Raw genomic sequence first — 42,771 nt, 5'->3', positions numbered from 1 at the left:
GAGGGGGTCATACCCGTTCCCTTTCCGAACACGGAAGTCAAGCCCCTCATCGCCGATGGTACCTGGCCCACGGGCCCGGGAGAGTAGGTCGCCGCTGGATTCACGGAGCCCCTTGCCTTAAAGGCGAGGGGCTCCTTTTTTTTATATACCGTTCGATTTGCGCGGGGGTCTTAGGGGGTGTCCCCCTAGGCGAGGGGGTTGCGGTAGACACGGCGATAGCCTGGCCGCAAAGCGGACAGTAAAGGCCGAAGGCCGTAATTTGTCCGCGTGCGGAGCAGGCTGAGCAGTGGCTAAAGCGAGGGGGAAACATCCCCCCCCCTTTTTTATATAAATTATATTTGAAATTATGAAGCTGCTTTTGATTCTTCTTTCTCTGCTGTTTTTCTCCGGATGTGGCGATAGCACATCGGCTTCTTCGGAAGACGCTTCAATGGAAACTGTTTCGAGTAGTTCAGCTTTATCTGAAAAGTCTTCTTCCAGTTCAAAGACCTCTGTTGATTCAATACACCTTCCTGATGGAATTTATAGTAGCTCTAGCTTAGCGCTAGATTCTGCTTGGGAAGCGTTGAAGCCGGATGTCCAGTACGACGAATTCAAAGACGTCCGTGACGGGCAAGTCTACAAGACCATTGACATCGAGGTGGATGGAGGCGTGCAGACTTGGATGGCCCAGAATCTGAATTATGCATATGAAGACGGTACTCAGAGTTGGTGCGCCAATGGAACGATGTACGACACTACCCTTGTCGGGAATTGCAAACTGTATGGTAGGATTTATACCTTTGCTTCTTTAGCACAAGGAATCTGTCCTGAAGGATTTCATTTGCCTAGTGAAGATGAATTTTCCCTTTTGTGTAAGACATTCGCTGATTCGGTGGATGCGGGTGGATGGACTTTTTACGGTGCGGCAGCATCATTGATGGCGGATGTTGAATGGAATTTTCCTAGTGAAATTTTAAATACGACGGGATTCAGCGTGCTGCCGGCTGGTTCTAGGCGGACTACCAGCTTTACGTATGGGAAAAGGGCTAGTTTCTGGACTTCGACGGAACAAGACAATTATCGTGCCTACGATTTCGTTTTTGCAGTTGAGTGGAGTCAAGTTGATGATGAGATTGTGTATTCTCCTGCGGTATGGAAATCCAATGAAAAACGTGATGCCGCCCTTTCTGTCCGTTGTATAAAGGACTGATAATCAAAAAAAAACACCGGCTAGGGAGTCGGTGTTTTTTTGGTAAACTTGAGCAGATGTGAGCGTGTATCTTACACGTTGAACAGGAAGTACATGATGTCGCCATCTTGTACAACATATTCCTTGCCTTCGGTGCGGACGAGGCCTGCTTCCTTGGCGGCGTTCCAGCTGCCGTGCTTGAGGAAGTCGGCGTAGCTCAGAGTTTCTGCGCGGATGAAGCCGCGTTCGAAGTCGGTGTGAATCACGCCTGCGCACTGCGGGGCCTTGTAGCCTGCATGGAACGTCCAGGCGCGGCATTCCTTTTCGCCGGCGGTAAAGAAGGTGCGGAGCCCGAGGATTTCGTAGCCCTTGCGAACCACGGCGTCGAGGCCCGATTCCTTCATGCCGAGTTCCTTGAGGAATTCGGCCTTCTCGTCGGGTTCCATGGCAGAAAGTTCTTCTTCGATTTTGCCGCTGATCATGATGACTTCGTGGCCGTTTGCGGCGGCGTATTCTTTGAGCTTTTCCACATAGGCGTTACCGGTCAGGATATCGTCTTCCTTGACGTTTGCGCAGTAGAAGAGCGGCTTTGCGGTGAGGAGAGCGAGGTCCTTCACGATGAGTTCCATTTCTTCGCTGTCGTGCATCACGGTGCGTGCGGCCTTGCCTTCCTGGAAGGCGTCGCGGAGCTTTTCGCAAGCGGCGAGGCGGGCCTTGGCTTCGGCTCCACCCATGCGAGCGGCCTTGGCTTCGGTAGCGAGGCGCTTTTCGACAGAATCGAGGTCCTTCAAAATTAGTTCGGTCTCAATGATTTCCACGTCGCGGACCGGATCCACGGAACCGTGCACGTGCACGATGTTTTCGTCGTCGAAGCAGCGGATGACTTCCATGATAGCTTCGCATTCGCGGATGTGGGTCAGGAACTGGTTGCCGAGGCCTTCACCCTGGGCGGCACCCTTCACGAGACCTGCGATGTCCACGAATTCCGTAACGGCGGGGACGATGGATTTCGGATTGTAGACTTTTACGAGTTCGTCGAGACGGCTGTCGGGAACGCTCACCATGCCCACGTTCGGTTCAATGGTGCAGAAGGGGTAGTTGGCGGCTTCTGCGCCGGCATTGGTAATTGCGTTAAAGATGGTGGACTTGCCTACGTTCGGGAGGCCGACAATTCCGCATTTGAAACCCATGATAATCTCCAGTTTTGGCGGCTTGATTTGGCAATTGCCATGCCGCTCGTTTTTTGCGATGTAAAGTTAGCAAATTGCTCTTGGATGAGAGTGAGTTAAAATCTAAATTTACGCCCGTTTTTTAGGAACTGTATGTCTGCTGCCAACTCAAAGCTGAATATGGATATGTTGAATGGTCCCCTTGGGAGAAAAATCCTGAGGTTTGCCATTCCCATTGCCCTGAGCAGCATCTTTCAGCAGATGTTCAACTTGGCAGACGTTGCCGTAGTAGGACAGTTTGCAGGTGACAAGGCCTTGGCTGCGGTGGGCGCGAATACGTTCGTCATCAACATGCTCATTAACCTGTTCGTCGGAATTTCTGTGGGGGCGAACGTAGTGGTCGCCAATTCCATCGGTGAGCGTAGCTACCGTTCCGTGACCCGCAGCGTGCACACGTCGGTGATGGTTGCCTTCTTTAGCGGAATTCTGCTGTCTTTTGTGGGAGTCTTTTTTGCAAGACTGATCCTTACGGCAATCTCTACGCCATCGGATATTTTGGACATGGCGGTGCGTTACCTGCAAATCTACTTTGTAGGGATGCCCTTTGTGATGGTCTACAACTTTATCGCGGCGATCCTGCGCGGAAAGGGCGACACCAAGCGCCCGCTCTATGTGCTTATGGTGGCGGGGGCTGTGAATGTGGTGCTGAACCTGATTCTTGTGGCGGGCTTTGACATGGGCGTTTCGGGTGTTGCGGTTGCGACGGTATTCGCTAATGCAATCAGCGGAGTCACCCTGTTCTACATCTTGCTGCACGAAGTTGGCCCATTCAAGTTGGAATTCTGGAAGCTGCGCGTAACACCCTTCTTCTTGAGCCGAATCCTGCGCGTAGGGATTCCGACGGGGCTTCGCGGTGTCGTATTCTCGTTTAGCAATGTGTGCCTGCAGTCGGCCATCAATAGCTTGGGATCTGCGACGGTGGCGGCCTCGGCGATTGCGCTCAATTATGAATTTGTGGTGTACTACTGGTTGAATTCGTTTTCGCAGGCCTGCGTGACCTTTGTGGGGCAGAACTTTGGTGCAAAGAACATGGAACGCTGTCGCCGTACAGTCCGCTGGACGCTTCTGCTCGGCTGCTCCTCTACCATCGTCCTGAGCGCGCTCTGCTGCATTTTTGCTCGCCCCATGCTGAGCGTGTTTACGTCCAATGCCGAAATCATCGAGATCGCTTCCATCCGTATGTATGTGGTAGTGGGACTTTTGGCAATCAACGTGTTCCTGGATGTGTTTTCGGGGGCACTTTCTGGAATGGGTAAGTCGCTCTCTCCGGCGCTCACCTGCATGGCGGGGGTCTGTGGAATTCGCATCCTTTGGGTGATTTTCGTGTTCCCCAGGTACAAATCGTTCGCTTCGCTGATGGTTGTGTACCCAGTAAGCTGGATTCTTACGATTTCTGTGATTATGGCAATCTACTTTTACCAGGTGAAGCGAATAAAGTTTTAGTATATTTCGGACAATGCGTTATTTACCTTTTGCCGCCATATCTTTGATGTTGATGCTTTCGGCCTGCGTCTACGAGCCGGAACAGTTTGTCGAATCGGAAACGAATGTGAAAACTTCCGAAGTGAAGGGACTGTTCTCCGTGAATGATGGCAAGCAGATTTGTAATCCCTCTGTGTCGCAGGACACGGTAGACTATCCTGCATCGATGCTTTGGCTGAATTTTGGCGGTACGCTGAAGGTGAATGCACCTGATTCTATTTATACCGTGACGAAGGCGGTTCAGCACGACAGGCTTTCCGTGTCCGATACGGCGGGCAATGTGCTCTGGTACCTGATGCGCGATACCGAGGCCGGCGACTGCCAGTTCCAGGATCCGGAATGGAGTACGCATCCGAACTTTATCGTAGCACTCCGTGCGTTCGATACCAAGAAGAGCAAGTCCTGCGAAAATCTGGATTATGGACTTTTTGCGGTCCGCATGGCCGACAAGAAGAAGTTCTTCTTCTACGACAAGGATATCAGCGAATTTGCAACGCCGCACTTGTGGGTGGACCCGGAGGCCCTTCCCGATACGTCGGCTAATGAATCTACGGTGCAGGGATTTTTTGGAACAGACCAGGTGCGCCTAGCCTACGTGAACAAGAAGGACCAGATTGTGTTTGTGGACTTTGCGGCGGGCGGCGTTAAGAAGGCGAAGACTCTCAAGAAGCCTGCCGATGTCGACGGCTGGATGATGGACAGCCCCATGATTTCGCCCGATGGAAATTTTGTGGTCTACAACATGATCAATTCCTCGATGACGGGGTGGAAATCCTTTATCCAGGAATTGTCCGAGAATTCGAAGCCGATTGAGATCGAAAAGACCGCGGGCATGATTTCGGAACCGGTTCAGCCCCATTGGTTTAAGTTCGGAACACGACTTTTTGTGGTCTGGGCGGAATTCCCGCAAGGGCATCAGTATGTAAACAAGGAAGACTTGTCCGATGCTTCTGTGCAGGATGGCAGCGCGGGCCGCACGGCGATGCGCGAAGTCTCGCTTATGGCGGGGGCTCCATCGGACCTTGCCTTTGTGTGGCTGAGTGAAGTGATTGAACTTGCTCCGATTCCCATGATTGGCGGGCGCTCACCCGATGGCAGGTTCCTGTCGACCGGGGCAAATTATGGCTATCTGCTGGAACTCCCGTGAGGTAAACTGTGAAGAAGAATTTATTTAGCGGGATTGTTCCAGGAATGGCCGTGGCAGCGGCTGCGTGTTGTGCTTTTTTGGTCGGATTCCATTCTCCTGTTGAACCGGCGACTCCGTGGGAGTCCATTGGCGGCTGTGGCGCGGGCGGTTCCGGTGGCGGTTCTGGCGATGGCATCAAGTGGATTGGCCAGGGCGTCTCTGGCGGCTACCTTGAAGTTGAAGCATTTACCAAGTACAGCGTCGGCCAGAATTTTTCCGGCACGACGTTTACTCCGCACTTGTCGTTTAAGCCGACCTGGTCTACCAAGGTGGGCGTCTCCATTCCGTGGATGAGCCATAGCGGCGAAGTGCAGTACCGCAGTAACCAGATTCCGACAGATCGCACCACGGGTGGCGTGGGCGATGTGTCGTTTGACTTTAGCAAGACGATCGGCAGCGGTGGTGCCGCATCGCTTTCGGCAAGCCTCACCATTCCCACGGGGCAGTACGATATCAAGCGCGGAACCGATGCTTCCGAAGAAATTTTGCCGAGTAGTTTCCAGAAGGGCTCGGGCCTTTACTCGCTCACGCTCGGCTGGGATTACAGCCGCGATACCGACAAGGGCATCTGGCTTTACGGGCTATCCTATACGCATCCGTTTGCCATGCACCTGATTTCGGGCGAGAACGAATTCAACGATTCCTATTGGAAGGACATCGAGCATGATGGGGATCGTTTCGAGTACCGCTTCAAGCCTTATGGAGAAAACGACCTGGGTGCCTACACGCCGCCTTCGGTGGGCGGCTCGATCGCTTACGGTTACCGTGGCCGTCCGGGCATTGTGCAGAGCTTCGGCGTGAACTTCTCGGTGCCGCTCGGAGTCGCCTGGATCAATTCCGAAAAGGCGGGGACCTACGACCCCCGCCCAGACCCTGATCACCAGGCGTGGTCTGTAGCCTTCGCTTATGGCATCGAATTTTCGAATGCGGACTTCCCGGTGTTCCTTGCAGTCTCCTTGCCGCTCCACGACAAGAGTAACGCCGCTGACCCCGATGACGAATACGACGAATCCCCGATGCGCAAGTGGGACGCTCCTGACTGGGATGACTTTGGTCAGCAGTGGACCATCGCCGTCGGCATCAAGGGAAGTTTCTTTTAGTTAGACAGTGGTTAGTAAACAGGTTTATAATCCTAACCACTAATCACTAACCACTAGTCACTTTTTATGCTCGCGGGTGGGTCTTTTTGAAGGCTGCCCGCAAGCGTTCTGCATTGACATGCGTATAGACTTGTGTAGTGGAAATGCTCGAATGACCGAGCATCTCTTTGACGCTCATGATTTCGGCTCCGTTTTCAAGCAGGTGCGTGGCAAAGCTGTGCCGCAGCACGTGCGGGGACGCCTTGCCTTCCCAGCCGATTTCGCGGAGCAGTTTTTTGATGTCGTCTCGTAGCGTGCGTAGACCAAACGGCTTGCCGTCTTCGCTGAGGAATACGTATCCCGTGGCGGTGGGGAGATGGCCCGCTTCCACTTCCATTTGCTTGAAGTTCGAAATGCGGTCGATGAAACTTTCGGTGAGCGGCACGATGCGTTCCTTGTTGCCCTTGCCGAGCACGCGCACGAGTTTCGCGTTTGCGTCAATGCGGTCCCAGGTGAGCATCTGGCATTCCGAGATGCGCAGCCCCGACCCGTAGATGAGTTCAAGCAAAATGCGCGCCCGCACCTGTTGCAGCGTCGGGTTCTCGATTTCAGGGAATTTTTCTTCGGCGAGGTCTTTTTGTCCGAGAATGTTCACCAGCCGTTTTGGTCGCTTTGGCATGGGCACGTTTTCGGAGGGATTCTTTTCGATAATCTTGCTCTTGACCAGGTACTTGCCGAAACTTTTCAAGGCGGCAAGGTGTTCGCAGATGCTCGTGGGTGCAAGCTTCTGTTTCATCTTCATGTCCCACACGAAACTCTTCACGTTCATCTCGGCAAATGCGGAAAGTTCTAGGTTTGCAGCGTTGTCATTTGAGCTATTCGATGCTCTTAGGTGCTCCATGAACTTTGCGAGTGATTTTTTGTAGGTGTCCACCGTACGCGGCGAAAACCTGCGTCGTTCCGCAAGGTATTGTAGAAACTGCTCGATGTGTTCAGAAAGGTTCATGGGTGTGTATTCTCGTTGGTCTACGGCGTAAAAATAATCTATCTTAAGGGATAAGGTATGACATTGGCAAAATTTTTTGATGTGCATTCACGAAAGAGCTTTCACCAGGCGGTGGTAGCTCTCTTTGCGGTGCTGTCATTTACGGTTTTCTCTTCTGCTGCCAATCGTGTGTCGGGTGCAAACGCGACCCTGGACATTGAGCCGGGTGCGCGGTCTGCCGCTTTGGGTTCTGCGACCATGGCAGTCGATGGCGACTACCTGGGGCTGATGTCGAACCCCTACCAGCTTTCTAATGTGGACTACGCCTGGGCGTCATTCTCGCATACTGAGTACTACGAAGACACCAAGTACGACTTTGCCTCGGCCGTGATTCCGCTCGGGGTGGGGCAGGGCCTTGGAGTTTCTTTTTCCCGTTTTGGTGCAGATGACATTCCCTACATCAAGGAAGGCGAGCCCCTGCCCGAAGGCAGCGACTACAATACGCTCTCGATTGCCGACTGGGTTTTCTCGGTGACATTTGGCCGCCGTCTTACCGAAAGGCTTGACCTCGGCGTGGGGTTCCACGGACTTTACCGTGAAATGGACCAGACCGGCTATGGATTCCGAGGCGATGCGGGACTGCGCTATCGCGTCTTGGACGATTTTTATGTGTCCGGCTTGTTGAAGGGGTGGACTTCTTCGGCGGCGACCTGGGAATCGGGCGAGTTTGAATATTCCTCGCCGGAATTCTACCTGGCAGCAAGCTATGGAATCGGAGTGCCGTACCTGTATGGCAAGTTGAATCTGTATTGGCAGGGGGCGGGACTATTCCACCAAGAAGCCCGCGACCTGGATTTCGAGACGGACAAGGACCGTGGCGCGCGCATTTGGGAAGACCCGCTTGATTGGCTTTCGGGTGGCCGCGGCGGTATCGAGTTTGCCTTTGATTTTGGCCTTTCGCTCCGGGCAGGCCTTTCGAGCTTTACCACGTTTCAGAGCGTGACTGCGGGTGCGGGTCTAACGGTTGCAAAGTTCGTGAAGATCGATTATGCTTTCGAGTCGCACCCGGTGCTTTCTCCGGTACACCGTATCAGCGTGAGCGTAAGCCCCTACCTGTTCTCGCATAATCCTAAGCCGGAAAATTCGAGGGCGTCTTCGGAGCCGTCCAAGGTTTTGACCGAGGAACCGGAAAATGAGGACTCTTACGATGAAATGGAACGCGTCCCCGAAGAAACCATGAACGCCCAGGAACATTCGGATGAGGCTGTTCAACAGGCGCCGACGGCGGCTCCTGCACAGGCTCCATCCCAGCCGGCACCCATCGTTGAGACCGATGACGAAATATTGGAGTAGAGCAGGTTCCGAGGTTTCTTTCTGCTATTTTGCATCTTTTTTTGTGAGCAATCGCACATTTTGTTGAATTTTAGTCTATATTTCTAGTATGCCGCAATTAAAGAACTACCGCGAAGTTGGAATTTTTGACTTGATGTCGGCCCCGTTGAATCCGATCGGGGCCTTTGATGCTGAACAATTCAAAAAAGACGTTCGCGCGCTCCTTGCAGAAAAGAAGGATGAGCAGTTCTTGGCGGTAGACCTGACGGGACTCGATTTCGTCTATAGCGATGCCTACAATGCCTTTATCCAGTTCCAGCAGGAAATGGACGATCGTCAGGGGCTGTTTGCGGTTCTTACCAACAACCAGACGATTATCGACGGACTCAAGAAGGTGGGGCTCGACAAGAGCATCAAGGTGTTCTCCTACGAATCGGACATGATGTCCTTCTCGTTACATGCCCAGGCTCCCGAAAAGTCAGACGAGTCTACTTCGTCCTCGGAGGCTCCGGACCATCCGGTTGCGTCCCAGAATATGAGCGGAGAAACTCCTTCGCACCATCTGGACCGTCGCTCTACGGGAACGCACCGCCGCTTTACCAAGAGCTTTAACGCCATTGCGAAAGAAGAGCCCACGACCAAGAAGAAGGGACTCGATGTCCCGTTCGACGACGAACCGTCTTCGACTCGTACGGTGATCATTGTCATCTTGTTGTTGCTTGCGGCTGTGGGTGGAACTCTAGCGTTCTTCTACTTCTAGTCCGATGCCTGTTGAGTTCCAAGAATACAAACGAAAGCGAAAGCCAATCAATTTTCAACACAAGTTTCCGCTGATACGGTTGGTGTTGCTTACACTTGCCGCTTTTTTGGCGTATTGGTCTGGTCTCGCCGCAAAGATAGCCGATGCGCTCCCGCTGCCAGAAAGCGGTGACAAGGCAATCGAGACCTGGGATTCCCGTTGCAAGTTGAATGGCGGAACGCCGTTTGCCCTTCAGCAGGGACTTGCGCAGTGCTCGTGGATTGTCGAAGATTCCGTACCGCTGACGCGCCTGCCGAATCCGTTCTTGCGGTATGTGGCATCGCTTCGCAAAAGCGTAAAGTCCAAGCTGCACTGGGTAGCGCCTGTCGATGATTTCAATAATGCGGTGCTCGTTATGCACGAAGACAGCCTGCCGAATGTCTATTTCCGCTACATGAAGGAAGACTCGAGTTATATCTGGGTGTCGAAAAATTCCGGCTGCAAGTTCCCCGGAGTCTGCCCGCGCCTTCCGCTGTCGTGGTCGGCGCTTCCGATTGACGACAACTTTGATTTCGAGGGCCAGGAGTCCCTTTTGGCGATGGATGTGTTCCTAGGAATCGGCGAAGCTCCTATATATCCGGTGTTGTCGGGTCGCATTCTTGAAACGGGCCGCGACTCGTCGGGCTTCTTTGTGGAAATCGATCATGGTTACAATGTGATGAGCCGGACTTCTGGGATGGGCGTTCTGGGCGATTCGCTTTCTGTAGGAAAAAGCATCGACATGAATACGGTGCTGGGAAGGCTTTCGCCCAAGGACAGCGCCGTGTTTTTCCTGTCGGTTCGCCAGAACGGGCAGTTTGTGCGCTGGACTGATTTCTATGCATCGACACATCCTGTGCTGCCGGATTCGATTCTCTCCTTTGAAAAAACGATCGGTTTTTAATACCTTTGGTCTTATGCTTGGCTCCTTGTTCAAATTTTTCCTTGTTGCTTCACTTTGGCTTACGCTGTTTCTTTTTGCAAGCTGCGAAAAGGACACGGATGGCCCGCTGGATGTGATGGGCGAAAATTTCTCCTATGACGGTGAAGGGTTCTTTGGTTCTGCGGAACTGGACTCGGGAAAGACGATTCATCTTTCCAAGGACACGCTGTTCCTAGGAATGGGCAAGATGTGGACTTTCTCGAACTGTGCCCTTGAATCGATCAAGCTTTCCTACAGCAAGGAAGATTCAATCCTCTGGCTGATGCCGCGCCTTGACATTCATGCGACCGCCGAGGACTGCGCCGCTCCTTATTACCGCCCCGACACGGTTCTGAAAGTCACGCTTTCCAAGGAACAGATGCAGGGAGTCGGAATCATCAAGGTAAAAAATGATGTCGACTCCGTGCTGGATTCTATTTTGCTTCGCCGCGGAAGCTTTTCCAGGGACACCTTCTACATTTACCTGGATTCGTCGTTTTCCGACCCCCACGCCTATCCGCTACGGACCAAGGACAAGAAGAAGGGCAAGGAGATTCCGACGGTAATTCGCGTATTGGACTCGCTCACCCCGCGCGTGTTCTACTGGCGCACCATGAAGTCGGTGTGTACGCACCGCGTAGACATGTGCAAGAAGACGGTTGCCGATACGGTGTATCCGATGAGCTGGTCCGTGAACGATACGAACCTTGTGCCGGTGCATTATGCCTGCGCCGATTCCGATTCGGTGTACTGCATCAATTCCAAATGGGAAAACGATTCGACGGAGCTTGGCAAGCTGCAGGAACGCCCCGATACGATTTGGCACTACAGCACCTACTATGCCGAAAAGATTCCGAAGTGCGGAACCTTCAGTCAGTTCAACCTCAGCAACTTTACCGTGGGCGATCACGTCCGTTTTATTCGCGAACTCATGACCCCCGATGAAGACGAGTCTTTCTGCGGGCCTGCTTCGCAGGAAGAGTGGATGGTCTACAACATGTCCAGGAACCAGATGGTCCTCGATACCGGAAGCGTTGTCATATTGGACAGCCTGAAGAAAATTTGGAAAAAGGCGTCGGTTGCGCCTGACACTCTGAAAGAAAAATGATTGAATATTCCTTTGCATCTGAGATTGCCGAAGCGGATCGCCCGGTGATTTTGAACTCCCGAATTTACAAGGACTGGCTTGCCAATTCCGAAGGCAAGTTTGTGGTGCAGAAGGTCCACTTTTCTTCGGTGGACTTTTTGCGTAAGGGGCGCCAGCCGCTATTTATTAAGCTTACGGCGACGGCGACACTCCCGGATGGCCGTCCGGTGCATGGCATTGTGCTTGTGCGCGGTAATGCCGTAGGTATTTTGGTGGTGCTGCGTTGCGAAGGCAAAAAGTACTTGTTGCTGGTGCGCCAGCCGCGATTTGCCATTGGAGAACAGGCCTCCCTTGAAATTCCGGCGGGCATTCTCGACTGGACGGGGGATTATCGTAAGGTTGCCTTGAGTGAACTCGAAGAAGAAGCTCAGATCAAGGCTGACGATTCCGAACTGATCGACCTGATGGATTTCTGGTACAAGGGCAAAAGTGATGGTTTTGCGGCGAGCTGCGGGCTCTTGGACGAACGCATTCGTCTGTACGCCATTGAACGCGACGTGACGCCGGAACAGCTCAAAGCCATGGATGGCAAGGATCAGGAATACACCGAAGAAATCGAGTGGATTAAGACGGTGGTGCTTCCTTACGAGGACGCCGCCCACGAATTTATCGATGGAAAGAACTTGATTGCGCTCTTCTTGTACGAACGCTGGCTAGATGCTCAAAAGTAGGGACTTACCAGTTCCCGATATTGTTAATCGTCAAGCCCAGAAAGAAAATGGTCAGGTAGCCGTACCAGAGGCCTGTAAGAACATAGTTCAGCTTGCGCTTGTATGCCTTGGGTTCGTTCTTGTTCTTTTCGCGGATTACGAGAATGTTCTTGTGCAAGAAATAGGCGCAGCCGGCGAGTCCAACCAAAGAAGCGATAATCAAAAGTACATAAGCCATGCAGTAAATGTAGCAATTATAGAATAGTAGGCAGTAGGAAGTAGACAGTAGGAAGTAGGCTGTAGGCAGTGATGAGAAATTAATCTCGTATCCCACATTACCCCCTTTTTGCCCTCGTTTCTTAATATTTCGGTTGCCTAGACCCTAAAAAATTTCTCTATTTGGTGTGTCTTGACGTTCGTGGACCCGATTTAGGCTTAAATGAGCAGATTTCGGGGCCGTATACGAACGCCGTTTATTATACGAGGTCTATTTGGTTAACCAAAAGTTGGATGCGCTTATTGCCGAGGCATGCGAAGCCGTAGGCGTGACATTGGTGGAACAGGACATGTTCCGTGCGGGCAAACGCAAGACGCTTCGCCTTTACATAGACAAGCCCGAAGGGGTGACCATCGACGATTGCTCGAATGTGAGCCGTCACTTGTCCGATGCCTTGGACATAGATCCTGATATTATTGAAGGCGCCTACACTTTGGAAGTGTCGTCGCCGGGGTTAGACCGCCCCCTGAAGTCGGATGCCGATTTCACCCGCAACATTGGTCGCTTTGTTCGGGTGACTCGCAGTACCGGTAAGCCCGTGGTTGGAAAACTGAAGGCTATCGATGAAGAGAATTTGACCATCACCCTCAAGGGAAATGCCGGTGATGTGGTCGTGCCCCGCTCCGAAGTGCTGGTGGCAAAAGTGGATGTACAAATTTAATAGGAAGGTCATGTTATGAAGAACGAACCGAAGGTAAACCTGCTCGAAGTGCTGAAAGGTGTTGTCGAAGCAAAGGATATGGATGATTCCGTTGTGCGCAATGCTCTGAAGGAAGCGCTGGTGACAGCGGCTCGCAAGTACCTGCACATCGAAAAGAAGATCGACGTGGATATCGACGAGGAAGCGAACGAAGTCCATGTGTACCTGCGCGTGGCCGTGGTTGACGATTATCCGGACTACGACCCGAACATGACCGCTGCCGAAGTGGAAAAGCTCGACCAGGGTTATATGCTGGTGGAAGAAGCCCGCGACTTCAACGAAGACGCTCAGGCAGGCGACTCCCTCGAAATGGAAATTCCTATCTCCGCTTTTGGTCGCCAGGCCATTCAGACTGCAAAGCAGCTTTTGAACCAGCAGATCCGCGACGCCGAACGCCAGAAGATCATGGACACCTATCGCAACCGTATCGGAACGATGGTGAGCGGCGAAATCCTTCGTCTTGAACAAAGTAATATCATCGTGAAGCTCGGCAAGCAGACCGAAGCCATGATTCCTGCCCGCGAACAGATCAAGCGCGAACGCTGGTCTCAGGGTGACTCGATCAAGGCTGTGATTGCCCGCGTGGAAGAATCCTCGAAGAACGGTGCCCAGGTGATTTTGTCCCGTGCAAACGGTGACTTCCTCAAGGAACTCTTCCGCCAGGAAGTTCCTGAAATCTACGAAGGCACGGTTGAAATCAAGGGCGTTGCCCGCGAACCGGGTTTCCGTGCGAAAATTGCCGTGTACTCCCGTGACGAAAAGATTGACCCGGTCGGCGCATGCGTCGGCATGAAGGGTGCCCGCGTGCAGACGATTGTGCGCGAACTCGGCAACGAGCGCATTGACATTGTGCAGTGGAACCCGGACCTGGATTCCTTTATTACCCGCGCCCTTACTCCGGCAAACGTCATCAAGCTGATCCATGTGCCCGATACGCGTCGTACGGTTGTGATCATTAGTGACGACAATTTGGCGCTTGCCATTGGCAAGAACGGTCAGAATGTGAAGCTTGCTGCCGAACTGGTGCAGCGCAACCTTGACGTGTTCGGTGAAAACGAATGGAACGAAAAGGATGACGAAACGAAGGCTAAGATTACCTCTCCGTCGTCTGCCGACCTGAACCAGAACAAGGGCATGCGCTAATAGTTTGATTAAAAAAGGAACATTGGAAGCTATTCATGGCTATTGAAGAACAAATTAAACCGGCGGATTGGGCCGAATCTCATGGCGTCAAGGTTGACGTCGTGATGAAGTTGCTCCGCGATGCGGGTGTGACTGTCCGTACACACATGTCCAAGGTTGCTGCGGCTGATTATGAGAAAATCGAAGCTGCCGCAGAAGCTGAAAGGCAAAAGGCCGAATCTCGCAACAAGAACCTGAAGAAGGCGGCTTCAGCCGAAACTTCCAGTGCTTCTCAAGACAAGAAGAAAGAGGCTTCGACTTCTGGAAACGGCAAGTTTAAGGCGACGCTCATCAAGGGCAAGAAGCCTGCAAAGCCTGCCGCCGCGACGGTGAAATCCGCGACTCCTGCAGCAGTGAAGCCTGCGGCTCCTGCCGCCGCAGAAGTGAAGCCCGCCTCGGCCCCGAAGGTCGCGGAGGCTCCCAAGGTTGAACCGGCTCCGGTCAAGGTTGCTCCGGTAGAAGTGAAACCCGCTCAGCCTGCTGTAACCCCCGTGGCTCCCGCAGCACCTGCAACTCCTGCCGTTTCTGAAAAGCCCGCCGCTCCGGCTGTCAAGCCCGCTCCTGCCGCAGTAAAGTCTGTGGCCACTGAGACAAAGCCTGTGGCTCCCGCCGCTGCTCCTGCAGCCCCGAGCGCCCCGGCAAAGCCTACGATGGTGACCCCCGGCATGGAACTCAAGCAGCCCCCGATGAAGGCTCAGGTGTTCAAGCCCGACGAAGCGATTCTTGCCCGTATCAAGAAGTCTCAGCAGCAGGCTCAGGCCGGTCGCGGTGGACACCGCGGCGGTGGAAACCAGCAGGGTTACACGGGAACTTTTGGACGCCTTTCGAACAACAACGGGGACAACCGCAACAATGGTCGCCGTGGCGACAATCGTAATGGTAGTGGCAACAATAACGGTGGCCGTACCTTTACGGGCCGTACCAGCGGCTTTACGGGAAGTTCGATGCAGGACGCCTTCAATGCGAGCAACAGTGCTGCCCAGGGATTTGGACAGAACCAGGGCGGCAAGGGCGGAAAGCAGCAGAATGGTCGCCATGGTCAAAACGACAAGAACCGTCGTGGCAATGGCAAGGACCGCATGGAACAGCGCCAGGAAATCCAGCAGGAAGCCGTTCGCCAGAACGTTTCCCGCGTGATGGCCGACCTTTCCAAGAAGCCCGTGAAGAAGGTCTATCGTAAGGAACACAATGACAACGATTCCGGCGAAGAAAAGAAAATCCTCAAGACTTCCGACTTCATTACCGTGGGCGAACTTGCGGGCCTTATGGACCAGATGCCGGCCCGCGTGATTGCGAAGTGCATGGAAATGGGCATGATGGTGACCATCAACGCCCGCCTGGATTTTGAAACCATCCAGCTGTTGGCCGATGAATTCGGTTATGAAGCCCAGTTGATGGAAGAATACGAAGAAGAAGTGCTCGGTGTGGAAGAGGAATCCACTGAAAACCTGAAGCCGCGCCACCCGGTGGTGACGGTGATGGGCCATGTGGACCACGGTAAAACTTCTTTGCTCGACTGGATTCGTAAGACTCACGTGGTGTCCGGCGAATCGGGCGGTATTACGCAGCACATCGGTGCATACGAAGTCACGACCAAGCAGGGCAAGGTGACCTTCCTCGATACTCCGGGTCACGAAGCGTTTAGTGCTATGCGTGCTCGCGGTTCTCAGGTGACCGACGTGATCGTGCTCGTGGTGGCAGCCGACTCCATGGTGATGCCGCAGACCGTTGAATCGATTGAACTTGCCAAGCGCGAAAAGGTGCCGATGGTCGTGGCAATCACGAAAATCGACTTGCCGACGGCTAACCCCGACAAAATTCGCGCCCAGCTCGCTGAACGCGGCGTGGAAGTGGAACAGTGGGGAGGTTCTACCAGCTGTATCGAAGTTTCTGCACGTACGGGCCAGGGCATGGACGACCTCTTGGAAACGCTCGCCCTCGAAGCCGAAGTGCTTGAACTCAAGGCGAACCCCGATGCACACGCCCGCGGTGCCGTGGTGGAATCCAAGCTCGACGTGGGTAAGGGCTCTATGGCGACGATTCTCGTGCAGAATGGTACGCTCCATGTGGGTGACCCGTTCGTTTGCGGTATTTACGCTGGTCGTGTCCGTGCTATGTTTAACGAACGTGGCGAACAGATGAAGGAAGCTCCTCCGTCTGCTCCGTGCCAGGTGCTCGGCTTTGACGGTACTCCGCAGGCCGGTGATGACTTGATCGTGGTGGAAGACGAAAAGACTGCCCGTGAAATTGCCTCCAAGCGCCGTATGGCTGCCCGTGAACGCGACCTGCGTTCTCGTAACGTCAAGACTTTGGAAGATACCTTCAACGATCGTAAGGAAGGCAAACTCTCTGAACTTAACCTTATTGTCAAGGCCGACGTGGGCGGTTCTGCAGAAGCTCTTGCAGCAAGCCTCGAAAAGCTTACCAACAAGGAAGTGCGCGTCAACATTATCCGCAAGGGTGTGGGTACCATTACGGAATCCGATATCCTCTTGGCTACGACCGCACAGGCAATCATTATTTCCTTCCACTTGATGCCGTCGCTTTCTATCCGCGAAATGGCCCAGAAGGAAGGTATCGAAATTCGCAACTACCGCGTGATTTACGACTGTATCGAAGATATCACGAACGCTGTGGAAGGCCTGTTGAAGCCGACCATGCGCGAAGAACTCTCCGGCGAAGCCGAAATCCGTCAGGTGTTCAAGATTCCGAAGGTCGGTCTCATCGCTGGCTGTATGGTTACCGACGGCGAAGTCGACCGCACGAGCCATGTGCGCGTGTACCGCAACGGTGTGGAACTCGGTACGACCGTGGTCCAGTCCTTGAAGCGCATGAAGGACGACGTCAAGTCTGTCGCTCGTGGCTTTGAATGCGGTATCGGCCTTAAGGGTTACGAAGACATCAAGGAAGGCGATAGCCTGATCTTCTTCAAGGAAGTGAAGGTTGCTCGTACCCTGAAGGATGTGGCCCGCGAAGAAGCCGAAGAAAAGGCGAAGAAGACCGCGGAAGAGGAAGTTAAGTAGACGGTAGGAAGTAACTAGGTCTGAGGTCGCCTTGCGGCGCAAGGCTCTGAGCGATGAGGTCGGCACGTTGTGCCTTTGGGTATAAGTTAGGCGCCTATGGCGCAAAATGGAATCCTTAACCTCAAAGCGAAGCGAGCTCAAAGCGCTTTAGCGCGACCTCGCACCTCACAGCTTAATATAAATGAGTAGAAGAACAGACAGATTAGACGAACAGTTCCGCGAGGAAATCGGCAAGCTCTTGCAGAAGGGCTTGAAGGATCCTCGCGTGAGCAGCCTCGCAAGCATTACGCGCGTGACGATTACCGACGACCTGAGCTATGCAAAGGTGATGGTCTCGGTGATGGGAACTGACAAGGAAAAGCGCGATTCGCTGATTGGCCTCAAGAATTCGGCGGGGTACATCCGCACGGTTTTGGGCAAGGCGCTCAAGATTAGGAAAATTCCCGAACTGAACTTTGTTCTGGATGAAAATTTGGAACACGCCATGCATATCGAAAGCATCTTGGCCGAACTGAAGCAGAAAGGGGATCTCTAGTTGAGTAATTCCGGCTTCGTTCTGTTGGACAAGATTGCTGGTGAAACTTCTTTTAAGGCCCTTTTCCCGCTGAAAAGGGTCTTTTCTACGAAGCGTGTGGGCCATGCGGGTACGCTGGATTTGCGTGCCTCGGGTTTGATTATTGCCGCCACTGGCCGCTGCACGCGATTGTTGCCCTTTATCGAAGCCAAGGACAAGTGCTACAGTTTTAGGCTGCATTTGGGTTACGAAACCGACACTCTCGAGTGGGACGGTGAGGTCATCGCTCAAGATGAGACAAACTTCATTGCGCAAGCGCATGACGGCATCGGCTCGACAATAGAATCCGCAAGCGGTTCCGCTGCACTCGCCTCGTCCGTCATTGCGAACCCCGAAGGGGTGAAGCAATCCATAACCCGCGAAGCCCTCGATGCCGTTCTTCCGCAGTTTACGGGGGATATCGAACAGGTGCCACCGAAGTATTGCGCCGTGAAAATCAACGGCGTGCGTGCAAGTGACCTCATGGAACGTGGCCGCGATATTGAATTGAAACCCCGCAAGATTCACATTGGTGAACTCAAGGTGATTGGTGAGGGCGAAGTGACCGAAGGCTCTTCCGGCAAGGAATTTGCGACCTTTGACTTGATTTGCGAATGCTCCAAGGGAACCTACATTCGTGCGCTCGGTCGCGATATCGGGCGTGCGCTCGGGACCTACGCGTGCGTGTCAATGATACGCAGACACCGCATCGGCAATGTGACTTTAGATAAGGCGGTGCGTGGCGAGGACTTGACCCGAGAAAACTTGTTGCCGGTCGATGCGGTGCTCGACTTTCCGGTGGTGCGCCTGACCGACGAACAGGTGGCTGTAATCCGCCAGGGCAATTGGTTGCCGTGGAAAGAGAAAGTCGAGGGCGTAGGTCCCGAGGGCCATGTGTTTGCCGCGAACATGCAAGGCGAAGTCTTGAGTTTATGTTCTTATGAGCCGGGGCGAATCAAGCCGAAATTTTATTTGGGCGAGGATGAAAAATGAAGCGTGCTGTGACAATGGGTAATTTTGACGGATGCCACCTGGGACACCAGGCTCTTTTCCGCACGCTCAAGGCCGTTGCCGAAGTGAACGGCCTGACGCCTACCGTCATTAGCTTTGAGCCGCATTCCAATTACGTGTTGCACACTCCCGGTGATCCGTTGCTCTTAACGACCACCGAAGAAAAGCGCGAGTTTATTGAAAGTCTTGGACTTGAATTTTTGGTGCTCCCGTTTACGCCCGAAGTGGCAAAGCTCCCGTTCGATGAATTTGTCCGTACCGAGCTGATTGAAAAGCGCGGCGTGTGCTCAATGTTCTTTGGACACGACCATTGCTTTGGTGCAGGTGGTAAGGGCAACTACGAAACCATTACAGCCGCATTCCCGGAAATTTCGACGGCTATGCTTTCGATTGTGCTGCACAAGGGCGAACGCGTGAGTTCTTCCGCTGTGCGAAATGCGCTTTTGAACGGCGACGTGTCGCGTGCGCAGACTTATTTGGGGCGCCCGTATCGTTTGTCTGGAACGATTGTCGAAGGCAAGCGCCTTGGCCATACCATAGGATTTCCGACGGCGAATTTGCAGGTGGAAAAGTACAAGTTCTTGCCAAAGCACGGCGTATACGTGGCGACGGCCCGTTTGCCCGATGGCGATGGGGGAGAGCGCTGTTTCCGCGCGGTGGTAAACATCGGCACACAGCCTTCTACGGGCAACCAGCGCTTGGCTATCGAAGCGTATCTACTTGATTTTAGCGAAGACATTTACGGTCGCCCGATGGTGCTTGACTTGATGGCGTACCTGCGCCCTGAGCAGAAATTCCCGAGCCTAGACGACCTGGTGCGCCAAATTGGAATGGATGCGGACACCGCCCGTAATTACAACGGAAATCACTGGGCGGAATAGGGCTCCTGTTTTAGCCTAGGACATTTTGAAATTGAACCTGTGCAAAAAAGGCACAGGTTCTTTTTTTACGTGCTTAATGCACATCTGTACACTTTATTCTTGTTAGACCTGGGGCCGAGGTATGCTTTTCGTATGCTTTCGAGCATAAAATTTTCTGAAAAGGATGTAGAACAGGGGCTTAGGGTTGCCGCTGTGGTAGAAAATGGGTAAATTTACCATGTGTGATAAGTGTTGTGGCAAGTTGTCCCAAGGAATATAATGAGTTTGTCTCGTTTCATAGGTAAAGCCCAGACGGCTATTGACGGAAAGGGAAGGTCTTCCTTCCCCAGGGAATTCCGTCGTCAGCTTGGGCCGACTGAAGGGAATGAGTTTGTGGTCGCCTGCGGCCCGAACCACACCCTCCGGTTGTACCTCACTTCGGAATTCGACAAATTCATGGCAGAAATTGACGCTCTTAAAGACCGCCAGCAAGCCGAAATTTTCCGGTACCAACTTGAAGCCACCACCGTTGAGATGGATGGCCAAAACCGCATCCTCATTCCAAAAAATTTGCTGGAATATGCGGGACTCACGAACGAAGTGATATATGTCGCCGATCGTGGATGGTCTCTGGATTTGTGGAACCCTGAACGTTACAACGCTAAGTACGGTAAGAAGACCGAAGAAGACGTAACGGCATTCAGTGAGATGTTCTACAAGCTTGGTTTGCCGGAGGGTCTAGATGACAAACGCTGACCTTCGTCAGAACCGATTACAGACAAATGAATTGTTTGGGACGGGCCGTGATTCGGCTCATTCCGAAGCAGCCCTTGCGGGTGTTGAGAACGGAGTGTTCTACCACGATCCCGTAATGCTTGCGGAGTGTCTCGAGGGTCTGAATATAAAGCCGAATGGAACTTATGGCGACTGTACACTCGGCGGTGGCGGACACTCCTATGCGGTAGCAAACAAATTAAATGAAGAGGGAACGCTTCACGCGTTCGATCGTGACGAAGAAGCGGTGGCGTTTGCGACGAAGCGCCTTGCAGGCGTGAAATGCAAGTTCATTGTGCACCCGGTTCGCTTTGGCGAACTCAAGAACGAAATAGCGCCGAATACTCTAGATGGCATCCTTTACGACCTGGGCATTAGCAGCCACCAGGTCGATGCTTCTGACCGCGGCTTTACCTTTGTGGGAAACAACCCGCTCGACTTGCGCATGGACCGCCGCGAAGGCGTGTCTGCGCAGGAATGGCTCAAGACAGTCGATGCTGATACGCTTGCAGCGGCTCTCCGCAAGAATGCGGATATGGACCGCGCCTTCAAGCTTGCGACGCGTCTTTTGGAAATGGTTGCCGAGGTCGTTCGTGACGGCCGCGAAATTTTGCCGTCCGATGTGAAGGCCGTGGTGGAGTCCGTGTTCCCCGATAAGCGCCGCGAAGTGAACGGGCTCCTTGCCCGCGTATTCCAAGCAATTCGCATGGAAGTGAACGGCGAACTCAAGGAAATTGAAGATAGCTTGCGCGCGGCTGTGGACTGCCTAAAGGTGGGTGGGCGCCTAGTGGTGATGAGCTACCATTCCGTGGAAGACCGCTGCGTCAAGGAAACGGCGGTCGAATTCGAACGCGCCTGCATCTGTCCGCCGCATTTGCCGGTGTGTACCTGTGGCGGCAACCACCAGCGCCTGCGTAAGGTGAACCGGAAACCGATTCTGCCTTCTGACGAAGAAATTGCTAAGAACAGCAGGGCTCGCTCTGCGAAGTTGAGGATTTACGAACGGGTATGAGTGAAAAGCCGAAAATAGCCTTGTTTGAATCCAATCGCATTATTGTGCGAATTTTTGTCGGTGTCGTCGTGGTGGCCGCGCTGCTCTTGATTTTGCCTTTGTATATGCAGAACCGCTTGACGAAACTTTATACGAAATCCCATGAACTGGTCGTCGAGATTGGTCTTTTGCAGCGGGAACTTGTTCTGCAGCAGTTGGAAATCAACAGGCTCTCGTCTTTGGAATCGCTTTCGAGATTTGCAGAAGAGGCGGAACTGGGTTTGAACGGCGTACCTACCAAGGTGCGTGTGACGGGGGCGCCATGAACATAGTGAATATGGACGCCCTTTCGGTGGGCAAGATGCTTGTGCTTGGCTTGATTGGTGTGCTGGCGTGGCAGACCTTCAACATTCAGGTGCTGAACCGTGAAGTTTACCAGGCCAAGACGAAGAGCACCGTGACGGTGACCAAGAACATTTATGCTGAACGCGGTGAAATCCTGGACAGAAACGGAGTCGTTTTAGCGACAAACCTGCGCGATACGGGCAGGGCCGAAGATTACAGCCGCATTTTCTTGCAGGGTAAGCTTGCCTCCCAGATTGTGGGTAAGGTCGGCTACGATGGCATGGGCAGCATGGGCATGGAACGCATCTTCGATTTGCGCCTGCGCGGAAACGAAGGGTTCCGCGTGGGAATCCAGGACGCCCGCAAGAAGGAAATTTACGGACGCTCCGAGAATGTGGCCGAGGCAAAGCCGGGCAAGAACCTGGTGCTGACCATTGACAGAAACATGCAGGAACTAGTGGAGAAGGCGCTGAAGGATGGTGTGACCGAGTTCAGTGCGGCCAGTGCGTCTGCCGTGGTGGTGGATCCCTACACGGGCGAAATCCTTGCGATGGCAAGCTACCCGACATTTGATCCGAATTCCAAGAAGCAGGGTGTTGGCCGTATGGCGAAAAACGACATCGTCGCGATGTCGTATGAACCGGGTTCGACTTTCAAGGTGATTACGGCTGCGGCTGCCCTTGAAAACGATGTGGTTCCCGAAGACACCGTGTTTGTGGACGAAGGCAAGTGTTGGAGCTGGAATCCGAAATCGGACCGCATCTGCGACACGCACGTCTATGGGGACATGGATATGTCCGAGGCGATGGTGCAGTCGTCGAACATAGTGTTTGCAAAGATTGCCGACAAGGTGGGCGCCGAACGGCTCTACCGCATGGCCCGCAATTTCGGTTTTGGAATGAAGACATCGGAAAACCTTTACGGCGAAGAATCTGGACGCCTTTACATGCCCTACGAGCTCACGAAGGATGACCGCACGCTGAAGACAATGGGCTTTGGTCACGCTGTGTCTGTGACGCCGATCCAGATGGTGATGGCGTACTCTGCGGTTGCCAATGGTGGCAATCTGATGGAGCCCATGATTGTAAAGGAATGGCGTGACGCCGATGGAAACTTGGTGGAAAAGAAGAACCCGGTGAAGGTGCGCCGCGTGATTTCGGAAAAGACGGCGGCTTCGATTCGCAAAATGTTAAACCGTGTGGTGAATAGCGGTACGGCAAAGCGTGTGGCGAGTAAGAAAATTCCCGACGTGATTTTTGGCGGAAAGACGGGTACGGCTGAAAAGTACAACCAGGAGACCGGCAAATACGACCGCGAACACCAGGTGGCCTCCTTCATTGGCCTTGCCCCGGTCGAAGATGTGCGCTACGTATGCCTGGTACTGGTCGATGATCCGAACGCCGACAAGCTTTACGGACATACGGGTGGTGCGACGGCCGGTCCTATTTTCCGCCGCATTATGGAAAGCATTTATTACCACCCTGACCTTTCGCCGGCAGCGCATGCCCTTGAACTGGTGCGCCCGAATTCCCCGTGCAAGGGTGACTATGTCGGCATGAAGGCCGAGGCGGCTACTGCCATCGCGAAGTCTAGAAATTGTCCGGTGTCGTTTGAGGGCGAAGGTTCCCGAGTGGTGTCCGTACGCCGTGATAAGGCCGATTCGCTTTCGTTGGTGTTGAAGCTTGGCGATATTGACGCATCGACGATGCCGAACTTGAAGGGGCTTTCGCTTAAGGACGCTCTTGAAATTGCGGGCAATATCCGCATGAATGTTGAATATACGGGTATGGGCCGCGTTGTGTCGCAGACGCCGAAGGTCGGCGAGACGCTCCGCAAAGGTCAAATTTGCAAGCTTACGCTAAAGGAGAAAGGCTGATGATTTCTGAAATGTTGTTGCAGAAATTGAATGTGCATGGCCTGTGCGACGACTCCCGCCGCGTAAAGGCCGGAGACTTGTTCTTCTCGATGCCGGGAGAAAAATCCGAAGAGTTCGCTCGCACGGCGGTGGCATCCGGTGCCGTTGCGGTCGTGAGCGAGACCATTGCCCCCGAAGGACTTACTTCGAAGTGGATCCAGGTGGCCGACGTGAAGGCGGCACGCCTTGAAGCGGCGAAGGTGTTTTACAAGGACCCGTTTGCAACGCTCAAGGCACACGCCGTCACAGGTACGAACGGAAAGACGACGAGCGCATTCCTGATGGATGCGATGCTTACGGCGGCCGGCCACAAGGTGGCTTTGCTTGGAACCATCAAGAACAAGATTGGCGATACATCTGTTCCGGCCACCCTGACGACGCCTGGGCTCTTGGATTTGTATGCCTTTGCCGCAAGGGCGGTGGCAGCCGGTTGCACCGACTTGGTGATGGAAGCGTCGTCCCATTCGCTGGACCAGGGAAGAATGGCGGGCGTACTCTACAAGAGTGGACTCTTTAGCAACTTGACGCAGGACCACCTCGATTACCACAAGACGATGGACAATTACTTCGAGGCAAAGAAACTCCTGTTTACGCGTTACCTTGCAAGCGACGGTGTCGCCGTGATCAATATCGACGACACCTACGGAAAGAAACTATACGATTCCCTAGCGGAGATTGGAGCGGACCGCAAGGTGGCTGTCTCTCGTCTAGGGGTCGTTGGTGCCAATGTGAAGCCCGAAGGTACGGTAGAAAATACCGAAGATGGGCTCAAGATGCTGTTGCCCGCGATCAGTGCAGAGCGCTTTGAAACGCCTCTGTGCGGCGACTTCAACGTGGACAACGTGATGCTCGTGCTTTCGTGGGCAAATGCAATCGGCATTCCCGAAGCGGCCATGCGCAAGGCGATTGCGACGGTTCGCGTTCCGGGCCGTTTCGAAAAGGTCTGGAACAAGAACGGTCGCCACGTGATTGTGGACTACGCGCATACGCCCGATGCTCTGGAACGCGTCCTTACGACGGCAAGGAGCCTCTGCCGTGGAAAACTTTCTTGCGTATTTGGCTGTGGCGGCGATCGCGACAAGACGAAGCGTCCTATTATGGGTGCTATCGCAGAACGCATTGCGGACAAGGCTTGGCTCACGTCCGACAACCCGCGTACCGAAAATCCGACCGACATCATCAACGATGTCCGTGCAGGCATGAAAACGGATAAGTTCATGGTAGTAGAAAAGCGCGAAGAGGCTATCGCCAAGGCTTGCGCCGAACTTAAGGATGGCGACTGGCTCGTGATTGCGGGCAAGGGCCACGAAGACTATCAGATTGTGGGTAAGACCAAACATCATTTTGATGACCGCGAAGAAGCGGTGAAGGCAATGGAAAATGTTTAAGCTGGATCTTAAAATCAAGGAACTTTTGGAAATCCTCGAGACTTTCTCGGTGGGAGTCGATGGCCGTACCAAGAACCGCAAGGTGAATCTGTGCATGGATTCCCGCGAACCGGCAAAGGGTGTGGTCTTTTGGCCTATCAAGGGTGAACGCTTTGATGCGCACCAGTTTGTAACTCAAATGGAAAAGAACGGAGCATTGATGAGTGTTGTGAACCAGGATGCCGTGGGCATCGAAAACTTCAAAATGTACGCCCCCGTCGAAGATACTACGAAGGCGCTCCTGAAACTTGCGAAGGGCTACCAGAAGAACTTCAAGGTGAAGAAGGTGGCTATTACGGGAAGTAACGGAAAGACGACTACCAAGGAAATGGTGAAGTCGGTGCTTTCGATGAAGTACAACACGCATGCTACCGCAGGAAACTTCAACAACCACATCGGCGTGCCTATGACGCTGTTTCAGCTTAAGCATTCTCATGAGGCTGCTGTCGTCGAGATGGGTACGAGCGGTCCGGATGAAATACGTCCGCTCTCGCTCGCTGTCGAGCCCGATGTCGCCGTGATTACGAACATTGGCGCCTCCCACCTAGAACGCCTCAAGGATCTGGACGGTGTCTTTGCCGAAAAGAAGACGATTGTCGCTGGGCTGAAGCGCGGTGGCGTGCTGATCGTGAACGCTGATGACCCGAGACTTTGCAAGTGCCGTACCCAGAAGAACTACAAGGTGGTGACCTTTGGCGTGAAGCGCGGCATCATCAAGCCCGAAAAGCTGACCTGGAACGAAGATAACTGCGCCACATTCTTTGTGGACCGCACCAAGTTTACGCTGAACGTGCCGGGAATCCACAACCTTTACAACGCCCTGGCCGCCATCGCGGTGGGTATCCAGTTCCGTGTTCCGAAGGCCGAAATCGCGAAGGCCCTTGCGGGTTTCCGTTCGACCAATATGCGCATGGAAATTAAGAACGCGAATGGCTTCAAGATCGTGTCGGACTGCTACAACGCAAACCCCTCTTCGACCAAGATGGCTCTCCAGACGATTGGGAACATGAAGGTTTCCCGCCGAATCGCCGTTCTTGGCGACATGCTGGAACTGGGCGCCATGACCGACTCCCTGCACCAGGAAATCGGAGCGCTTGTCCCCGAAATGAATTTCGACATGCTCCTTACGGTTGGCGAAAAGGCGAAACTCTATGTGAAGGGCGCTAAGTCCAAGGGCATGAAGGCGGCGCACCACTTTGCATCAGTTCAAGAACTGATCGACACTCTTACCGAGATTGTGGCCGAAGGCGATGTCCTATTGATCAAGGGTAGCCGCGGAATGCACATGGAACAAGTGGTCGAGGCAATGCTCAAGCTGACATCGGTTAAGGCATAGGAAAAATACTGGGAAGATGGAAAATACAGTTGCACATACCGGCATGAACAAGCTGCTCCTTGTGACGGCGTTGTTGCTGATCTGTATAGGTGTTCCTATCATCTATACGGCATCTGCCCATTTTGCCGTGTCGCATGGTTTTCCGGCGGAATATTACCTGCAGAAGCATCTGGCCAAGGTCGTGTTTGGCTTGATCCTGATGCTTATCATTGCCAGGTATGTCGATTATGGTTACTGGCAGTGGCTAGGTCGTGTGGCTTTTGTCGTTGGTGCCATTTTAACGATCACCGCACTTGTGGCTGGCCATGGCGTCAAGGGTGCAAACCGTTGGATCTTTGGCATTCAGCCGTCTGAAATCATGAAGCTTGGAATGCTTATATGTATTTGTGCCAAGCTGTCACAGGCGGGGGACAACATCAAGAGCGTGGCGTGTACGCTGGTGCAGCCGGGAATTTTCTTTGGAACGGCGGCACTTTTGATTGCGCTCCAGCCGAACTACTCCATGATCGTGATGCTTTCGTTTGTGGTGATTTGTGTGATGGTGACTGCCGGGGTGAACCTGAAGTACCTTGGAATGACGATTGGTGCGGCGGCGCCTTTGGGACTTTTGATGCTTCTTGTGACGGGACATTCCAGCAAGCGTATCCATGCGTTCTTTGCTGACGAAGGCGAAATGGTCGCTTCGAACTGGCAAGGCGAACATGCTCTGGAAGCGCTAGGAAACGGCGGCTGGACGGGAACGGGATTTGGCATGGGAGTCCAAAAACTTGGATACCTGCCCGAAGCGCACAAGGATGTGATCTATGCCGTGGTGGGTGAAGAGTTTGGTGTCCTAGGAACGCTGGGCCTACTTGCCCTGTATGCGGTGCTGTTTGCGCAAGGGTTCAAGATTGCGCGCGAGTCCTCGACGCTCTTTGGCAAGTATGTGGCGGTGGCGCTTACGTACTCCCTGTTCTTCAACTTCCTGGTGCATGTCTGCGTTTGTGTGGGACTGTTCCCCATGACGGGGCAGCCGCTTCCGTTCATCACTTTTGGTGGCACGAACCTGATATACAGCTGCGTTGCCGTTGGAATTCTTTTGAATATCTCCCGTCCCAATACGGGCAAGAAGATTAGGGAACCCTACACGAGTGCATCGACGATGTCGAGCAGTGCATTTAGAAATTTTGACTTTACAAGGAGTGGCGTATGAAAAAGTTCCTTTTTGTATGCGGTGGAACCGGCGGACATATTTTCCCCGCCGTTGCAATTGCCAATAGCCTGAAGAAGATGGGCGTCGAAAACATTACCTTTGCGGGCCGTAAGGATTCCATGGAAGAACGCCTGGTGGCTCATGACTGGCCCTACGAGTACATTTCGGCGGTGCCGCTGCACCGCGGACCGTTCCTTAAGAATTTGGCCCTGCCATTCAATTTGACCAAGGCCCTGGTACGCGCAAAGAGCGTTGTGAAAAGGGTGAACCCCGATGTAGTTGTCGCGACGGGTGGCTATGTGTCGCTTCCGATTGTGCTTGCGGCTGGCTCCATGGGCATTCCAGTGTACCTGCAGGAACAGAACGCTGTGGCAGGCGTTGCAAACAAGGTGGGTTCCCGTTACGCAAAGACCATCTTTGTCACAAGTGATGATGCTGCCAAGTTTTTCCCGCATGGCAAGTGCATGGTATTCGGAAACCCGGTTCGTGAACTTCCGACCGAAACGGCTCTGGAACGCCCCGCTGAATTTGCGCCGGGCAACAAGACGGTTTTTATTGTCGGTGGCTCGCAGGGAGCTGTCGGCATCAACAACAAAATTGAAGAAAGCATCAAGACGATTGCAGCCCGCAAGGATGTCTCCGTGGTGTGGCAGGTGGGCATCAAGAACGTGGATGCAATCAGTGCCCGTGTGGGTGATGTCCCGAACGTGGCCATTCGCGGCTTCTTGAACAATATCTATGCCTACATGCAGCACGCCGACTTGATCATCAGCCGTGCAGGTGCATCTGCCTTGGCCGAAATCCTTGCCTTCGGCAAGCCTTCGATTCTTTTGCCGTTCCCGCATGCGACGGCGAACCATCAGGAACATAACGCCCGCGTGGTTGAACATGTCGGGGCCGCCCTGGTGGAACTCGATGCCGAAGAAAACCACCTGTGGGAAAAGGTGGAGTCGCTCTTGGGCGATGAATCCCGTTTAAGTTCCATGGCCGCCGCGGCGAAGAAGCTCGGAATGCCCGATGCCGCCGACCAGATTGCCAAAGTGATCCTCTCCAAGGAGAATGGTTAATGCAGATTAATGATTGTAAGCGCGTTCGTAGACTCCACTTTGTGGGTATCGGTGGTGCAGGCATGTCCGGCATTGCCGAAGTGCTTCATGCGAATGGCTTTGTGGTGAGCGGCTCCGATACGGGCGAAAGCCAGGTCATCGAGTACCTGAAGGGCCTTGGAATAAAGGTGTTCTCGAAGCACGAAGCCAAGAACGTCGAAGATACCGACCTGGTGGTTTATTCCTCTGCTGTTCCGCACGACAATCCCGAACTTGTGGAAGCGCGCAACCGCCGCATTCCCGTGATTCGCCGCGCCGAAATGCTCGGTGAACTCATGCGCATGAAGTACACGCTTTCGATTGCGGGTACTCATGGCAAGACGACGACCACGTCCATTGTGGGGCAAATCTGGGAAGAAGCGGGCCTTGACCCGACGATTATCGTGGGCGGTGTCGTGAAAGGCAAGGGGAGCGGAGCTAAAGTTGGCAAGGGAGATTACCTGATTGCCGAAAGCGACGAGTTTGACCGCAGCTTCCTTTCGATGATGCCCTCTTCTGCAATCATCACAAACATTGATGCCGATCATCTGGATACCTACGAAAATATCGAGGACATCAAGGATGCCTTCGTTCAGTTCGCAAACAAGATTCCGTTCTACGGACAGGTGATTGTCTGCTTGGATGACCCGAACGTGCAGCAGATTTTGGCTCGCTTGAAGAAGCCCGTGATTACCTACGGATTTACACGCCAGGCGAAGTATCGCGTGGATAACCTACGCTTTGAGAAGGGATACCCTGTATTTGAAATTTTAAATGATGGCAAGAGTCTTGGCGAATTCAATCTGCAGATTCCGGGCCGCCACAATGTGCTGAATGCAACTGCCGCCGTAGCGCTTGCGATTGAAGAAGGCATTTCTGCCGATATCGCCCGTAAGGCCTGCGCCGAGTTTGAAGGTGTGAAGCGCCGCTTTGAGTTCATTGGTGAAAAGAACGACGTGCTGGTCTTTGATGACTACGCGCATCATCCGACCGAAGCGACGGCGACCCTGCTTGGATTCCGCGATGCGTTCCCGGACCGTCGCATTATCGTGGCCTTCCAGCCGCACCTGTTTACGCGTACCCGCGACCAGCATGACGCCTTTGGCGGTGCATTTGCCAACTGCGACGTGCTTTTGGTGACCGACATCTACGCGTCCCGTGAAAAGCCGATTGAAGGCGTGACGGGAACGCTTGTGTCTAACAGCGCCACCGACCGCGGCCACCGCGATTCTCGCTTTGTAGGCGACCAGCTGAACCTACTTCCGATTCTGAAGGAAGAACTCAAGCCGGGCGATGTGGTGGTGCTGATGGGTGCCGGAAACATCTGGAAGCTTGGCGAAAGAATTCTGAAGGAATGCCTGTAGGAGACTGAGTTGAGAGAACGGAAAACCACATTGCTTGGCCGCCGCATAGGCACCAACGAACGCAAGCGCAAGCAGGAACGCGCCCGCAAGGTGAAGAGCGGGATGTCTTCTGCTGCACGCTGGTTTGTTCGTCGTGGCTGGATCCTTGCGGCGCTGCTGATCGTGATTTCTGTTCTGGTGATTCACAACCGCTTCTACCTGCAGCGATTCAACCCCTTGGAACTGCGCCATTTGCAGTATGTGGAAATCGAAGGCAACCGCATGCTTTCTTGGGAAGACGTGATGCAAAGTGCCCAGGTGGAAACGGGTATGCTCATGTCGGAACTCAACGAGGATTCCGTGACGGCCGCCCTGATGCAGCTGCCGCTGATTCTTTCGGCGAAGGTCGAGAAAAAGTTCCCGTCGTCGCTGTACATCAAGCTGCAGGAAACATCCCCGGTGCTCACGGTGCTTTCGGAAGGTCGTGCGACGATTTACTCCGAAAAGGGCTACCCGCTGCCGTACTCGGTGGCAACTGCGATGCGGCTTCCTGTGATGGATATGGAGTCGATGGAACACGTGAAGGCGGTGACGCATTTCTTGGTGGAGATGCGCCGTGCCGATGCGGACCTTTACGACCGTGTGTCGCAGGTGTCGTGGTCCGACGAAAATAATTGCATCAAGGTGTATTTCAGGGATATGGGATACACGGCCCTGTTTGCCGCAAAGGGCGAAAATGCGGGACAGTTTGTGTTGTACAAGTCGCTTGAAAACGGCTTTACCAAGGATTTGCTTTGTGCAGGCGAAGTGGACATGAGATTTATGGGCTTTGCCTACGTAAGGAATTATGATAAGAGGTGCGTCAATGGATGACAGTAGACAGGACAAGAAGAAAGAAGAGTACATCTTTGGCCTTGACATAGGGGCTTCAAAGATTAACCTGTTCGTTGGAATTTCCGAAGGCGAAAATGTCCGCGTGGTCGAATGCGGCGACTTTCCGCTCAAGAACGCCGACGAGTATGACCTGGTCGTAGAGACTCTCCAGCAGGCCGTTCAGGTCATCGAGAACTCGACCCGCGTCGATGTTCGCGATGTCTATGTGGGGATCGCTGGCCAGCATGTTCGCTCGCACAGTTTCCAGGGCATCGTGACGCTCCCGGCAGGCGAAGTCCGCGAAGAAGATATTGAAAACGTGAAGAAGCAGGCGAGCACGGTTCCGCCTTCGGTGGGGGAGATCATTCATGTGTTCCCCGGCGAATATTCCCTGGACGAAGACCAGCATATCCGTAACCCCAAGGGTCGAACGGGTCGTCGCCTGGGCGTAGATGTTCAGGTGGTGACCGCTCGCCAGAACTCTCTGCAGAACCTTGCCAAGTGCATCAACCGCGCGGGTCTCAATGTGGCGGGCTTTGCGCTGGAGCCTTTGGCTGCGGCAAGTGCCGTACTGACCAATGACGAACGTGAACTCGGCGTCGCTCTCGTTGATATCGGTGCCGCCTCTACCGATATTGCCGTGTTCGTGAACGATTCCGTTCGTTACACCTGGTCGCTCAACTATGCGGGCAACAGTATCACCAGCGATATTAGCCAGTGCCTTGGCGTGCCTATTTCGCTTTCCAAGGCCGAAGAAATCAAGAAGAAGTACGGTACCTGCACCATCAGCAACCTGATCGAGGACGAAACTTTCCCGGTGCCGGCTGTCGGTAACCGCGGCGATGTGCCGTGCTCTCGCAAGCTGCTTGCGAATGTGATTTCGGCTCGTGTCCACGAAATATTCAAGTATTTGCAGAACGATCTTAAGAAGTGCCAGGTGGATACCCTTATCAATGGCGGCATCGTCCTTACGGGTGGCTGCTGCGCATTGGAAGGTATCGAAGACATTGCTGCGAAGGAATTTGGAAAGCCCGTGCGTATCGGTCACCCCAAGGGAATGACCGGTATCCAGGAAGCCTACCAGAATCCGTCTTACGCCACGGGCATTGGCTTGCTCTACTACGCGAATATGCAGCACCGCGATAGGAAAAAGAGCGAAACGGGTGCGCAGATCAAGGTGTCCGTCAAAAAGGGATTCCAGCGCGTACTCGAATTTATCAGGACTTATCTATAACAACCAACACTCACTATCAGGGAGATAAATCACATGAGTGAAATCGACAACATCAACTTCGAGGTAAAGTCTCGCATCATGGGCGAGGAACCCTCTTACAATAACGCAAAAGTCAAGGTGTTCGGTGTCGGCGGTGCCGGCGGCAATACCGTGAACCGCATGAAGCGTATGAACATTGAGGGCGTGGAATACTTCGCCATCAATACCGACGCCATGGCACTTGACCTGAGCCTTGCAGACCACAAGATTCTGATTGGCGAAAAGACCACGAGGAACCTGGGTGCAGGCATGGATCCTGAAGTCGGTCGCAAGGCCGCCGAAGAAAACATCGACGACATCAAGGAAGCGATGAAGGGTGCCGACATGGTGTTCGTGACCGCCGGTATGGGCGGTGGAACCGGTACGGGTGCCGCTCCGGTCGTTGCAAACGTTGCCCGTGAACTGGGCATCCTTACGGTTGCCGTGGTGACCAAGCCGTTCCGCTTCGAAGGTAACGCTCGTTCTTCTATTGCGGCATCGGGCATTGCAGCCCTCCGTGAATCGGTCGACACGATTATCGTTGTCGAAAACAAGAAGCTTTTGACGCTTCTCCAGGCTTCTAACCAGAAGGCCACCATGGACGAGGCTTTCAAGATGGCCGACGAAATCCTTGGCAACGCAGTGCAGAGCATCTGTGGCATCATGTTTCGTCACGGCCTTGTGCACGTTGACTTTGCCGATATCCGCAAGGTCATGCTCAAGGGCGGCTCCGCTCTCATGGGTACCGGTTACGCCCAGGGCGAAAACCGTGGCATCATGGCTGCCGACATGGCACTTGCCTCTCCGCTTCTCGAAGACATCAACATCGAAGGCGCTTCGGGCGTGCTCGTGAATGTTGCCCACGGCGAAAACTACTCCTTGCTCGAACACAGCGACGCCATGGACCACATCTACGAAAAGGTTGGCGAAGAAGGCAACCCGAACATCATCATCGGCGACATCACCGATCCTGCCCTTGGCGACAAGGTCTGCATCACCATCATCGCTACCGGTTGCGGTGGTACAGGCGTCTCCTCCAGCCGCGTGAACAACCCGGTTTTCGACAATTCCGCCTTTGCCAATCCGGTAAAGCAGAATTTCATGACCCAGTCGATTCCGGCTATGCCTGCACAGACCGCAGCTCCTGCTGTGCAGCAGGCGACTCCGCGTCCGACCAGCTTCAATGTCTTTGACTTCAACAAGATCAAGGACGACAGCGAAGTGGAACTCTTCACCCGCCCCGTGGCAAAGCCGGTCGCTCAGCCTGCCGCCCAGCCGGTTGAAGAAACTGCTTCTATTCCGTCTCTCACGGAAACGCAGGTGGTTCGCTCCATCAACGCAGCCATGTTCAATTCTCCGGAATTCAACGCCGCTGCCCCTGCCGAAGAAGAAACGGTTGCTCAGGGTTCTGAAACTTCTGAATTCTCTGCAGTTGCCGAAGAAGACCGCATGAACGGCGGCCGCGGCGGTGTCGAAAAGACGATGGCTTTCGCAGGAATGGACGCTCCGGCATACACTCGCCAGACGATGGCTGCCGAAGCTACCTCTCGTGCGACGGTTGCTTCTCGCTCCGACTTCGCTGATTCGCAGGATTTCGTGGACCTGAGCGTCCCGGCATACCTCCGCAATCGCGAAAACAACATGAACAACTTCTAAGATGGACTTGCTGATAAATTCGGTGAGCGCTGCTACGGGACACCCGTCCCTGTAGGTTTCGCCGAATTACTCCAAGAAACTCACACACACACAACAAGTACGCGAAAGCGTACTTGCCACAACACAAAAAGGGTCACCCGGGACTCCCTGCCTGGGTGATCCTTATTTATACCGCTCGTGTCCAATCATATTAGTCCGTCCCCGGACCACTCGCTCTCGCGGTCGCCACAGCTTAACGCTTGTGGCTTTACCGCTCACGTTTATACCGTTCGCGCCCAATTACATTAGTTCTTACTCGAAGCGCTCACTCTCGCCACCACGGCACGCTTATGCTGTGCCGCTTGTGGCTCACGTTATACCGTTCGCGCCCAATTTGAACGAAGTTTTTTTTTGTAAATTTCCTTGTATGAAAATTCGTACCCTACTGTTGGCTTTAGGCGTGTTGGTGGCCGCTGCGCTTGCTTCTGCGGGCGACTCTACGCAGACTGATTCTCTGCAGTACAAGGGTTACTTCCAAATCGGCACGGATTTCAACTTCGGTTTTAGCGGCGGTCCTACGGATCCGACATTTGCGGTCGACACTGTAGAGCGCTACGGGGGCAATTGGCGCGGGCTCCGCATTCCGCTCGAGACGGCGCGCAGCTACGAAGACCACATCGATCCGTTCTTCATGCTGAGTTTCCGCGCGGGCTACAAGGATTTCCACTTCCTCTTGGAAGCTCCGCTCCGCAAGGATATCGAAGCCTGGTACGATAGCGACCTCAAAACGAACTTTACCTACAAGCCGAGCGAGCTCGACATCGGCGTGCCCATCAATGCCTACGCCCTGTGGGACAACCCCGTGGGCTATGTGCAGCTGGGACGTTTCGACCCGGCTGACCTCAAGGTTTCCCCGAACGACTTGGCCCTGGGTGGCACCCCTTTCCACGACGGTTTGCACTGGAAATTCAGGGCGGGTATTTTCCGTTATGACTTTTTGCTTTCTTCCCTGAATGCGTGGCTCTTTGACGATGTCCCCGGTGAACCGGACGAAACGGGTTGCCGCTACCGCGAAGGTTCCGAGGCGGCGGCGCAGAAGTGCCCCGAGAAGGGCAAGCAGGCGAACAACCAGCGCGACCGCATTTACGACGACAACGTGAAGAACCTGGTGTACCACCGCGTCGGTGTCGAGACAAGACACTTCTGGACATACATTATCGAAGAGAGCATGGTCGGCGGCAAGGATCTGGAATTCCGTTCCATGAATCCCTTCATGTTTTTGCACAATAACTTTGCGGGCGGCTACACCAAGGCGGTCACCACGTTTGAAATAGGCTTTACCCCGGTTCGCACCTCCAGGTTCTATGGACAAATTAACATGGAGGATATCAACAGCCCCGTGGGCGAAGATGATGACAAGGGGACGAACCGCAGCATTTTGAGCTACATGGTGGGCTACTACCAGGAAATCCCGACGCGCCGATTCGGCGAATTCTCGTGGCGATTCGACGTGGTGCGCACCGACCCCGCGCACAACAACGGACGCCTGCCGCTGCTGGAATATTCGAGCCGTCGCCTTTACCGCAGCAACTACCGCGAACAGGACGACCCCGACTACGCCGACATGTACTTTGTAGATTACCCGATAGGCTACCGCCGTGGCTCCGACGCCTTGGATATGTGGCTTGACCTCGGCTGGAAATGGGGTAGGCATGCCGTCAAGCTGACCCTCGCCTGGTTGCAACAGGGCGACAAGGAACTCTACACCGACTACGATGTCGCCATGGAAAAAGAAACGGCACCGTCTGGCGTGAAGGAATCGCAGACCTTCGTCGATGCGCTCTACTCCATGCAGTATAACAACTGGTTCGGCTTCTACCTTGGCGGCGGATTCCGCAAGTACGACAACCTGGCCCACGATAGAAACGAAGACGGCATGGACGGCTGGATCCGTTCCGGTATCAAGATGACCTTCAACCCGATCGACACGAAGTTCTGATTGAAAAGAATCCCTTTTCCCTGTTAACTTCCTACTTCCAACTGTCTACTATATCTATATTTTCCTTGTAAACCAAGGAGTTTAATATGGCAGAAATCGGTACACCTCTAAGTTCTAGCGCCACCAAGGTGCTGTTTTGCGGAGCCGGCGAACTCGGCAAGGAAGTCATCATCGAGATGATGCGCCTCGGAGTCGAGGTGATTGCCGTAGACCGTTATGCCAACGCCCCGGGCATGCAGGTGGCTCATCGTAGCCATGTCATCAACATGCTCGACGGTGCCGAACTCCGCCGCGTGATTGAACTGGAGAAGCCCGACTACATCGTTCCCGAAGTCGAAGCGATTGCGACCGACACGCTCGTGGAACTCGAAAAAGAAGGCTACAACGTCATTCCGACGGCCAAGGCCACCAAGCTCACGATGAACCGCGAAGGCATTCGTCGCCTCGCCGCCGAAGAACTCGGCATCAAGACGAGCCCGTATCGCTTCGCCGACAATTTTGAAGACTTCAAGAAGGCTGTCGCTGAAATCGGCATCCCGTGCGTGATCAAGCCGGTCATGAGTTCCTCGGGCCACGGCCAGAGCGTCATCAAGACCGAAGCCGATATTCAGAAGTCTTGGGACATTTCCCAGCACGAAGGACGCACGGGCCACGCGAGCCGCGTGATTGTCGAAGGATTTGTGCCGTTCGATTATGAAATTACCTTGCTTACGGTTCGCCATGTGGCGGGTACGAGCTTCCTGGAACCCATCGGCCACCACCAGGTGGGCGGCGACTATCAGGAATCCTGGCAGCCGCAGCCGATGAAGCCGGAACTCCTGGAACAGGCCAAGGTGATTGCGAAGAAGGTGACGGACGCCCTGGGCGGTCGTGGCATTTTCGGTGTGGAACTCTTCGTGTGCAAGGACGAAGTCCTGTTCAGCGAAGTTTCCCCGCGCCCGCACGATACTGGCATGGTGACATTGATTTCGCAGGATTTGTCTGAATTTGCGCTGCACGCCCGCGCTATCTTGGGCCTGCCTATCCCGAACATCGCTTTCCACGGCCCGAGTGCTTCGAAGGCAATCGTCGTGGACGGCAATTCCGATCATGTGAAGTTCGGTGGCCTCGAAGAAGTGCTTGCAGAACCTGACACGGCACTCCGCCTGTTCGGCAAGCCCGAACTCAAGGGCCACCGCCGCCTGGGCGTGTTGCTTGCCCGCCGCGACACGGTGGAAGAAGCCAAGGCGCAGGTCATGGCCATGCGCGAAAAAGTCAAGGTGACGCTTTAAAGAATTTTCCCGAGCGCAATAATGGCGGCGGTGCGCGCACGTAGGCGCGTGTTGCCGAGATTCAGCAAGTGGACCTTCCCGTTCTGGAAGGTCTTTATTGCTTCTATTTCGCGCGGCGAGAACCCGCCTTCGGGGCCTACCAACAAAGTAATTGGCGTGGGTTGTGGGTCGCTGTTAGCCGATGCGTTGCCCGACCCGCTCAAGTTCAGCTGGCGTTCTCCGTCGATGTCGCAGAGAATCAAGTCGCCTTTGTAACTTGCGAGCCACTTGTCAAATTCGACGGGGCCTTCGATGTTTGTCATCCAGGCTTTCTTGGATTGCTTCAGGCTCACGAGGCTCTTGAGTTCCGCGCGGCGCACGGTCTTTTTTAAGTCGGAATTCTTGGGCTCCTGCGAAAAGTCCGTGCGCAAGAAGATGATCTTGTCGATTTCCGTTTGTGCTGCGTGGAATACGACTTCTTCCAAGGCGTCGTCTTTCAGGCAGGCAATCCCAAGCGACACCTTGGGTCGCGGGTTTGCTGCCTCGATGACTGTATCGACGCGCACCTGGCATGCCTTCGCGTCGGCAACCTCGATAACCGCGTCGGCGTAATGTCCCAGTCCATCGGACAGCTGCAAAATGTCGCCCGCGCACGCCCTGCACACGCGCACGGCGTGAGTGCTTTCGTTTTCGTCCAAGGTGATTGTGCCGACCGAAATCAGCGGGCAATAAAAGCGGCTATCAGGTGTTTTCATATCGTAAAAATAAAAAAGTTACAGTCCCGTGAAGCATCGGGGGCGTTACGGGCGGACAGCACTTAGAGCTATGCCCTTTAGTGCGCATGGCCACCAGGGTGGGGAGCTCCCCGTAGTAGGGGTAGCGAAAGACTTGTGTCTATGCTTTGAGCCGACTGTGAGATTTGTGACGAACGAGCCCCGGTGTAACCGGCTAGCGAGTGAGTGCAAATATCGCAAGGAGGCTAATGCTGTGCTTAACAAGGCTTTCGCGAGGGGGAGACTTCCCCCTTTCTATAATATTACTATATTCTCTCACATGCAAAAGCGCGTGCCCGTAAAAGCAGTCGTATTCGATCTCGATGGTACCTTGTACCTGAGTGGCCGCCCTTACCCGAAGGCGGTCAAGACGGTCTGTCGCGTGGCAAAGCAGGTGCCTGTTTACTACCTGAGCAACAATACCAGCAAGTCGCCGGTCTTCTACGAAAATCGCCTCAAGGTCATGGGCCTCCCGCTCACCGACGATGCCATCATCTCGGCCTTGTACCTTTCGCTCGATGCCATTCACGAAGAGGGCATCAAGAACGTGTTCTTCTTTGCAAATCCCGAAGTCACGGAATGGTTTGCCGCGCAAGACCCGACACTCAACCTGCGCCCTGATGTCAAGGACACCGAGCTCGTGCTGATTGCCTACCACAACAGCTTTGACTACCGCGAACTTTGCGAACTTTCGTTTCGCGTGCAGCGCAAAATTCCGTTCTGGGTCACGCACACCGACTTTGTCTGCCCCGACGCAAATGGCCCCGTGCCCGACATCGGAAGTTTCATGGCGCTTTTAAAGACGGCCTACGGCGTAGAACCTGAGCGCAGCTTCGGCAAGCCTAACCCCGCCATGCTTTCGGGCCTTTTAAAGAAGTACAAGCCCGAAGAGATTTTGTTCGTGGGTGACCGCCTGTATACAGACTTTGAACTTGCCAAGCGTAGCGGCTGCCGATTTGTGCTCCCGCTCTGTGGCGAAACCAAGTTGCACGATTTGGATAATTTAGTTGACAAACCGGAATTTGTTGTCGATATGGTAAGTGATATCGACTTTGATTCATTCTTCAGGGGAGAAATATGAAAACAAGAAAAATGACGTTCGGTCTTTCGGCCATGATGCTTGCCGGTGGAATGTTCCTGACCGCCTGCGGCGATGACAGCTCCAGCTCGGGCAAGATCGATTTCGACGACTCGTTTGAAATGGTGCTGAACAAGGCCGCTTACCAGTACGACGACGAAGATTCCACGTTCAAGTGGATCAAGCCGGTCTGCAAGGTGGAACGCCCGGGCAACCTGATGGGCCCCGAAGATGTCGACGAATGGGATACCACTTCTTACAAGGCCCGCGAAAAGAAGGGCAATATCACCTTGAAGCACGGTGAAGAAGAACTCAAGTTCACCTTCGACAAGGACGGCGATTACCCGGTGGGTCTTTGGACCTGGGATGTCGAAGGCAACGGCTCGAAGAATATTTCCGAAGCGGTTCGCCTCGAAAAGGGTGGCCTGCTCAAGTCCGTTATTCGCTACGACGGCACCTGCCTCATGAAGGATTTCTATTCGCAGCTGGGCAAGAAGAATATCGCCATTTCGGATATGGAAAACTCCTTTGTCGGCTTCTACCAGTTGTTCTTGCCGAGCGCCAAGGACTACTCCGAGAAGGACATGCTTTCCGATGTGCGCGCAGTCGACTGCGACGAACTCTCCCTGTTCAGCGGACTTGTATCTCTCAAGATTTCCGACTTCAGGGAATCTTCGGGTAAGATCACGATTGAGTTCGAAAAGCGTTCCTGCGACATCTCGTTCCAGATGCGCTACGCCTACGACCAGGAAGACTGTGAAGAAGCTTACGAAGACTTCAAGAGCGATCGCAACGCCGAAAAGGAATTCAAGTTCGACAACTACAGCTTCGATGTCACCTACGACGGCGATGACGGCGTCTACTGCCTGGATTACCTGGTAATCGACCTGAAGCAGGAAAAGGACATTCCGACCCGCAGAACCGGTATCAGGTCCAAGGACTTCGCCCGCGGAATCGTGAACATGGTGATCGACGGCCTGAAGCAGTAATCATCTGCCGCAACGGCTCTGAAATTGCTCTTAAAAATATCGAAACCGCCCGTCGCCGGGCGGCTTCTTTGTGAGGTAGAAAGTTTTTTGCTTTAGCGGAGGTCGGCAACGCAGCGGACGTAGAGACCCTTGGTGGGGCTTTCATCGGTGCGGTTGATGCTGCGGGCGACGCTTCTGAATTCCCAGGAACGGGCGGTGTTCTTTTTCACCTTGGAGGCGGACCAGTAGTGACCGGTAGAGTTGCTTTCGCAGTAGCCGTCCCAGTCCTTGCAGCCGCCCTTGCCCAGGTTGTTCCAGTCGAGCTTGGACTGGTCTTTCTGGTAATCGCGCCATTCACCGTCGTTGGGGAGGTGCCAGCCGCTGGGGCATGCGTTGATGGCTTCCTTGTGGCTGTAGAAACGTCCGTACTGCTTGCAGAAGTTCTCGTCTTCGAGCAGACACTGCTTGGGAGTGGAAAGGCTGAAAGCGAGGTTGGTTTTCATCCAGGCCTTGTCGCCCCGGATCTCGATCGCGTAGGTTTTGCCGTCGCGCCTGTCGGTGAGCGTCTTGCCGTCCTTGGAAATGCTCTTGTTTTCGAGTGCGATGGCGAACAGTTCCTGTTCGGAAAGTTCCTGCTGGGCTTCCGCGTGTGCGGAACGGCCCTTGGTCATGCTCACGGAATTCTTGACCTTGGCTACCTTGTGATGGCCCATTTTGGGGCCTGCGGCAAAAGACGTGCCGCAGAGAGTTGCGACCGCCATGACCGCAAGGATGCGGCCTGTGCCTTTCAGAAGGTGGTTGAAGTTGAATTCCGACATTTTAGCACTCCTTAAGGCGTTTCTTGCGCCCACATTATTGAATATATACAGGAGTTTTTTGAAGCGAAACTTACTTTTTTGTGTTATATGCGAAGTGTGATGTAGGCAACACCCGGACCTACCCCGAGTGAAAACTTATCGCTACGCTTGCGGTGCATTTCGAGTATTCCGATGCTTACGCCGGTGCCGATGAGTGCCCCGACGACAACGTCGCTCACGTAGTGTTTGCCTGCCGCAACGCGGAGCGCGCTCTCGAGTCCGGCGAGGGAGTAGGCGGTGGCCCGCACGATTCCCTGGTAGGGGGAGTTCGGGTAGGCGGCTCTGAACCACTGGTCGGTAAAGGTTGCGACGGTAAATGCGGCGGTGGCATGCCCCGAAAAGAACGATCCGTAGGCTTCGCCCTTGGCCTTTTCTGCCTTTTCCTTGCCGTCTCCGCTTTCGGCGTACATGTAGGGGCGCGGCCAGATTTCCATGGAGCGAACGGCCAGGTTGATACCGTTCCCTATGGCGATCGCCTGCACAAACATCAGCGAGAATGCGGCAAATTCCGTGCCGCTTGATGCTCCCTGGTTCCAAGAAATCGCCCCGATGGTGAAGGGGGCTACCGCAAGGAATGCCCCGATGTCGCTCATGCGGTCGGCGGTTTCGCTGTAGCGCCCGGCAACGGGTTTGTCCCAAGGGAGCAGGTGGTCTTGGCTTCTTACATGGTCCGGGGTATCCATGTCGTGGTAGAGCCATGTTCCTATTCCGAAGATTCCCGCTGCCGAAAGGGTGAGCGGAATGTCTATTGAAAGGTCGAGTTCGTAGCGGCTTTGTTCTTCGGCATTGGCAAAGAACGCCGTTCCGAGTAGGAACAGGGCTACCATAAGGGAATTTCTTTTGAAATGGGCCATGCGCCCCTAAACTAAAAAAATTATATTGCATAAAGTAAGAAAATGGAGCTTTTGTGGCAGATTCTTTGAAAAATCGCGAATTGGTACGTGAACCGATCGAACCCAGTATGGACCTTTTTGGAGCCATTTCCGACGAAATGCGCCTGAAAATCCTGCTGCTCTTGGACCAGGCGGAATTTACCGTCAACGAAATCAAGGATATTCTCGATATCCACCAGAGTAACGCGAGCCGCCACCTAGCGAAGCTTTCGGCCTGCAACTTGCTGAAGGACCGCCGCGACGGCATCAAGGCCTACTACCGCCTTTCCGAAGAGCTGTACCTGAGTGGCCGCATGCTCTCGATGATTCGCGAAGCCTACGAAAAGCTCCCCGACAAGGACATCCTCAAGTGCCGTGCCGCACAGGTTTTGGAAGACCGTACCGACAAGACGAAGGGACAGATCCACAAGCTGGACCAGGCGGGCGGAAGCTTGAAGGCGCAGATTAGCCTGTTCAGCAGGCTGATGGCCTCTTTTGAAAATGCGGTGGACGTGGGTTGCGGCGAAGGCGGCGACTTAACGCTCATGCTTTGCAACCGCTGCAAGCACGTGACGGCGCTCGACTGCGACCCGAAGGTGATTAGCGGCCTGCAGAAAATTTTGAAGCAGCGGGGAATTCAGAATGTGTCGCCCAAGGTGGCGGACATGGTAAAGACGGGACTCCCGGACAATTTTGCGGACCTGGTGCTGATGAGCCAGGTGCTGCACCACGCCACGGATCCGCGCCTTGCCCTCAAGGAGGCTGTCCGCATCTTGAAACCCGGTGGAACGCTTGCTCTCCTGGATTTGGCGCAGCATAAGGAAGAATCTTTCCGCACCACGCACGGGCACATCTGGCTTGGCTTTGAACGCTCTCAGCTGGAATTCTTTGTGAAGGAGTTCGACTGCGAAGTCCTTTCAAGCGAAATCATCCCGAGTGAAAACGAGGTGGACAAGAAACTCCCCGTCATCTGCATGATTCTCACTAAAAAGTAGGCTACTGCCAACTATTAATGACTTCGCCCTAAAGCGAATGCTACTGCCAACTATTAATGACTGCATCGCAAGGCGAGAGTCGCGGACAAACCGAAGGTTTGTACATGACATACTGTATTAAATGTCAAGAGGCTTTTGTACAAAAATTTGGTACATAGGCCTCTTTTTTCGTAAGGACTGCATAAAGTTGTCGAAGCAGCTTGTTCGCCACTGCAATCAAGGCTACTTTGCTAGGCTTGCCCGA

At 53.9% G+C, this 42,771-nt stretch carries 38 protein-coding genes and 1 rRNA gene; 33 read left to right on the top strand and 6 right to left on the bottom strand.

Annotation, left to right across the window (positions count from 1 at the left end; all coding sequences use genetic code 11):
• Together rrf and ACKI61_RS01815 are read left to right on the top strand one after the other, a co-directional pair.
• Positions 1 to 100: ribosomal RNA gene (gene rrf, locus ACKI61_RS01820) — 5S ribosomal RNA — on the top strand; the annotation flags it as partial.
• A gap of 246 nt (positions 101 to 346) precedes the next feature.
• Positions 347 to 1,192, top strand: coding sequence for an FISUMP domain-containing protein (locus ACKI61_RS01815; protein ID WP_407456104.1), 846 nt, complete (start codon positions 347 to 349; stop codon positions 1,190 to 1,192).
• A gap of 71 nt (positions 1,193 to 1,263) precedes the next feature.
• On the opposite strand, the gene ychF is transcribed toward ACKI61_RS01815, so the two are convergent.
• Positions 1,264 to 2,361, bottom strand: coding sequence for a redox-regulated ATPase YchF (ychF, locus tag ACKI61_RS01810; RefSeq protein WP_407456103.1), 1,098 nt, complete (start codon positions 2,359 to 2,361; stop codon positions 1,264 to 1,266).
• A gap of 132 nt (positions 2,362 to 2,493) precedes the next feature.
• Between ychF and ACKI61_RS01805 the strand changes: the two genes are divergently transcribed.
• Genes ACKI61_RS01805 through ACKI61_RS01795 form a run of 3 tightly spaced genes read left to right on the top strand, consistent with a single transcriptional unit; the run spans position 2,494 to position 6,168 of the window.
• Positions 2,494 to 3,843 (top strand): MATE family efflux transporter, encoded by a 1,350-nt coding sequence (locus tag ACKI61_RS01805; RefSeq protein WP_407456102.1) that lies wholly within the window; start codon positions 2,494 to 2,496, stop codon positions 3,841 to 3,843.
• A gap of 13 nt (positions 3,844 to 3,856) precedes the next feature.
• Positions 3,857 to 5,029 (top strand): hypothetical protein, encoded by a 1,173-nt coding sequence (locus ACKI61_RS01800; RefSeq protein WP_407456101.1) that lies wholly within the window; start codon positions 3,857 to 3,859, stop codon positions 5,027 to 5,029.
• An 8-nt stretch (positions 5,030 to 5,037) separates the two neighbouring features.
• Entirely contained in the window at positions 5,038 to 6,168 is a 1,131-nt protein-coding gene (locus ACKI61_RS01795) for a hypothetical protein (RefSeq protein WP_407456100.1), read from the top strand.
• Positions 6,169 to 6,232: 64 nt separating this feature from the next.
• On the opposite strand, the gene ACKI61_RS01790 is transcribed toward ACKI61_RS01795, so the two are convergent.
• The gene (locus ACKI61_RS01790; protein WP_407456099.1) at positions 6,233 to 7,153 is read right to left on the bottom strand and encodes a tyrosine-type recombinase/integrase; all 921 of its coding nucleotides are present in this window, start codon (positions 7,151 to 7,153) and stop codon (positions 6,233 to 6,235) included.
• Positions 7,154 to 7,234: 81 nt separating this feature from the next.
• Between ACKI61_RS01790 and ACKI61_RS01785 the strand changes: the two genes are divergently transcribed.
• The 5 genes from ACKI61_RS01785 (at position 7,235) to ACKI61_RS01765 (ending at position 11,982) form a co-directional block, all read left to right on the top strand.
• Positions 7,235 to 8,485: a hypothetical protein gene (locus ACKI61_RS01785; RefSeq protein ID WP_407456098.1), complete on the top strand. Its 1,251-nt coding sequence runs from the start codon at positions 7,235 to 7,237 to the stop codon at positions 8,483 to 8,485.
• An 88-nt stretch (positions 8,486 to 8,573) separates the two neighbouring features.
• Complete coding sequence (locus ACKI61_RS01780; RefSeq protein WP_407456097.1) at positions 8,574 to 9,224, top strand: STAS domain-containing protein; 651 nt, start codon at positions 8,574 to 8,576, stop codon at positions 9,222 to 9,224.
• A gap of 106 nt (positions 9,225 to 9,330) precedes the next feature.
• Positions 9,331 to 10,146, top strand: a complete 816-nt coding sequence (locus tag ACKI61_RS01775) for a peptidase M23 (protein WP_407456096.1) — start codon at positions 9,331 to 9,333, stop codon at positions 10,144 to 10,146.
• A gap of 13 nt (positions 10,147 to 10,159) precedes the next feature.
• Positions 10,160 to 11,272 carry a hypothetical protein gene (locus ACKI61_RS01770; RefSeq protein ID WP_407456095.1) on the top strand — a complete coding sequence of 371 codons (1,113 nt, stop codon included), beginning with the start codon at positions 10,160 to 10,162 and terminating at the stop codon, positions 11,270 to 11,272.
• Positions 11,269 to 11,982 carry an NUDIX domain-containing protein gene (locus tag ACKI61_RS01765; RefSeq protein ID WP_407456094.1) on the top strand — a complete coding sequence of 238 codons (714 nt, stop codon included), beginning with the start codon at positions 11,269 to 11,271 and terminating at the stop codon, positions 11,980 to 11,982. Before ACKI61_RS01770 ends, ACKI61_RS01765 begins: the two co-directional genes overlap by 4 nt.
• A gap of 4 nt (positions 11,983 to 11,986) precedes the next feature.
• Here the strand turns inward: ACKI61_RS01765 and ACKI61_RS01760 are convergent, their stop codons facing one another.
• Entirely contained in the window at positions 11,987 to 12,199 is a 213-nt protein-coding gene (locus tag ACKI61_RS01760) for a hypothetical protein (protein ID WP_407456093.1), read from the bottom strand.
• 253 nt (positions 12,200 to 12,452) lie between these two features.
• Between ACKI61_RS01760 and rimP the strand changes: the two genes are divergently transcribed.
• The 20 genes from rimP to purT all read left to right on the top strand — a co-directional run bounded on the left by rimP (position 12,453) and on the right by purT (position 37,005).
• Positions 12,453 to 12,899, top strand: a complete 447-nt coding sequence (gene rimP / locus ACKI61_RS01755; RefSeq protein ID WP_407456092.1) for a ribosome maturation factor RimP — start codon at positions 12,453 to 12,455, stop codon at positions 12,897 to 12,899.
• 15 nt (positions 12,900 to 12,914) lie between these two features.
• Entirely contained in the window at positions 12,915 to 14,081 is a 1,167-nt protein-coding gene (gene nusA / locus ACKI61_RS01750; protein ID WP_407456091.1) for a transcription termination factor NusA, read from the top strand.
• Positions 14,082 to 14,116: 35 nt separating this feature from the next.
• The gene (infB, locus tag ACKI61_RS01745) at positions 14,117 to 17,143 is read left to right on the top strand and encodes a translation initiation factor IF-2 (protein WP_407456090.1); all 3,027 of its coding nucleotides are present in this window, start codon (positions 14,117 to 14,119) and stop codon (positions 17,141 to 17,143) included.
• 181 nt (positions 17,144 to 17,324) lie between these two features.
• Positions 17,325 to 17,678 (top strand): 30S ribosome-binding factor RbfA, encoded by a 354-nt coding sequence (gene rbfA, locus ACKI61_RS01740; protein ID WP_072800168.1) that lies wholly within the window; start codon positions 17,325 to 17,327, stop codon positions 17,676 to 17,678.
• Positions 17,679 to 18,689, top strand: a complete 1,011-nt coding sequence (locus ACKI61_RS01735; protein ID WP_407456089.1) for a tRNA pseudouridine synthase B — start codon at positions 17,679 to 17,681, stop codon at positions 18,687 to 18,689.
• Positions 18,686 to 19,588: a riboflavin biosynthesis protein RibF gene (ribF, locus tag ACKI61_RS01730; protein WP_407456088.1), complete on the top strand. Its 903-nt coding sequence runs from the start codon at positions 18,686 to 18,688 to the stop codon at positions 19,586 to 19,588. Before ACKI61_RS01735 ends, ribF begins: the two co-directional genes overlap by 4 nt.
• 258 nt (positions 19,589 to 19,846) lie before the next feature.
• Positions 19,847 to 20,323: a division/cell wall cluster transcriptional repressor MraZ gene (locus ACKI61_RS01725; protein WP_407456087.1), complete on the top strand. Its 477-nt coding sequence runs from the start codon at positions 19,847 to 19,849 to the stop codon at positions 20,321 to 20,323.
• Entirely contained in the window at positions 20,310 to 21,353 is a 1,044-nt protein-coding gene (gene rsmH, locus ACKI61_RS01720; protein ID WP_407456086.1) for a 16S rRNA (cytosine(1402)-N(4))-methyltransferase RsmH, read from the top strand. The genes ACKI61_RS01725 and rsmH overlap by 14 nt, the downstream gene beginning before the upstream one ends.
• A complete protein-coding gene (locus ACKI61_RS01715; RefSeq protein WP_407456085.1) occupies positions 21,350 to 21,658 on the top strand; it encodes a hypothetical protein in 309 nt (102 codons plus the stop codon). The genes rsmH and ACKI61_RS01715 overlap by 4 nt, the downstream gene beginning before the upstream one ends.
• Positions 21,655 to 23,553 (top strand): penicillin-binding transpeptidase domain-containing protein, encoded by a 1,899-nt coding sequence (locus ACKI61_RS01710; RefSeq protein ID WP_407456084.1) that lies wholly within the window; start codon positions 21,655 to 21,657, stop codon positions 23,551 to 23,553. The genes ACKI61_RS01715 and ACKI61_RS01710 overlap by 4 nt, the downstream gene beginning before the upstream one ends.
• Positions 23,553 to 24,980, top strand: a complete 1,428-nt coding sequence (locus ACKI61_RS01705) for a UDP-N-acetylmuramoyl-L-alanyl-D-glutamate--2,6-diaminopimelate ligase (RefSeq protein ID WP_407456083.1) — start codon at positions 23,553 to 23,555, stop codon at positions 24,978 to 24,980. The genes ACKI61_RS01710 and ACKI61_RS01705 overlap by 1 nt, the downstream gene beginning before the upstream one ends.
• On the top strand, positions 24,973 to 26,355 hold the full coding sequence (gene murF / locus ACKI61_RS01700; RefSeq protein ID WP_407456082.1) for a UDP-N-acetylmuramoyl-tripeptide--D-alanyl-D-alanine ligase: 1,383 nt from the start codon (positions 24,973 to 24,975) through the stop codon (positions 26,353 to 26,355). Before ACKI61_RS01705 ends, murF begins: the two co-directional genes overlap by 8 nt.
• 16 nt (positions 26,356 to 26,371) lie before the next feature.
• The gene (locus ACKI61_RS01695) at positions 26,372 to 27,547 is read left to right on the top strand and encodes an FtsW/RodA/SpoVE family cell cycle protein (RefSeq protein WP_407456081.1); all 1,176 of its coding nucleotides are present in this window, start codon (positions 26,372 to 26,374) and stop codon (positions 27,545 to 27,547) included.
• The gene (gene murG, locus ACKI61_RS01690) at positions 27,544 to 28,614 is read left to right on the top strand and encodes an undecaprenyldiphospho-muramoylpentapeptide beta-N-acetylglucosaminyltransferase (RefSeq protein ID WP_407456080.1); all 1,071 of its coding nucleotides are present in this window, start codon (positions 27,544 to 27,546) and stop codon (positions 28,612 to 28,614) included. Before ACKI61_RS01695 ends, murG begins: the two co-directional genes overlap by 4 nt.
• Positions 28,614 to 29,996: a UDP-N-acetylmuramate--L-alanine ligase gene (gene murC / locus ACKI61_RS01685; RefSeq protein WP_407456079.1), complete on the top strand. Its 1,383-nt coding sequence runs from the start codon at positions 28,614 to 28,616 to the stop codon at positions 29,994 to 29,996. Before murG ends, murC begins: the two co-directional genes overlap by 1 nt.
• Before the next feature lie 9 nt (positions 29,997 to 30,005).
• Positions 30,006 to 30,848, top strand: a complete 843-nt coding sequence (locus ACKI61_RS01680) for a cell division protein FtsQ/DivIB (RefSeq protein ID WP_407456078.1) — start codon at positions 30,006 to 30,008, stop codon at positions 30,846 to 30,848.
• The gene (gene ftsA, locus ACKI61_RS01675) at positions 30,841 to 32,082 is read left to right on the top strand and encodes a cell division protein FtsA (RefSeq protein ID WP_407456077.1); all 1,242 of its coding nucleotides are present in this window, start codon (positions 30,841 to 30,843) and stop codon (positions 32,080 to 32,082) included. The genes ACKI61_RS01680 and ftsA overlap by 8 nt, the downstream gene beginning before the upstream one ends.
• 33 nt (positions 32,083 to 32,115) lie before the next feature.
• Complete coding sequence (ftsZ, locus tag ACKI61_RS01670; protein ID WP_407456076.1) at positions 32,116 to 33,756, top strand: cell division protein FtsZ; 1,641 nt, start codon at positions 32,116 to 32,118, stop codon at positions 33,754 to 33,756.
• Positions 33,757 to 34,162: 406 nt separating this feature from the next.
• Positions 34,163 to 35,734, top strand: coding sequence for a hypothetical protein (locus ACKI61_RS01665; RefSeq protein ID WP_407456075.1), 1,572 nt, complete (start codon positions 34,163 to 34,165; stop codon positions 35,732 to 35,734).
• A gap of 86 nt (positions 35,735 to 35,820) precedes the next feature.
• Positions 35,821 to 37,005, top strand: coding sequence for a formate-dependent phosphoribosylglycinamide formyltransferase (purT, locus tag ACKI61_RS01660; RefSeq protein ID WP_407456074.1), 1,185 nt, complete (start codon positions 35,821 to 35,823; stop codon positions 37,003 to 37,005).
• Here purT and ACKI61_RS01655 read toward each other — a convergent pair.
• Positions 37,002 to 37,739 carry an RsmE family RNA methyltransferase gene (locus ACKI61_RS01655; RefSeq protein WP_407456073.1) on the bottom strand — a complete coding sequence of 246 codons (738 nt, stop codon included), beginning with the start codon at positions 37,737 to 37,739 and terminating at the stop codon, positions 37,002 to 37,004. The genes purT and ACKI61_RS01655 overlap by 4 nt on opposite strands.
• A 298-nt stretch (positions 37,740 to 38,037) precedes the next feature.
• On the opposite strand from ACKI61_RS01655, the gene ACKI61_RS01650 reads away from it, so the two are divergent.
• Positions 38,038 to 38,838, top strand: a complete 801-nt coding sequence (locus tag ACKI61_RS01650; protein ID WP_407456072.1) for an HAD-IIA family hydrolase — start codon at positions 38,038 to 38,040, stop codon at positions 38,836 to 38,838.
• The gene (locus ACKI61_RS01645) at positions 38,835 to 39,824 is read left to right on the top strand and encodes a hypothetical protein (protein ID WP_407456071.1); all 990 of its coding nucleotides are present in this window, start codon (positions 38,835 to 38,837) and stop codon (positions 39,822 to 39,824) included. Before ACKI61_RS01650 ends, ACKI61_RS01645 begins: the two co-directional genes overlap by 4 nt.
• A 92-nt stretch (positions 39,825 to 39,916) precedes the next feature.
• On the opposite strand, the gene ACKI61_RS01640 is transcribed toward ACKI61_RS01645, so the two are convergent.
• Together ACKI61_RS01640 and ACKI61_RS01635 are read right to left on the bottom strand one after the other, a co-directional pair.
• A complete protein-coding gene (locus ACKI61_RS01640) occupies positions 39,917 to 40,621 on the bottom strand; it encodes an FISUMP domain-containing protein (protein ID WP_407456070.1) in 705 nt (234 codons plus the stop codon).
• Between the two features lie 83 nt (positions 40,622 to 40,704).
• The gene (locus ACKI61_RS01635; RefSeq protein WP_407456069.1) at positions 40,705 to 41,487 is read right to left on the bottom strand and encodes a phosphatase PAP2 family protein; all 783 of its coding nucleotides are present in this window, start codon (positions 41,485 to 41,487) and stop codon (positions 40,705 to 40,707) included.
• A gap of 80 nt (positions 41,488 to 41,567) precedes the next feature.
• Between ACKI61_RS01635 and ACKI61_RS01630 the strand changes: the two genes are divergently transcribed.
• Complete coding sequence (locus ACKI61_RS01630; protein ID WP_407456068.1) at positions 41,568 to 42,527, top strand: ArsR/SmtB family transcription factor; 960 nt, start codon at positions 41,568 to 41,570, stop codon at positions 42,525 to 42,527.
• The last annotated feature ends 244 nt before the right edge of the window (positions 42,528 to 42,771 follow it).

The organism is Fibrobacter sp., from assembly GCF_045601785.1.
GTDB lineage: Bacteria > Fibrobacterota > Fibrobacteria > Fibrobacterales > Fibrobacteraceae > Fibrobacter.
Note: the sequence above shows the minus strand (reverse complement) of the source record. Positions and strands in the feature narration are given on the sequence as shown.

Bases quoted from the DNA above. Each gene is read 5' to 3' on its own strand.
- ACKI61_RS01815 (WP_407456104.1), top strand. From the start codon at position 347: ATGAAGCTGCTTTTGATTCTTCTTTCTCTGCTGTTTTTCTCCGGATGT.
- ychF (WP_407456103.1), bottom strand. From the start codon at position 2,361: ATGGGTTTCAAATGCGGAATTGTCGGCCTCCCGAACGTAGGCAAGTCC.
- ACKI61_RS01805 (WP_407456102.1), top strand. From the start codon at position 2,494: ATGTCTGCTGCCAACTCAAAGCTGAATATGGATATGTTGAATGGTCCC.
- ACKI61_RS01800 (WP_407456101.1), top strand. From the start codon at position 3,857: ATGCGTTATTTACCTTTTGCCGCCATATCTTTGATGTTGATGCTTTCG.
- ACKI61_RS01790 (WP_407456099.1), bottom strand. From the start codon at position 7,153: ATGAACCTTTCTGAACACATCGAGCAGTTTCTACAATACCTTGCGGAA.
- ACKI61_RS01780 (WP_407456097.1), top strand. From the start codon at position 8,574: ATGCCGCAATTAAAGAACTACCGCGAAGTTGGAATTTTTGACTTGATG.
- ACKI61_RS01770 (WP_407456095.1), top strand. From the start codon at position 10,160: ATGCTTGGCTCCTTGTTCAAATTTTTCCTTGTTGCTTCACTTTGGCTT.
- ACKI61_RS01765 (WP_407456094.1), top strand. From the start codon at position 11,269: ATGATTGAATATTCCTTTGCATCTGAGATTGCCGAAGCGGATCGCCCG.
- ACKI61_RS01760 (WP_407456093.1), bottom strand. From the start codon at position 12,199: ATGGCTTATGTACTTTTGATTATCGCTTCTTTGGTTGGACTCGCCGGC.
- nusA (WP_407456091.1), top strand. From the start codon at position 12,915: ATGAAGAACGAACCGAAGGTAAACCTGCTCGAAGTGCTGAAAGGTGTT.
- infB (WP_407456090.1), top strand. From the start codon at position 14,117: ATGGCTATTGAAGAACAAATTAAACCGGCGGATTGGGCCGAATCTCAT.
- rbfA (WP_072800168.1), top strand. From the start codon at position 17,325: ATGAGTAGAAGAACAGACAGATTAGACGAACAGTTCCGCGAGGAAATC.
- ribF (WP_407456088.1), top strand. From the start codon at position 18,686: ATGAAGCGTGCTGTGACAATGGGTAATTTTGACGGATGCCACCTGGGA.
- ACKI61_RS01725 (WP_407456087.1), top strand. From the start codon at position 19,847: ATGAGTTTGTCTCGTTTCATAGGTAAAGCCCAGACGGCTATTGACGGA.
- rsmH (WP_407456086.1), top strand. From the start codon at position 20,310: ATGACAAACGCTGACCTTCGTCAGAACCGATTACAGACAAATGAATTG.
- ACKI61_RS01715 (WP_407456085.1), top strand. From the start codon at position 21,350: ATGAGTGAAAAGCCGAAAATAGCCTTGTTTGAATCCAATCGCATTATT.
- ACKI61_RS01710 (WP_407456084.1), top strand. From the start codon at position 21,655: ATGAACATAGTGAATATGGACGCCCTTTCGGTGGGCAAGATGCTTGTG.
- ACKI61_RS01705 (WP_407456083.1), top strand. From the start codon at position 23,553: ATGATTTCTGAAATGTTGTTGCAGAAATTGAATGTGCATGGCCTGTGC.
- murF (WP_407456082.1), top strand. From the start codon at position 24,973: ATGTTTAAGCTGGATCTTAAAATCAAGGAACTTTTGGAAATCCTCGAG.
- ACKI61_RS01695 (WP_407456081.1), top strand. From the start codon at position 26,372: ATGGAAAATACAGTTGCACATACCGGCATGAACAAGCTGCTCCTTGTG.
- murG (WP_407456080.1), top strand. From the start codon at position 27,544: ATGAAAAAGTTCCTTTTTGTATGCGGTGGAACCGGCGGACATATTTTC.
- murC (WP_407456079.1), top strand. From the start codon at position 28,614: ATGCAGATTAATGATTGTAAGCGCGTTCGTAGACTCCACTTTGTGGGT.
- ftsA (WP_407456077.1), top strand. From the start codon at position 30,841: ATGGATGACAGTAGACAGGACAAGAAGAAAGAAGAGTACATCTTTGGC.
- ftsZ (WP_407456076.1), top strand. From the start codon at position 32,116: ATGAGTGAAATCGACAACATCAACTTCGAGGTAAAGTCTCGCATCATG.
- ACKI61_RS01665 (WP_407456075.1), top strand. From the start codon at position 34,163: ATGAAAATTCGTACCCTACTGTTGGCTTTAGGCGTGTTGGTGGCCGCT.
- purT (WP_407456074.1), top strand. From the start codon at position 35,821: ATGGCAGAAATCGGTACACCTCTAAGTTCTAGCGCCACCAAGGTGCTG.
- ACKI61_RS01655 (WP_407456073.1), bottom strand. From the start codon at position 37,739: ATGAAAACACCTGATAGCCGCTTTTATTGCCCGCTGATTTCGGTCGGC.
- ACKI61_RS01650 (WP_407456072.1), top strand. From the start codon at position 38,038: ATGCAAAAGCGCGTGCCCGTAAAAGCAGTCGTATTCGATCTCGATGGT.
- ACKI61_RS01645 (WP_407456071.1), top strand. From the start codon at position 38,835: ATGAAAACAAGAAAAATGACGTTCGGTCTTTCGGCCATGATGCTTGCC.
- ACKI61_RS01640 (WP_407456070.1), bottom strand. From the start codon at position 40,621: ATGTCGGAATTCAACTTCAACCACCTTCTGAAAGGCACAGGCCGCATC.
- ACKI61_RS01635 (WP_407456069.1), bottom strand. From the start codon at position 41,487: ATGGTAGCCCTGTTCCTACTCGGAACGGCGTTCTTTGCCAATGCCGAA.